This is a genomic window from Flavobacterium sp. LC2016-12 (assembly GCF_015351595.1).
Classification (GTDB): Bacteria; Bacteroidota; Bacteroidia; order Flavobacteriales; family Flavobacteriaceae; genus Flavobacterium.
Genome location: NZ_JADKPT010000002.1, coordinates 288,358 through 346,028, shown reverse-complemented (window position 1 = coordinate 346,028; position 57,671 = coordinate 288,358). Strand labels below are relative to the sequence as shown.

Genomic DNA, 57,671 nt, shown 5'->3' with positions numbered 1-57,671 from the left:
TTGTCGTTACGATTCCTTTAAGCTCGCCATTGTCAACAACGGGCAAAGCATGGAAATCTTCTTTTACAAAAATTTCGGCAAGATCTCTGATTATAGTATCCGATGAAACAGTTTTTGGTTTTGAAGTCATGACTTGCGAAACGGTGAGCATATCCAGAATGGCTTCATCAGCTCCGTCCTGGCCTTCAAACAAAGCACCAAAAGTCAATCGGTTAATATCGGTTCTGCTAATGATACCAACAACTTCTTTTCCTTTTACGATGGGAATGTGGCGAATCGTATTTTTCTTTAGCTTCTCAACAACTTTTTTAAGATCATCATTTTCGTTTGCAGTCACTACGGTTTTGGTCATAATGTGACTGATTGGTTCTCTTTTTTTCATAATTGATTTGTTAATATGTTATTATCAAATATGTCGAATAATCCTGATAAAAAATATGACTTTTATCAGCATGGAGATCTCAGTAGAATAATCTCATTTATTGGGTTTTCATCAAAAAAAGAGTCAAAATCAAAGTAAAAAGAGGTAAGAATGTAAAAATCATTCTATTGTTCAACGGAAATTGTATAGAGTGAAATTTAAAAATAGTATTTTTGCACTATGGAAACAAATAGACAGAAAAAAATAGGCGGTGTCATCCAAAAAGATTTGGTTGATATTTTGCAAGGTGAAGTGCGAAAAAACGGAATTAATAATTTGGTAATTTCCGTATCCAAAGTTAGCGTTACATCAGATTTATCTGTGGCAACAGTATATTTAAGCATTTTTCCACAAGAAAAAGCAAAGGAAACTTTAGAAGGTATAAAATCGAATACAACCTTAATTAAACACGATTTGTCACAACGTGTACGTTTGCAATTGCGTCGTGTACCAAACCTGGTATTTTTTATCGATGACTCATTAGATTATATCGAAAAAATTGACAATGCTTTATCAAACAGAGAAAACCCAATTGAAAACCGTGATCTTTTAGAAAAAAGAAGAAAATCATAAGTTGAATTTCCCCCTTTACATAGCCAAACGTTACATTTTTAGCAGAAGTAAAAACAATGCTATCAATATCATTAATCGCATTGCCAGCATGGGAATTATTGTTGGCACAATGGCTTTGTTTGTGGTTTTGTCTGTTTTTAGCGGACTAAAAGTATTCAGTCTTTCTTTCACCAATGAAATTGATCCGGATTTAAAAATTACTAGCACGCTGGGAAAATCATTTTTGCTTACTCCAGATCAGGAAAGTAAAATTAAAAAGTTAGATGGCGTTGCTTCGTATACCAAAATTATTGAAGAACGTGTTTTGTTTTTATTTAAAGACAAACAACAAGTTACTTACTTAAAAGGAGTTGACAGTCTTTATCCTGTTGTAAATGATATCAGGAAAAAACTTTTTAATGGTCAATGGGTGAAGCCGGATACGTATCAGGTTGTAGTGGGTTACGGAATCGCCAGGGATTTTTCTATGGGCGTTTTAGATTTTGAAAATCCATTGCAGATATTCGCGCCAAAACCCGGAAAAGGAGCTTTTGAAAATCCGGAAGAAGCTTTTAATAAAACCGATGTTTTGCCTGTCGGAATTTATTCGATTAGTGAAGATTTAGATTCAAAATACGTGTTTGCTGATTTAAGTTTAGCGCAGGAATTACTTATGTACAAACCGAATCAGATTTCGGGAGTAGAATTCAAACTAAAAGAAAATGCCAATGAAGATGCAATCCGATCTCAACTGGAAAGTGTTTTCAAAAACAAAATCACAATCAAAAACAGAGCGCAGCTGAACGAGTCTTTATATAAGATGCTTAACACCGAAAACATTGCGGTTTATTTGATTTTTACATTGGTAATTATCGTGGCCCTTTTTAATTTGGTTGGCGCTTTAATCATGATGATTTTAGATAAAAAAGGAAATTTAAAAACCCTTTTCAATCTCGGAACAGAAATCAAAAGCCTTCGAAAAATATTCATGCTTCAGGGAACTTTATTAAGTGTTTTTGGAGGGATTATTGGCCTTGCTCTTGGAATTATTATGGTTGTTTTACAGCAAAAATACAACCTTATTATGTTGACACCAACTTTGGCTTATCCTGTCGTTTTCACTTTAGAAAACGTACTTATCGTGATGACAACCATTGTTTCACTTGGTTTTGTGGCATCCTTAATTGCCAGCAGCAGAGTAAGCAAAAAGCTCTTAGATTAATATTTCTTCTTAAAAAATATTATCTATATTTACCGTCTTAAAAAGCTACAGCATATGATTGTTTCTGCCTAATCCTATTTTATTTTTTAATAATTAGGATACTTACGTTTATTTTTTCGAGTTCAGATAACTTATTCTGGACCAATTTTATCATTTATCCTATTTATATATCATGACAGAAACAACTATACAAAAAAGTTTATTTTCTAAAATTTTTACCACTTTAAAACAAGCTATCAAAGGCGACGAATCATTTGATTACACTGCCGGAAGCATAAAAAAAGCCGTTATTCTATTGGCCATTCCGATGGTTTTAGAAATGATGATGGAATCGGTTTTTGCTTTAGTCGACTTATATTTCGTTGGCCATTTGGAGCATAGCAGTTTTGCAATTCAAACCGTTGGTTTAACCGAATCGGTACTTACAATTATATATTCACTAGCAATCGGAATGAGTATGGCAGCGACAGCTGTTGTAGCGCGACGCATTGGCGAAAAAGATCCAATCGCTGCTGCGAAAGCTGGAATGCAGGCTATTATTATTTCTTGTGCAGTTAATAGCGTAATGAGTGTTCTGGGCGTTATCTATGCTAAAGATATACTGATTTTGATGGGAGCATCTGTTCAAGCTGCCGAACACGGTTTCAGATTTACACAAATCATGATCGGAAGCAGTTTATGTATCATGCTTTTGTTCCTGATTAACGGAATATTCAGAGGTGCGGGAAATGCAGCAATTGCAATGAAAAGTTTGTGGCTGGCGAATATTTGCAACATTATTTTATGCCCAATTTTGATTAATGGTCTAGGACCAATTCCGGCTTTTGGATTAGTAGGTGCAGCTTTGGCAACAACCCTGGGAAGAAGTATCGGAGTATTATACCAAGTATATCATTTGTTCTTTGGGAATGGAGCTTTAAGAATTTACGTTTCTTACTTTATTCCGGATTTTAAGCAGATAAAAGCTTTGGTGAAAATTGCAGCTCCTGGAATTTTACAATTCGTAATTGCATCTTGCAGCTGGATTTTTCTGGCGCAATTGGTTGCTACTACAGGTGGTGATCATGGTTCTGCAGGTTACCAGACAGCATTGAGAATTATGATGTTTTTTATTCTTCCGGCCTGGGGATTGAGTAACGCAGCTGCAACTTTGGTTGGTCAGAATTTAGGAGCGAAACAAATTGAACGCGCCGAAAAATCAGTATATACAACAGCAAGATACAATGTCATTTTCATGGCAACAATTATGGTCATTACATTGGTTTTTGGCAAGTACATTATTTCGTTTTTTACTAACGATGAAATGGTTAGAGTAGTGGCCGTTGAAGCATTGCAGATTATGAGTATTGGATTTGTTTTCTACGGAATCGGAATGGTTTTGATTAATACATTCAACGGAGCAGGAGATACCTGGACACCAACGGGAATCAATTTCTTCGGATTTTGGTTGTTTCAAATTCCATTGGCTTATGTATTGGCAAAGCATTTTCATATGGGACCAACAGGCGTTTTTATTGCAATTCCGGTTGCGGAAACTGCTATAACTTTAGCAGGAATTGTTCTTTATAAAAGAGGAAAATGGAAACGCATTCAGGTTTAATTAAAATAAAAAGACCTTCATTCGAAGGTCTTTTTTTATGTTTTAAGCAAATTCATATCCTGCATAAACCTGTTCGATTTCTTTCATGACTGCAAACAAATCTTCAGGTGCATCGGTTGTAACTAACTTTTGTTTGTATTCTTTAAACGAATGAATTCCTTTGAAATAATTAGTATAATGACGACGCATTTCAACGATTCCCAAGCGCTCGCCTTTCCATTCCATTGACCAGATTAAATGATTTCTGGCAGCTTCTACGCGATCTATAACCGTTGGAGCAGGTAAGTGTTCTCCAGTTTTAAAGAAATGTTTGATTTCATTAAAAATCCATGGATAACCAATCGCAGCACGACCAATCATAATTCCGTCGATCCCGTATTCGTTTTTATATTTTAATGCTTTTTCCGGGCTGTCGATATCGCCATTTCCAAAAATAGGCATTGTAATTCTTGGGTTATTTTTTACACGTGCAATGTGCGACCAATCGGCGTGGCCTTTATACATTTGGGCACGGGTTCTGGCATGAATAGTTAATGCCTGAACACCAATATCCTGAAGTCTTTCAGCAACTTCATCAATGTTGATAGAGCTGTCGTCCCAGCCTAAACGCGTTTTTACAGTTACTGGTAAATCGGTACTTCTGATAACAGCTTTTGTTAAACGCACCATCAAATCGACATCTTTCAAAACGCCGGCTCCGGCACCTTTACAAACTACTTTTTTTACAGGACAACCAAAATTGATATCCACTAAATCTGGTTTTACGGTAGAAACAATTTTAGACGAAAGTGCCATTGCTTCTTCATCTCCACCAAAAATCTGAATTCCAACCGGACGTTCGTAATCAAAAATATCCAGCTTCATTCGACTTTTGATAGCATCACGAATCAATCCTTCCGACGAAATAAATTCAGAATACATTAAGTCAGCGCCATGTGTTTTGCATAATCTGCGAAACGGTGGATCGCTCACGTCTTCCATCGGTGCTAGTAATAAAGGAAATTCGGGTAATTCTATGTTGCCAATCTTGACCATCTTCTATATTTTGTGCAAAATTACAACATTTTAGTTCAATTTGTACCAAATTGAGGTTCAAAGGTTCAGAGTGACAGAGGTTCAAAGGTTTTATATCAGGCTTTTAAGAACCTTTGTTCCTTTGAACCTTTGCAACTTTGTACCTTAAATCAAGTTCTATAGTCGAAAAACCGAATTGGTTTTCTGCTCATCGGATTAAAAACTAAAGGATTTAAAGTTTCTTTTGAAGCGAATTCAATTTTTGGAGTTACTCTTAATTTGGCTCTGAAATGATCTTTGATTTCCTGCAGAAATTCAGGCGTTTGATTTTTTACGGCAATTTTTATCAGGATTTCATCTGTACCTAAATCATTGGTAGAAATCTCAATAATATGATTTTCGATATTGTCAAAACCACTCAAAACATCATTCATCGCAGGCGGATAAAGTGTTGTGCCTTTGTATTTTATCATTTGTTTTTTACGGCCAATTACTGGGCCAACACGCAAAGTATTTCTACCGCAAGCACATGGTTCGTTATGCAATTGTACAATATCGCCAGTTTTAAAGCGCAATAAAGGCATGGCTTCAATTCCTAAAGTAGTAAAAGTCAATTCGCCAACTTCGCCATTTTTTACTGGCATATTATTTTCGTCAAGGACTTCGACAATAATTAATTCCGGATGATGATGACCTCCAATTCCATGCTCGCATTCGGTAAAAGCAGTGCTCATTTCAGTAGAAGCATAAGTCGAAAACAACTTAATATTCCATTTCTCTGTAATTTTTTTGGACAAAATATTCATTGAAAAATCCTGGTCTCTCAACGATTCTCCAATACAAATGGCACCTTTTATACTTGAATTATTATAATCAATTCCGTGAATTTCGGCATATTCAATTAGCTTTAAAAGAAAAGACGGAACCGTAATTAAATAAGAAGGTTTGTATTTTAAAATAGAGTCCCATTGCAATTCCGGAATTCCGGCACCAACTCTAATAACGCCAACTTTTAGTTTTCGTAATCCAAGAAAATAAGCCAGACCCGCCATAAATTTCCGGTCGATAGTAGTCATTAATTGAACGACATCGCCTTCTGCAATTCCGGCACAGGCAAATGAAATGGCTTCATTATAAGCCAGTCGATCTAAGTCAGAATCCGTTAAACCAAAAGTTACCGGATCGCCTAAAGTTCCTGAAGTCGAGGCATAATCAATAATTTTATGTTGTGGCACACACAAAAAATCATCGTTATATTGTTGTAAATCTTCTTTCGTGGTAACAGTCAAATATTGTAAATCTTCGAGTGTTTTTATAGTTGAAATATCAATATTTCTTCCGGCAAAAAGGCGTTTATAAAAAGGAGAATTCTCGCTGATATACGTTAAAAGTTCCGCTAATTTTTGTTCCTGAAAAATTTTAATTTCGTCTAAAGAATTTTTTTCTATCGCTGGAATCATTGTAATTTTCTTTTGAGTTTTTTTAAATATTTTTCAATTTTTGCTTTTTCAGGAGCGGTAGTAATTTCTTTGGTCAGGGCTTTTTCAAAATTAACCTGAGCAGCGCGGAATTCTTTTTTTTGATAAAAGTACAACCCTGCTTTGTAATATACAACCCAATAATCAGGGTTTAAAGATTGGTAATGCTGAATAAAGTCAGAAGAAATCCTTTTCTTGTTTTTTAGATACAAATCGAATTGGTGATTTTCAACTTTGAAATTTTTATAATTTTTAAAAGCTTCAGTTCTAACAAATGGATCTTCGGCAATATTTAAATTTTCCTCTTCGAATGAAATTACTGAATTTGATTTTCTGTCAAATATAGAATCCAGATTGTAACATACAAATTCGCCGAGTTGAAAAGGATTTGCTGAAACCCAAACCAGTTTTTCTTTTGGTTTAAAAATAATTCCGTGATGTGCGAGCAATTGATTCAAAGCTTTTTCATTTCCAAAACCCAATGATATATCTTTTAGACCTTCTTTATTTCGAAGAATTTCAGAAGCAATTTTTTGATTTATTTTTGGATTTTCATCTAAAAGTTCCTGCATTCTGTCAAGGCGATATTTTGAATGACTGTCTTTAATTTGTATCTGATTTCGTTCATCATTTTTGAAAGCCTCGCTCTGAAAATGATTGGAACAAATTAATTGATTGCTGTTCGGAACATCGTATACATCCATTTTTTTGGGTGAAACTTCAATTAAAACAGCTTTATTGTCCTGAGCACTTCCAACCATTATGGATTCAGACACAAAAACTTTTCTTTTTTTAGCTATTGCGATTGCTTCTTCAATATTGTGGGCGTGCTGTAAAATTTCCCGGGTCAAAATGGAAATAGGTGTTTTGGCACTCAATGGAATTTCAGATTTTCCTGCATTGATCGTAACGGTCAAACCCTGCTGATTCATTCCGGAAACAGCTCCAATCATTCCGGGCCAGGTGACCATCATAAAATTATAACCTTGTTCCGGTTTTATGAAGGCAATGATTTTATTTTCCGCGAAAGCGTCATTTACATAAAAATCAAAATTACGTCCAAGAATTAAATTTCCATCTTCAGATTTTTCACCCCAGGCGGCAAATGAGGAACAACCTACTAAAGCTAAATCTTGTAAGGCGTGTCCAATATCATGTGCGGCATGCAAATACAAATTACGCTGGTATTGCGGTGCGATATTATCAAAATTATTTGAAGTGTATTGCGAAACACCATAAATTTCGGTTTGATATTCCTCAGGAACATTGGTGTATAATTTCCGATTGTACCATTTTAGAAACTGACGAAGTAATTTTTGCTGAAATTTTGATGGAACGATATCTTCTATTTTAGAGAAAAAGATATTCTCCTGTTTTTTTAAAAGTGAATCAGACAAAGCGCCGGTAGTAACACCAATTTCTAAAGGATCGCCTTCGACATATAATTCCCAAAGACCTTGTTCGTTTTTTAAAAGTGAATTTTTTCCTGATACAAAAACAGTAGGAGATTGTTTTGTTACAACAGGTTTTGCAGTATTATATTTTGAAATATCAGGGGCATGATGCATAGATTTTGATGTTCCGCAAGATGCCAACATCAATAAAAAACTAACGAATAAAAATAAATTAATCCGGCTTTTCATATACACATTTTTTATTCAGCAGCCTGATTGATTTTGGTTACTAAATATTCTTTTCCAAGAATTTCAGAACAGGTTACAACAGCTCCAATAGTTACTCCCAAAACGCCGTGCATGTTAATGCTTTGTCCGGTAAGATAAAGATTGTCCAATTTAGTTTTTGATGGTATCAGGGTTTTCATTGGATTGCCGGAATCTTTTACATAACCATACATATTACCATTGTGACCGCCAATATAATCCCGATAAGAAAGCGGTGTAGAAGTATGAATAGACTGAATACAATCTTTTATTCCTGGAAACTTCAATTCAATTTCATCAAGAAATTTAGATGTTTTTCTGGTTTTAAATTCCTGATAACTTTCGCCACGATCATTTTCCTCAACAGTTGTGTTAAAAGTATTTACCCAGGGAGCCACATCGTCATACTTCATATAGGTGATGAAAGTCATCCCTTCTGCCCATTCTTCTTGTTTTTTTGAAGCATTCATAGAAGCCATAAAAGCTTTTGGCCATGAATTTTCGTCGTAATCATGAGCATTCCAGACTTCACTGCTTTTTTTGAAATGATAATGATTATGATTGATGTACTTGAAAGTTTCGGGCTTAAAAACAAGGTATAGACTAAAAGCTGAAATAACGCCTTCAAGACTTTGGATTCGGCTAAAAAATGCTTTTCTGAAATGTTCTTCGCCAACTAATTTCAGTGTAATTTTGGGATCAATATTAGAGATAAAACGAGTGCCGGAAACCTGAGTTCCGTCTTTCATTTCTACAGCCGTTACTTTGTTGTTTTCAACATTAAAACCAGTAACTTCTTTGTATTTATAAAATTCGCCACCATGTTTTTTGAGCTGTTTTAAGAGTTGTTTTGTAATCTGACTTCCGCCATTAATACAACGCCAGGAACTTTGTATATAGGAGTTTACCGAAAGGGCATGAACATAAAACGGCGATTTATCCGGAATACCGGCATACAGAAAATTGCTTCCCGCCAAAACAGCTTTTAGCTTTTCATTTTGCGTACTATTATCTATTATTTCTTTTGCGTTTAATTCTAAAATAGCATTGTCATATTTGCCTTCCCATTTTAAATTGTAAAGAGGAAATGAGTCGCAAATCGTTCGCAGTTTAGTGCAGTACTCCTCAAGGTTTTCTTTTTCTTGAGGGAAAAAATGTTCTAATTGTTTTACAAAATTTTCATAACCCTGCGCATGTGGATATTCATTTTTGTCATCTTCAAAAGAGATAATATCAAAACCATTTTCGTCTAATTGCTTCAGATTTAGTTTGTCAATTATTCCTAAATATTTAAAATATTTATAAAGATTTTGGTCTTTTCCTAAACCACCGATATAATGAATTCCTGTATCAAAAATGGTTTTATCGCGAACGAAAGTCTGCAGATTTCCACCGTATTGGTTGTTTTTTTCGAGCACACAAACGCTATAGCCTTCCTTTGCCATAATAATGGCTGAAACTAAACCGCCCAGTCCGCTGCCCACAATTACAACATCGTATTGCTCCTTCATTCTAATTTTTCTTTAATACGATTATGGAATCTTCTTCTAAAACATTTTCAAAACCAAAGTTAATCAAAGTGGATTTTAAAGTAGAGTTATCAATTAAAATAATGCATGAAGTTACTGTAACAATTTTTTCGATAGTATTATTGTAGTTTTCATCAGAAATTAAGACAGCATCAAATTGATTTTCTGAAACGTTTTCAAGATTTTCCAAATAAGAGATTTTTCTTTTTTTGAGGAAATAATTGTTTTTTGCTACTAATGATTTTTCTTCGTCTGCAATGTATGAATGTATTTTTCGCTGTGGTTCCTGAAGCGTTAATAAAACATCCAGCTGTCCATAATCATTCGCCAAATGTAATATTTTGGCTTTCGCCGAAAGATGTCTGTTTAGGCGGTAATAGATTTCTAAATGTGTTTTTAAATTGTTTTTAACGCTGTTGATAATTTCAATTTCTTTATAATCATAACTATGAAGAATCATTTTTTTGAAATATTCCGGCCCTTCTAATTCCTGACGAATTTTAGCAAATTCTGTCTTAAAATATGAACTTAATTGTTTGGTTCTTTCGACGTAATTTTTTCCAAAAGAAAGATCGTCTGGCGAAATTCTTTCTAAAATAGAAATAGTAAGAGAACTGTCATGAATTACAAAATCGCCTTTAGGAATTGCTTCTGAAGCACCGTGAATCAAAACAGGAAGAATATCTAAATTGAATTCTTCGGCAAGATAAAAAGCACCTTTATGAAAACGCTTAATCTGATTACTTTCAGAACGCGTTCCTTCAGGAAAGATCATTAACGAATAACCTTCCTTTACTTTTTGACGCAAATGTTCAACGCCGCCTTCAATTCCTTCTGAAACCGGATAAAAACCAGCTTTTCTAACTGTTCCGCCAAAAATAGGTGAGTTGTAAACCCAGTCGTTTACTAAAAATATAATTTTCGGACTCAGCATTCCCATGGCCAGAATATCGATAAATGAAGAATGATTCGCGATAATAATGGCTGGTTTTTCGAAATTTTCACCGAATTTATTAACGACTTTTTTACGAAGAAAAGGGCTCGAATATAAAACTGATTTCATGAATTTTGAAATCACATATCGAAAGCCTTTCATTTTCTTTTTTTCTTTTATTGGAAGAATTGGCATGATGGTAATGCTGAAAAGCGACATCAAAATACCGCCAAGTCCATAATAGGTAAACGAAATGATACCGTGAATAAAGGTGCGCAATACAAAAGGTGGATTTCCTTTTTTCGAGCGATTTGATATAAAAAGTTTAAAGAGAATCGGATAGAAGATAAACGTAATAATCAATGCAGCGAAAACTCCAATTAGGGAAACAGATGAAATAGATCGCAACGCTGGATGTTTGGCAAAAATCATCGCGCCAATTCCTAAAATAGTGGTGATAACGGCCAGAATAATCGATGTCCTGTAAATGGCAATCTCATTTTTTCCGGTTGAATATTCTTTTTGAAGCGCACTTGTCATGAAAATACTAAAATCAACGCCATGTCCAAAAATCAAAGTGCAGACAATCATGCTGAAAATATTCATTTGAATACCAAAAATGCCCATAATTCCCGCCGTGACAATTCCCGTTAAAGCAATTGGAATACAGCTTACAATAACCAATTCAATTCTTCTAAAAAAGAAAAACAGAATCAGGATTACAGCAACAAACGAATAATTAACCAACGAATTGAAATCGGTTTTCAAAGTGCTGAAAAAAGTTTCGTTCATTTGCTGGCGGTCAATTGCAATTAAATTATTCTTGGCTGAAGCCGATTTTACAAAACCATCTCGTTGCTCTGGCGTTACTTTTACTAAAGTTGAAATCGTATAAAAACCATTTTTTTCGGTTACAAATTCTTTCAGTTGAAGTGCCTGAATTTTTAAATATTCCTGAGCTGAAATCGGTTTAAAATTAAAATCTAGGTGATCGTAAAAATTAGAATAAGTGGTTGGTTTAAAGCCAAGTTTTGAACCTTCGGTAATTAATTGTGATTTTAAAAGCTGTTTTTTATTGGCATCCCAAAACGAATTCCATTGATTTATTTTTTGCTGCTGTTCCTTCTGCGAAAGCATAATTCCTCCAACTGAGCTGAAATTTAAAATTTTGTTTTGTTGTTTTTCTTTTGATAAATCAGAAAAAAGCTGGCTGTTGTTTTGCAAAACTTCTTCCATGCTTTTTCCGTATGAAGCTACATAAATAGTCTTTGAAGTTAAACTAGTGCTTTCTTCCAATTCTTTTTCGGCTGCTTTAATTTCCTTCGGAACAAAATTCAATTGTGACAAATCGTTATTAAAACCGACATTATTATAAGTGAAAAAGCAAACAATAGTAATTAGGACACAAAATCCAATTAAGATTTTATTGTTGTGAAAAGAAAAATGCGCCAATTTATCAATCACATTTTTCTTGTGTTCAAAATTGTTTTCTTTAGGTTTATATAAATGAGGAACAATCAAAAGCGAGAAAAATGCCGAAGCCATAACGATAACAGCAGCGAAAATTCCGAGATCATTCAATGCATCAGATTTCACAAAAAGCAAACATAAAAACGCAACAGCTGTTGTTGAACTGCTCATAATAACCGGCATCGTAATGTCTTTGTACAACGTTTTGATGTCACTGTTATGTTTATAATGCGTTAGAATATGAAGGGAATAATCGATCGTAATCCCTAATAAAACAGAACCAATTCCGAGTGAAATGGCTGAGATTTGTTCTTTTACAAAATACAAAAACGCCACGGCAAACAAAGCGCCAAATACTGTTGGAAGAAAAATAATCAGCGGAATTAATATTTTTCTATAAAACAAAATCAAAATCAGCATTAGCGTAATCATTGCGATTGTTGTTGTTAAAACAATATCACTTTTAATTTGATTGGCATTGGCAACGGCAATCAAAGCCGAACCAAAATAACTGATCGAAGTTTTGCTTTTAAATTTCTGATTTAAATTTTCCTGAATCGACTTTAGTTTGGCTGCGAAAATCGTGTTTTTCTCTGTTTCGCTCGAAGGCAGATTGGAAGTTATAAAAAGCAATAATTTCTTTTTGTCTTTCGTCATGACAAAACCATTGTCAAGCGTAAAATCGTCGCCGATATTTAATTGCTGCAATTTTTTTAAAGCGATAAACGAAATTCCAAGCGGATCCTGCAAAATAAAATTCTTCGTAATAAATCCGGAAGGTGAAATAATTGATTTATAATTTCCCTGAACCGTTGCCGCAATACTGTCTTTTTGTAGTTTATTCTGAATCGCTTCATAATCTTTATTTTCCAGGAAAAGAGGCAAATTCCCGTAAACGAAATCAATAGTTTCCTGAATGTTTTCTTCGTCAATTTTCCCTTGGATTCCCGTAACATAAGGTTTGCAAGATTTAGAAACGCTGTCTGAAAAAGCAGTTGCCATTTCCTTTAAATCTTCATCTGAACCGTTTTTTTCGAGTTTGAAAATCACGGTTATTTTATCGGCAAAATTTAATTGTTTTAAAACTTTTGCTGTAACGTCAGCCTTGTCGTTTGTTGGAATTAATTTCGTGATATCTTCTTCAAATTTAATTTGAGAAGCAAAAAATCCAAATACAAAAAGCATCAAAACAGCCAACGCAACCGACAGAGATTTTCTCCGGTTGACAAACATATGAATGGCGTAGAAATAGTGATGCATTTATTAAATATTATTTTGTTATTGTCAGTTCGCCACGAACTCACGAATTAACTTAAAATAATTCGTGAATTGCTTCAACAGTGGCTATCGATCGGGTCGTGGCAAAAAAAAATCATTGTAATCTTTTATCCCGATAGCTATCGGGAGTGGCAAAACTACAAAGATTTTTCAGAATGTTTTTTGGTAAAAGCCGTTAAGAGTATATAACTCAACAAACCAAAAAACAGCGCCGAAACGGATGCTAAAATAAGACTTCCGACGATATATTGTGTAGCATTTTTTTGAATATCATCAAGTGTAACTGAACTGTCTAAAATTAAGGGAGTATCAGTAGAGACAAAATAACTTCCCATTTTTAGAGAACCGTAGATGACAAAAGGGATGAAGGGAGGGAAACTCACATTAGAAGATAAGTAAGCTATGACTTTATTAAGCTTAAATAAGGCAGCAAATGTAAAAAGCAAAATGGTCTGAAAACCCCAAAAAGGAGAAATCCCGATGAAAACACCCAAAGCAATGGCGGCAGATTTTTTAAAATTGGAATCCTTGCTCTCTAAAATATCTTCAAGAAAGAATTTTTTAAAACCTTTTTTTTTTGCTCTTCGAAGGAAATCCCTTGGCTTGATATATAAAAGGGCATTCGTTACCAAAACCGTATTCAAGATACTGATTCGGGTAAAATCCTGGAAGGGACGAAAATGCGAAACACGTTCTGCCGGATCATATAAAACCTGAATCGGAATATTTTTGACTACAATTCCTTTCCACGCAGATCGAACTATGACTTCAATTTCAAACTCAAATTTATTGGTGTAAAATTGCTGCGGAATTAAATTCAAAGGATACAATCGGAAACCGGATTGTGTGTCGTCCAATTTTATTCCGGTTTCGAATTTGAACCAAAAGTTTGAAAATTTATTTCCAAAGCTGCTTTTCTTTGGCACATTTTCCTGTGTCATATTGCGACTTCCAATCAACAAAGAATTTGGTTCGTTTTGAATTTCTTCAATAAAACCCGGAATATCAGAGGCAAAATGCTGTCCGTCAGAATCGATCGTAATGGCATATTCGAATTTCATTTCGAGTGCTTTTCGGAATCCATTTCTAAGGGCACGTCCTTTTCCTAAATTTATAGGATGATGAATTTGTGTAAGCTGAGAATAGGATTTTAAAATATCTGGTGTAGAATCTGTAGATCCGTCATTAATAATGATGACGTTTGAAGTGAAATTCAGAACAGAATCCAGCACTTTTTGTAGCGTTTTGTGATTATTGTACGTTGGTACAATAACACAAAAAGAAGTGGAATTTAAAAGATCTTGTTGTGACAAAATAGGTTTCATTTTGGAGTTTTGCTATCGCTTACTTAACGAATTGTTTTTCTTTTTCAGAGAAACTTTTCGATTGTAAAATAAAGTCTTTTAAGTACTCTTTCAAAGCGCTATTTTGCTCAGCATAATGATCTGTAATATATTTTTTGTCTTCTTTAATATTCTTTTTGTAACCCGTAATTCCAGGAACATTTTCCTGAATGCTTAAACGGATCAATCTGATTTCAATATTATTTGGTTCGCTTTTTATGGTTGATTCAAGCAATTTTGCACCTTCCTTAAAACGAGCGATTTTATCATTTAATTTCTTTTCAAACTTAGAATCCAATAAAATGGAAGCCGCTTTATAAGCCACTAAAGTTTTATCATCAGCATTCGAAATATCAGACAATTTTTCTGAGAATTCTTTAGCGTTGCTTTCTGATTTTGTAACGCCAGTATACATTTTTCTGATAGCAGCCAAGTCTGGCGTGCCAGCAAAATGAACCCATAAAAGTAATGTTAATAGCAGTTTCATATCTCTAATTTTTTATAGACATTGCTCAGTTTCAAAGCAACAGTCTCGTTAAAATAAGTGGTGTTTTTTACTTTCACCAAATTATCTTCAGTCAGTGTAATATCAAGTTCTAAACGCAATTCAGGATTGTTTTCCGGATTAATAAGCGCCATGAATTTTACGTTGGTAAGTGTTTGAATCATTAAGGTTTCCTGAGTGATTTTCTCTGTAAGTTCCTTAATAATCTGAATCATGCAAACGCCTGGCATAATCGGGTTTCCCGGAAAATGGCCTTTGAAAACTTCGTGTTTCTCATTGACCAAAATCGTAATACTATATTTAGAATCGCTTGTTTTTTCTTCTGAAAGAACTTTGTAAAAATCTTTTAAAACCATTTTTTTATTTTTTTCCTCCAAAGGCATAAGAAAGGCCTAATTGGAAATTGACATTGGTATTATAACTTCCTAGTAAATAATAATCATTTCGGTCATTATAATAAGAACTATCAAATACATCCAGTATCCCTTTTTTTAGTCTGGCTTCAAATGTAAGACCTGAAGGCAAACGATAAGCAATACCACTAATAAGGGCCAAATCATTATACATTTCAACTTTGTCTAAATTATCATTTACAAGAACATCTACTCCAGGACCAAATTGTATTTGAATTCCGGGTCCAAAAGTTAATTTGTTTAGGAGCGTAAAAGATAAATAGCCCAATTGTAAATCACGAGATTTTACAATTTCGTTTTGATTATTATCATAAAAATAATAGCCAACATTATCAGATCCCTGCCTGCTGTACGTTATTTCAGGCTGAAGCCCATATATTTTCGTAATATTTATTTCTCCAAAGGCACCAACATAAAAATCAGTTTTATAACTGGAACGCGTTTCTGAAATAGTTGAAAACGAAAAACCTCCTCTTAAACCTGGTTTAAAAGAAGCTTGCGCCTGCCCTTTCTGGAATCCAAAAAAAACTGCTGCAACGATTAATAAATGGCTATATTTCAAAATGTTATTTTACTTTAAAAGTATAGCTAATACCAAATTGCAAGACCTGATTTAAAATAATCTGATCATAATAATAGTCATCATAATCAATACCATCGTAACCGTAAATATCAATTAACCCTTGTTTGAATCGGGCTTCAAAAGTTAATCCGTTTGGAAAACTGTAACCAAGACCGCCAACAAAAGAGAAATCCGTACCAATCGGATCATATCCAAATCGGCCAAAATTGTCACTTGTTTTAATATCAAGAGATGGTCCGGCTAATACGTGAAAACCTTGACCTCCAAAGTTAAACTTTGCAACGGCACCAAGTGTTACATAATCTAACTCATATTTTGTGTTTTCAAACGAGTCAGTGTCGAAGTAATATTCACGACCTTCAGACCCTTGTCTGGAATACGTTATTTCGGGCTGAAGTGTAAAATATTTATTGAATTTGATTTCGACCAAACCTCCAATGTAGTAATCAGATTTCATACTATTGTCATCAATATTCGTTAAAGTCGAAAGATTCAAACCGCCACGAATTCCTGGACTAACTTTCATTTGGGCTTGCGAAGTTGTTAGGCCGATAAATAAAACAAATGCGAATAAGGTTATTTTTTTCATTTTGGGTCTGGTTTAGGTTAAGGTGAATTTTACTCTGATTTAAAATAATTTAGCTCAATTCTCAATTTGATATTCTGATGTAAAATGACAACTTTTTTGGCAAAAATATCGTTTTCTAAAGTAAAAGTAATTGTTATTTTTTCTTTTGTTTTAGAAGCGCGAACGAGCTTTTCTAATTTATGCTCTTTTTTGGAGACGAAAAAATAGTTATCACGATTCCCGTCTGCCGATTTATATATGTTATCCGATTCGTTTTCAAATTGTTCCTGAATCAAATACTCTTTTTTAAGAAGCAGTCTAAAATCTTCTTTCAGCGTATTGATCAGGATTTTTTTATCTAATTCTGATACAATAGAATTGACTTTAAAAGTCGTGTCGGAAATCTCAAAATCGAACAATTTGTTACCGAATTCGGTTGTAAAAACGACGCGATGTGTGGTGTCATTTATTTTCTTGGCAATGAAAATTCCAGACATTTCATGACCGTAAACTGTGATGTTAGTTTTGTAAACATAATCGGTTTTGGGTTCAGAAAAATAAGGAACTTCATAAGTCGTTTTGTCTAATTTTTTAGGCGTGTAATTTTTGGTGACTGAGCCACAAGAAACCAAAACAATTGCAAGAAAGCAATTAATTAGAAAAAAGGGAATCGTCGATTTTTGCATTGATCACTTTATTTTTAAGTACAATTCGGGTATAATCTTCAGATGATTCTAATAATTTTACCTGAACAACTGTTGCTTCTTCTTTATCGAAAGTCAGTTCGATTTGTTTGATGTATTTTTTTAGCGTTGCATCTTTCGGAACAAATTTCGCAATATTTTGTCCTTTTGATTTGAAGTATGAAATCGCAAATTCTTTATCGTCAAACATATTACCGCTTACACTCCCCACAATTAATTTATTGATGCGGCCAAAGATTTTACTGTTGCCTATATCAACCGCACTTTTCTTTCCCTCATCGTTGATCAGGATTTTTCCATTTTTAAAAACAATGCTGTAATTGTATGGTTTTTTATATTGCCATTGCAAAAGATTTGGTTCTTTAAAAATCATTTTTCCTGATGTTTCAATATCCTTGGATAAAAAGTCCATATGTTTATATTGAACGAAATCAGTACTCAACGTTTTGATTTTTTTAGAAACCACATTGACGTCTTGCTTAAATGAAGCAATTTCGGCATCCGTCATTTTTTGTTCCTGAGCAAACAAATTGCCTGAAATAAATAGAATTAGTAGTGCTATTTTAGTTTTCATATTTTGTTAAAATTGTGCTTTGAAATATTTTTGCCACAGATTAAAATGATTAGAAAAATCCGTTTTTATCCGCGTTTTCGCTTTAGCGAATCCGTCTCATCCGCGTTCCATCCCATAAGCTTTAAGATTCAAAAGTTCTTCCACAGAAATCACTTTGTAATTGTTTTGCTGTAAAAATTGCAAAAACTGTTCCAATACTAAAACCGAGTGTAATCCCGTGTCGTGCAAAAGTACAATTCCGCCGGGAGAAACTCGTTTTATTATGCGATTGAAAATTAAATTTAGGTCTTTTGTTCCGCCATCAAGAGAACGAATATTCCAGCCAATTACTTTATGGCCGGTTGTTTTTAAAGCTCTGCGAATGGATGGCGTGGTAACTCCGTAAGGCGGACGAAAAAAGTTAATTTTTTTAGAAGTAAATTTTTCAAGAAGTTCATCTGTTTTCTGAATTTCTTTCCTAATTGTTGCAGCATTATAAAAATCAAAAAACTTCGAATGGTTATAAGAATGGTTTCCAACCAAATGACCTTCAGCAATAATTTGTTTTACAATTTCCGGATGTGTTTCGATATTTTTTCCGATGCAGAAGAAAGTCGCTTTGGCATTGTATTTTTTCAGAAGTTCTAAAACTTCCAAAGTAAAAACACTCGGACCGTCATCAAAAGTTAAGGCAATTTTTTTTTCAGTTTCTAGCGGATTATTACAGAAAGATTTTACATGATAATTGGAAGAAATTCGGGCGGAACCAAAAGCATTTATTCCCATCCAAATCAAAACAATCAAAACAAACCACCAAAAATTTATTGCCATATAAAGATTCAGAAGAAACAATAAAAGCAATAAAAAAATAAAAAACAGAGATATGTTTTTATGCGTTATCATTTTGAAAGTAACGTAAAACTATGATTTTTTCCATTTACCTGATTGTACAATAAAATGGTGTTGTAAGCTGGTTTAGTAACCGAATTTACTTTTACAATTTCCGGAATTTCCTGAGTTTTTATAATTTTTGATGCCATCCACAAAGCAAAAGCCGAAGCCGTATCGTATTCTCCACTCAAATGTTTGTAATACAATTGAGGTGTTTTTGCGAAAGCATTTTCTGCAATATTTTTATAAAAAATATCAGATTCAATATTTCCATCGAATCCAAAAACAACAGCATCAACGTCTGAAATTTCTAAATTATTGGCCTTTAAAAAAGCAATTAGTTCCGATTCAATTTCGTTTTCTTCCAGTGTATTTCTGATTTCAACATCAAGAATTTCTGCGTAAGTCGAATCTTTTCGTTCGTTTTCTAAAACAAAAAAACTCGCGCCTTCGCCATAAACAACTCCAGTTGAGGTTGTATTTAAAATATTGGATGGAAGATCATTTTCTTTTTTGATTCTTCCGGCCAATTTAAAAAGAGATAAAGTATATTCGCCGTTTTCATCAACACCGCCAACCAAAATCGAATTGGCTTCGTTTTCTTCAATCTGCATTTTAGCATCCAAAAGTGCCGACTCAAAAGAAACCGCTCCGTTTACATACGTAAAATTGTAACCTTTGCATTGCAACGACAAAGCAATTTGCGCCCCAACTGTATTATGTGTCGATTGAATAAAAGAAGTTGGAGTTAAAAATTCTTCATTATTGTCCAGAATGTTTTTCAGGAATTTTTCAGAATCTTCGATGCATCCTAAACCCGTTCCCGTAATAATCGCGTCTACATTTTCGACGTTAGCATCTTTCATAGCTAATGCCGAAGCTACGATTCCGTTTTTTACTCCTTTTGCCATTCGGCGAATTGCAGCAGGAGAAATGTAATCTTTGTAAACCGAAGGAACAATCGAAAGTACTGTTTCGTTTGTATTAACAACCGCTTCTTCTAAAAAAACAGTATCAAATGTTTTTTGAGTCGAAATACAGCCTACTCCATTTATATATGTTTTTTTTGTCATTAGCTTTTAGAAAATATAAGGGTTGAACAATTTCCTCCAAAACCAAAAGAGTTAGATAAAACGTGTTCGATATTTTTCATTTTTAAAGAGGTCTGTGGTTGCAACTCAAATTCTTCCATCGGAACTTCGAAATTCAAATTGGGATAAACCACACTATTCTGAATCGCCAAAACACTGTAAACGGCTTCAATTGCTGCTGCAGCTGCTAATGTGTGTCCTGTGAACGGTTTGGTCGAACTGAAATCAGGAACTTTTCCATCTTCATAAATTCGGAGTAAAGCTCTACCTTCCGATAAATCATTATTGGGAGTTGCGGTTCCGTGAACGTTGATATAGTCAATTTCAGAAGGTTGTAAACCCGAAACTTCAAAAGCTTTTTTCATAGCTAAATAAGCGCCGTCGCCATTTTCTGAAGAAGCAGTCTGGTGAAAAGCATCGTTTGCATTTCCGTAACCTGAAACTCTGGCCAACACTTTTTTGTCATATTTCTGAACCATTTCATCTGATTCTAAAACTAAAAAAGCAGCCGCTTCACCCAGGTTTAATCCTTTTCTGGTATTGTCAAAAGGTTTGTTGTAATCGTCAGATAAAATCATCAAAGTTTTAAATCCGTTGATGGTGAATTTTGCCAAAGCATCGGTGCCGCCAACAATAACGCGATCTAATTTTCCGGTTTTGATCAATCGTGCGCCCAGCATTATAGAGTTCGCTGCCGATGAACAGGCGGTACTAATTGTCGTAACCATTCCTTTTAAACCCAATTCTGAAGCAATTTTTTCAGCTACATCGCCACCGTCATGACAGGAAATGTATTTTACAAGATCAGGATTTTCGAAATAATCGTAATAATGTTTTTCGGTCATGTCCATACCGCCAACACTAGTAGCTGAAATAAGTCCAGTTCTAAATTCGTTTATCGAGGTGATTCCTGCATTTTTAACCGCTTGTTTCGCTGCCAAAGTTCCGATCATGGCCGTTCTCGAAAAATTATTATTTTCAGAAAGCTGTAATTCGGCAACCAATTCTTCGTTGGTTTTTTTGATCTCGCCAACTTTAATTACATCGGCATGAACAGTCGGAATATTTTGGATTTTGGAAATACCAATTTTATTTTCGATCAGCGAAATATAATTTTCTTCGACTGAATTTCCAATCGAAGAGATAATTCCCATTCCGGTTATTGCAACGCCCTTTGTCATTTTAGATTATTAGATTTTTGGATCTTTGGATTGTTAGACTTTTAAATTATATAAATAAGAATATCCAATAATCTAAAAATCGTACAATCTAAAATCTATTTTGTTCTGTTCGCGCTAATGTACGCCGCCATAGTTTCGATCGACTGGAAAATTGATTTTCCTTCTTTCGGATCCACCAATTTAATTCCGTAATCTTTATCTAAAATCACGATTAATTCAAGTGCATCAATCGAGTCTAAACCTAAACCGTCTCCAAACAAAGGATCGTTATCAGCAATGTCTTCGATTGCGATATCTTCTAAGTTTAAAGTCGTTATGATTTTATTTTTTAATTCTTCTTTTAATGCTTCCATGATGAGTTATTATATAATGTATTGATAGTCTCGTTCGTATATTTTATGTTTTCTTCCTTGCTTATCGTGCAAAGAAAAGCCTTGTAATCGTCATTAAAAAATTCCACCCAACCGCAAAGTACGATATCTGCTTTATCCGAATTTAGTAAAATATTCGAATAATTCGACATAAATTCGGTGTTGAAAACATCAAATATAAAGAAAGAATTCTCGCTTTTCAACTGATGGCGAATACTTATTTCGCCCAGACAAATATTTGGCAGCGTATAAACAAAAACCGCCGGACTCGGATAATAGTTTTCTTTGTCTGAAATAGATTCCTGGTATTTTACATCGGTATCTAAACTCGAAGATTTATTAGCTAAAACCAAAGCGATATTATTTTCTTCTTCCGAAGAAGTTATCGGACTCAAAAGTAATTCAGCACCTAAAAAAGCCAATTTGCTCAAAGCATCCATTTTGAAAAACTTCGGATATTGAATGTCAAAATTACGATAGGCTTGTTTGGAGAAATCAGCAAAATTGGTGGGTTCTGTTTTGAATACAGAAGTTCCGTTCAAAACAATTTCGTTGTTTTGGATGGTGATGTAGGATTGTATGTAGGTTTTGTTTTTAGTCATTTTGTTGTTTGACAGAGGTTTTTAATATCTCTCTTTAAACTAATTTGTGAAAAAAGAACAGGAATATTCAATTTTTGATTTTCTTTAATCATTGTCAAATAAATGTCGTTTTTGTCTAAAATAAATATTCTACTTGTTTGAAATCTTGGATTAATAGCTAGATAATTAAGACTCTTATAAATTATTAAATTTCCAGAATTCTTATGTTTTTCAAACCCTTTTTTTTCACAATATTGATTAATAAGTAATTTGTTTTCTTCTACATTGTATTTGCTGACAATTTTAGTTAGGCATTTTTCAGTTGCTTTTCTATAAATTGTAAAGGCACAATATAAACTAAAAATAAAAAGCAGATAAAACTCAATTCCAGTTTTTGAATAATCACGATAAGGGTTAAAATAAACTAAAAAAGGCATTAGAAATCCCCAGCTAAAAAATAGATATAAAGTTATTGTCCCAAATTTCTCAAGCCAATCTTCGGAATAGACTAATTTATTTTTTTCAATACTTTTTCTAATATTTAAATTTTTTAAACTTCTCATTTATATCTTTTCAAAAATCACTGCCGTATTACAACCCCCAAATCCAGAAGCCGTTTTCAGAAAAATTTCAATACTTGCCTCTTCATTTTTCTCAATCACATTAATCGTTTCACTTACCCCAATTTCATCAAAACCTTTCGATTCAAAAAGTATATTTTGATTGGCTGATTCAATTGCAATTACTGTTTCTAATAATCCAGAAGCGCCTAAGGTATGACCATAAAATCCTTTCAAACTATTGACTGGAACGTTTTGTAAATCCAAACGATTTAAGGCAATCGCTTCCATTTCGTCGTTGAATGGAGTTGCGGTTCCGTGTGCTGAAATATAATCGATTTGATTGGAATTGATCTTCGCTTCTTTCATCGCATTCTTAATACTTCTGAACAAACCTTCGCCCGTTCTTGAAGGTCCGGAAATATGATTGGCATCGTTTATCGAACTGTCTCCAATAACTTTTATTTTAGCATTTCTGGCTTCCGCCGAAACTAAAACTGCCGCTGTTGCTTCGCCCAAACTTACGCCGGTTCTGTTTTTAGAATACGGTTTACAAGGCAAATCGCTCATCGCCTGAAAAGCATTAAAACCAGATAAAACAAATTCAGAAACTTCGTCGCCGGCAACGACGAAAATGTTGTCATAAAGCTCCGATTGAATCATTCTTTTGGCAACTGAAATCGCTAAAATTCCGGAAACACAGGCATTCGAAACTACAATTGGCGTTGTTTGAAACCCGAAGAAATCAGCAACATTTTTTGCCAAAACATCTAAATGTGCGTTTTGAAAACTCGCTTCAGAATTCTCTATTAAAGCCGTAACATTTCCTTTTGTAGTCGAAAGTATAAAAGCCGTTTTCGAATTTAATTCAATTCCTGAATTTTTGATCATCGGCTCTAAAGCCAAAATCATCATTTTCTCTAAACGAGAATATTTGGTGTCAGTGCTAATTTTTTCAAAAGCACTTTTTATTTTTTCATCAGCAATTATAGAAGCATAAAACGGATTCGGCATCAAGGAAATATCCTGATACAACTGAATTCCGGAATCGCCACGCAAAATTGCTTCGATGTTGGAGGCAACATCAAAACCTAAAGGCGTGATACAATTGGTTTCATTTATATATACTTCTCTTGTCATTTTGTGATTTTTATTGAATGCTGAAATGGAACGCGGATGACACAGATTAAACGGATTTACACGGATTTTTTATTTGTGTAAATTGGTGTAATTCGTGTTTACAACAACAATCCCACCTTACGTTTCCATTCCTCATAAAAAGGAGGATTCGTCAACATTAAATTTCCTTCTTTGTCTAAAAATACCTGAACAGTTTCGCCAGTGCAGGCTACTTCGCCTTGAGCGTCAATAATTCTAAAGCGGTAAATTATTTTGGCGGCTGGTGTATCTACAACGGTGGTTTCAATCGTTACAACATCGCCGTAACGCAAAGACAATTTGTGTTCGCATTTTGATTTTACAATTGGCGTTGTGTAACCGGTATTGCCAATATCTAAATAGGTCAGTCCGTGTTTTCTTCCAAAGGCTTCTCTTCCATCTTCAAAATAGGTAATATAATGGCCGTGCCAAACGATTCCAAGCGGATCAGTTTCGTTAAAACGAATTCTGATTTCGTGCGAAACGGTTAGGGAAGTGGCTTCGTTATACTGTTCTTTTCTTTTTGTCATAAAATAAGGCAATGGAAGTTGTGATTATAAAGAACAAAAATAGCAAACTTATTTTTGGGATGATTTCGACGAATGATCCGTTGCGCAATAACACATCGTAAAAAGCTTCTAATCCCCAATTCATAGGAGATGATTTAGCAATGATTTGCATGATTTTTGGCATCGCAAAAACAGGAACCCAAACACCACCAACGGCGGCTAAAATGATTACACTTGTTGCGCCAAACGGAGCTGACTGTTCTTGTGTACTCGCGATAGTTCCCAATAAAATTCCGAAACCAATTGCGCCAAAACCTGAAAATAAAGCGACAACACTCATTAAAAACAAATGCCCTTCAACATTTAAGGAAGGCAAACCAATATGCGGAAAAAGGAAAATTGCCACCGCAACCATCATATAAAACTGAATCATACAGATTAGCAAATACGTAATGGTTTTTCCGATGATCACGATTAAATTTGAAACCGGATTGGTTAATAAACGCACAAATGTTCCTTGTGATTTTTCTTTTACAATATTGATGGACAACGGAATCACAATAAAAAATATTGCAAAAAGTGTCCAGGCCGGAACGTTATGCTGAACCGAATTCGGCAGTACTTCTTTGTTGTTTATTCTCGGAATTATTTCTTTAAAAGTAATGAAACTCTTTTGGTCGAATTGCGTATTTTCTTCTCCTAACTGATTTTGGAAAGTCGTATAAATGGACTTGGTTTCAATTTGAGAAATCATTTTATCAATGGCGTTCATAACTGAGGTTTTGAAACTCATTTGAACAGCCGGATCAAAATACAATTTCACTTCTTTTTGCTGTAAAACTTTCGAAGTTTTCGGTTCGGTAATAGAATCGGTAAAACCCATTTTGCTCACAATGTTCTGTACATTCTGATCTACTTTGGCTTGTAAATCGACACTTAAATCTTTCGGAATTACAATCGCCAATTTGAATTTTCCTTTGTACACATTTTCTTTGGCAATTTCTTCTGTAATAGGCTGATCGTCGATTTGCGTTATAATATCGAATGCATTGTTCTTTTGCAGATTATCAAAAACGGTTTTTGAAACAGAACCTTTGTCGTTGTCAACCAATAGGATCTGAATTTTGTTTTCGCTTACGGTTTTAAAGGTACTATCCTGAATGATAGTAACCGTGATTACCAATATCAAAGGCATGATGAACAGAATGATCAAACCGCCCAAATCGCGTTTGAGCAGTAAAAATTCTTTTACGATCGACATCCAAATTTTATATAGCATCTCTAAAGTCTTTACCGGTTAATGAAATAAAAACTTCTTCGAGATTTCTGGCTTCTTCAACAGACGCAATCAAAGTGGATGGCGTGCCTTGGGCGTAAATTCTACCTTGGTCTAAAATGGCAATTGTGTCGCAGAAATCTTCGGCTTCCGCCAAATGGTGCGACGTATAAATAATCGTTGTTCCGTTTTGGTTTAATACTTTTAAATAATCCAAAATAGCATTTTTAGATTGTACATCAACACCAACGGTTGGTTCATCCAAAAACAAAACTTTGGGATTGTGCAGAATTCCGGCAATCAAATTGACTCTTCGTTTCATTCCGCCAGAAAAGGTTTCAATGCGTTTGTCGGCGAATTTTAAAAGTCCCAAAAGATCTAAAGTTTCGATTACTTTGTCTTTTAAATCAGAACCTTTCAAGCCGTACATGCTTCCAAAATAATGCAGATTTTCGCGCGCCGTCAAAGTTGGATAAAGGGCATATTCCTGAGGAACAACACCAATGATTTTTTTGATTTTGGAGGAATGATGCGAATAATCCAAATCATTAATCGTGAAATGTCCTGAAGTGGGTTTTATCAATCCGCAGAGCATGGAGATTAAAGTGGTTTTTCCGGCGCCGTTCGGTCCAAGTAAACCAAAAATCTGACCTTCATTTATGTCCAGCGAAACGTCGTTCAAAGAAAACATTTCTGCGTCTTTGTACTTTTTCGAAAGGGATTCTATTTTTATAATGGAATTCAAAATATAATTAGCTGATTGCTTTTTTTAGTTTTTTGAAAAAGATTTCTTCGCGATTGGCGATGTCCAAAAGTTCGTCGGCAATGGCATTGTAAGCGTCTTCTTTGGCGCTTCTGTTTTTGTAAATTCGGGAAGCTTCAACTGCAAAATCTCTCCAGGAATCTCCAATCTGAGTCATTTCTTTCGAAAGGATTTTCAATTCCTCATTACCCAAAATAACCGAAGCTTCCTGCAAAAATGCCGCATAAATAAATCGGAAACCACCGCCTCCAGTTCCAATTTCTTCCTGCATGCGCACCATTTGTGCCAGGTAATGATTGGCTTTTCTGACACCGTGTTTTGCAGGCCATTTTCTGATTCGGCGGGAAACAAATTTAATTCCGCGTACGCCGACAATTGGCATTGGTGCCAGCATAGTGCGGCACGTATCTTTGATTCCTTTGATGATCGCACTTTTAAAATCAACTTCACCCGGAACCTGAATTGGATAATACATCTGTCCTCTTGGTGCAAAAGCCCCTTTGGCAAAACGTACTTTCTCTAGTTCATTATGCGTTAAAGTTGTAACAGTTTCCATCACAGGATCGCTAATCAAATAATCGGTTTCGGTTTTTCCGTAAACGACTAAATTATGCGCGTTGAAATGAAAACGGTATTCATCCGGAAAATAAGTAAGGTTGTAAACGCCAACTTGTAATCCGGTTGGAATATTATTTTTTAAATTTTCGTCTAAAGCCTGAGTGGCATTTGACACAGATGAAAATTTTTGTCTTTTTATTTTAAGATTTAAACGGCTTGCGACTTTATTAAAAATCTGTCCGGGCAAAGTTCTATAACTGATGGCCGGCGCGTGATTCACTTTTATGAAAGGCAAATAAACGAACAAAAGTCCGGAACCAATTCCGAAAACCATCGGTTCGCTGATGTTCAGTCCACTGTTTTTTAGCAAATTTGACGCTACTCCATTTTCACAATGAGCAGATTGATGATGTGTAAAAGTAACTTGCATTAATCTGTTTTAAAGTTTTTTAATTCGGCTATTGAAATGTCAAAAGCGTCGGCATATTTTTGTAAAGTCTTGTCGTTTAGTTCTGCGAAAACGGTTGGTTTGAAATGTCTTTTTACGCGCCATTTCCACATGTCGACATAACCGGCAAGAATCGTAAGATCCATTTTATTGAGTTCCATATAATAACAAATCGGACTCAGTTCTCCAATCTGAACTTTTAGTTTTGCTTCTTCGGCACGTTCTTTTATATCATCTATCGCGTTTGAAAGTGCAATGGCTTTGGGTTCCCAGCCTGTACTTAAAGCGGTTGTATAATTGCCGTTTTCATCGGTAGCATAAACCAATTCTTTGAGGTTCTTTTTGCTTAAATTTCCATCGTGCTGAGGTACATTTTCTTTTTCCATGACGGGATTTTATTTTCGATTTAGCATTAAGTTGCTGCAGAAATCGTCTTTTGAATAAACAAATTAATTTCGCATTCTAAAAGTAGTTGTTCTTCAAGAAAGCTTTGACAGCTCATCGTACATAAAGTGTAATTGTCGCCAACAAATTTTGAAACCAAAGTTGCTTTGGTGGTAATGCTATTGCCAACTTGTGGGAGCGCATGAATTTTTACATTTTTTAAAGCACTGATAAAACCTATAACGTTAACATTCTCATTTTCTGTACCATCTTCATCAAAAAAATATTTTTTTCCGACAATTGAAGAACAAGTTTGGGCTGTATTTTCTATTAAACCAGCTTCTGTAAAAATGTTTTTATCGACAAAAATATTGTCTTCTTTGATCAAAAATGTGGTTTCTACGAAGTTCGCATCGATATCTAAAATCAAATCGACCATCAGCATTGGAGCGCGATGAGGCAAGTAATTTTGGATGTCAACTCCCACTTTCATAATCTTGTTTATTTGGCTAAAACGGTTTTCATTTGTCCGCTTGCAATTTCTTCATTATTCAAAAAAGTCACAATCTCAACCAAAGTGATTCCGCCAAATTCCTGCAAAATTGTAATGTTCGATTGAATCGTATCGTCGATTTTTGGCAGTTTTTTAATTTCGATATCTTTAATCGAACCGATGTAGCCCGTTGGTGCCATTTCGTTTTTCAAAAAAAACTGATAACCTGTGTGCAAAGCCACAGACTGCGCCATATGTTCAATTAAACCAGCTTCCAGGAAAGTATTTTCTTCCAAAAAAATATTATCATTCTCAATTTTCAATCCAGCTACCAATGAAGTTTCAGAATAAGAAAATAGGCAATCTACCATTACAAAAGGAAACTTCTGCGGTAATAAATTCCCAACAGCTTCTTTTTCTAAAAGTATAGTAGTTTCCATTAGCAAACGGTTAAATACGCATACGCAAAAGAGAATCTTCCGCTTTCAGGAACTGACAATAAAATGCGGTCTCCTTTTTTTAATTTGCCAGAATTCATTAATTCTTCAACAGCAATATAAATTGATGCCGATCCCACGTTTCCAACTCTCAAAAGGTTCATAAACCATTTTTCGTCAGTAATTACAATTCCTTTTTGGTTTAATCCATTTTTCAATCCTTCAACAAAAAAGTGAGACGAAACGTGTGGTAAAAAATAATCAATTTCTTCTGCTGTAACGTTGTGCTTTGCCATGGCATCGCTCATACTTTCAACACCTTTTGGCAAGATGAATTCATCTAATAATTTAACATCCTGCTTAACAGCAAAAACAGATTCGTTCAACCATTCATCTGGTTTGAAATCACTCCATGGTTTGATTTCACCATTTTCTAATTTATCTCCACCGGCATACATACAAGCTTCTAATTCGAAGGCGTAAGAATACGATTCCATCCATTCGATTTTTAACGAGATGTCTCCGCTTGGTTTATTCTCTAATAAAAAAGCACCAGCTCCGTCAGATAACATCCAGCGTAAAAAATCTTTTTTGAAAGCGATAATAGGCTGCGCTTCCAGATTTTTTAAGTTGATGATTTCGTGATTGTATTTTGGTGACGAAAGCCAGGTCGAAACTTTTTCAGATCCTGTGCAAATTGCATTTTTAGAATTTCCAGATCTAATTGACAAAAAACCATATTTCAAGGAATTCATTCCGGAACAGCAAATTCCCATAGAAGAATTCAATTCTACTGATCTGTTTTTTAATAAACCGTGAACCATTGCAGCATGCGACGGTGCCAAAACATCTGGTGATGAGGTTCCGCAGGAAAGCACTTCGACATCCTGATCTGTGAATTTTTCATCAAATAATTGTACGATGGCATTGCGCGTCAATTCAGCATTGCTATGTGTGCTTTTACCTTCTTTGTCGACAGCGTAATAGCGGCTTGTAATTTTATTATTACGCAAAATAATACGTCTTGCCTTCGAGGCAGTATCATTTATAAGTCCCAAATAATTTTCCATTTCATCATTTGAAACAGCTTCGTTGGGTAAATATTTTGCGGCTTTGGTAATATATACGTCAAACATAATTTAATTTCCTCTTCTAAACTCCCTGATAATATTGAGTTTCCTTTTTTATTTTTTTGAACTTAAATGGATAGGTAATAAGATGCAATATATATACTATTGGCGAGATTAGCCATATAGCTAAGAATAAATAAACATAAAATATTTTAAGAAGCGTTTTTCTGTTTTTTTGATTTTTATGAATGATATTAGACCATTTATTAAAGATTTTATTCGCTGTTTTATCTACCGTAACTAAATACGGACTGATTTTTACAGCGCCTATTTCGGCTAATTTTGGCTGTAAATCGTCTAATTTGTTTTGATTTAATTTGGAAAGCATCACTTCTCCAAATTTATCCGATTCCTGAATGTCTTTGTCAGAAACACCAGGTAGCGGAAAAAAGCCTAAATATTTTTTCTTAACTCCGGAAAACATCCAATTCACAATAGTAATCACGCTGATTAAATTGCCAACGCGATCGACCAAAGCTACATTTCCAACCAATTTTGCATTCACATCACGCAATAAAACTTTGACTTTTTCCTGCGCCATAATCCACATATTTCGGGATCCGTTTATGGTAATGACAGGCGTGTTGTTCAGAATAGTTTTGGCTTCAGTACTTTTCAAAAAAGAGTTCATCGGAATCGAAGGCGACAAATACCAAACCTGATAATGCAGTAGCACAAGATCGTATTTTGTATTAAGAATTTCCTCAGAAACCGGTTTTAAAGCCGTCGGAATCTGAAGAAAAGACTCCGGAAAAGCGTCAAAAAAAGTGGTTTTATTCCACGGAAAAGGAAAAGGTTTTTCTAACTGAATTTCGTGAAAAGTTACTTTTATATCCTCTGAATTTAAAAAGGGTTTCGCAATATTTCGCGCAATCGATTCTAGTTGCCCGGACTGAGAATAAAAAACAACAAGGACATTTTTCATTTGATTAGGAAGCTTTGGTTGCAAACAAAAATAAGTAAATTTATTTAAACGAATTTTCTTGTTTAATGGAATGTTTTTTCGCCACGAATTCACGAATTTATTTTTAATCAAATTGTTATAATTCGTGAATTCGTGGCGAAAAATTAGCTTTTTATATCATTCCAAAAATCGAAATAATTGAACCATTGCAAAGGATATTTTTGCAGAATACTTTCTACACTTTTTACATATTCCTTTAATAATCCTTTTTCGTCACGATGTTTTACGGTTGCTTCTCGGGCGTATAAATGATAATGAAGATTTGGTTCTTTCATTACATAAACAAAAACAACAGGAACTTTTAATCTTGAAGCAATTAAAAATGGACCAGCCGGGAAGTTGGCTTCTTTGCCGAGAATTTCTGCAGAAAGTGATTTGGTTCCTTCAAAATAACGATCTCCGGTAAAACAAACCAATTCGTTGTTAGCTAGTGCGGCGTTAATCTCAAAAATATGAGACAAATCGTCTTTGATAATGATGAATTTTACGGTAGGCTTTTGGGTAACACTCTCCAGATAATTTTTAATAGCCGAATGTTCTAAGTCAGTTGTAACCAAATTGATTTGAAAATCAAGATCAATATCGCCCAAAAAGTGTTCGGCAATTTCAAAATTTCCAACATGTGCGCTGATTAAAACACCGCCTTTTTTCTCGGACAAAAGGTTTTTCAGAATTTCTATTCCGTCAAATTCGTAAGTGAATTTGTTTCGCATTCCTGCCGAAATCGAAATTTTGTCAATGATAGTCTGCCCAAAAGTGTAGTAACTTTTGAAAACCATTTTTTTTGCCTGGAAATTGGAATAGCGGAGTCTTTCTTTAAAATAATAAAAAATAGCGCGATTGCTCTTTTTTAGAAATAAAAAATAATAAGAAGCAACAAAATAAAGTAGGACATAAGCAGACTTGACACCCGCTTTTTGTATCAAAAAAACGAATATTCTATAGCCTAAAACTGTTCCTTTTGATTTGCCATCCCATTGACTCATTAAACAGCTTTAGCTTTTAGTTTGGTTTCAATAAGGTCGTAAAAATTTTGAAAAGTCGCAATCCCAACAAAATCAGCTTCAACTAGTTTTACACCAAAGTTAGATTCAATTGAAACTACTAAATCAACATAATCCAAACTATCCAACCCAAGTGTATCTTTTAAATTAGCATCTGGTTCAATTTCATCATTATCTACTTCAAACTCATCAACCAAAAAACCATTAATTCTCGTTATAATCTCTTCTTTATTCATTGTTCAATTTAAACTTTTTAACCACCAACGCAGAGTTGGTTCCTCCGAAACCGAAAGAATTGGACAAAAATATGTCAAATTTTTTGTTTAAAGTAGTTTTGACCAAATTTAATTTAGAAGCATCTTCATCCGGATTGTCCAAATTGATGTTTGGCGCGATGAAATCATGCTGCATCATCAAAATAGAATAAATTACTTCACTGGCTCCTGCCATCCAGCATTCGTGGCCAGTCATTGATTTTGTGGAACTTACATATGGGTTATTTTCTCCAAAAACTTCGAAGATCGCTTTGGCTTCATTTCCGTCTCCAACCGGAGTTGAAGTGGCATGAGCATTAATATATTCGATGTCTGTCGCTTTTAATTTTGCGTCGTCAAGCGCTCGTTTCATGGCTATAGACGGGCCTTCGACATTTGGAGTTGAGATGTGACCACCGTTTGATGAGAATCCGTAACCTACCACTTCGGCAATAATATTCGCACCTCTGGCAATGGCTGATTCGTAACTTTCCAAAATTAAAGTGGCACCTCCGCCTGACGGAATTAATCCATCACGGTCTGAATCAAAAGGTCTTGACGCTTGTTCAGGTTCGTTTTCTCTTTTTGAAAAAACGCCCAAACCATCAAAACTGCTCATTGCATATTTGTTGATTTCCTGTGCACCGCCTGTAATAATAATATCCTGGAAACCACTTTTTATTAAGAAATAAGCTAGTCCGATAGAATGTGAGCCACTCGCGCAAGCTGCACTTACCGTTAAATTGATACCTCGAAGTTTAAAAATGGTTGAAAGATTCATCGTTACCGTTGAATTCATCGACTTAAAAATTGCTCCGGAACCTATTAAAGCCGTATCTTTTTTCTCACGAACGATATCTGTAGCATCAATAATCGCTTTAGAAACACTATCGTTTCCGTACATAATTCCAACTTCACGCGCATCAAAAAAAGCATCGTCGATATTGGCATTTTTCAATGCTTCGATAGTAGCCATATAAGCATATTCGGTTTCTTCACCAATGCTCATACGTTGTCTTCGGGTCAATAAATTTTTCAAATCTGCTTTTGGAACAACGCCAGTTAAAGCCGATTGAAAACCATATTCTTTTCGATCGGCATCAAACTGAATACCAGATTTTCCGTTGTATAAAGATTCCTTTACTTCCTCTAAAGAAGTTCCGATACAAGAATAAATTCCCATTCCAGTAATTACAACTCTCTTATTCATCGTCTTTCAAAGTAATTTTTTAATCCTTAAAGTGTAATTTTTGGATGTTTAGCAAAACTTAAAACAATCCGCAAACATAATATTCTTAAGAATATATTCCTCCATTTATATTGATAATCTCTCCTGTAATATAACTTGATTTTTTAGAAATCAAAAAGCTTACCAAATCTGCTACTTCCTCGGCTTCGCCAAAACGATTTACCGGAATTAGCTTTAATAATTCCTTTTCATCCAGTTGACTTGTCATGTCCGTTCTTATAAACCCGGGGGCGACAGCATTTACTGTAATATTACGTTTTGCCACTTCCTGAGCCAATGCTTTGGTTGCCGCAACAATAGCGCCTTTTGCAGCAGAATAATTGGTTTGTCCAGCCGTTCCTTTTACGCCTGAAACCGAAACCATATTTACTATTCTTCCATATTTATTGCGAAGCATTTTTTGAATAAAAAACTGCGTCACATTAAAAAATCCGTTTAAACTTGTGTTTACCACTCCATTCCAATCTTCGGGAGTCATCCACATAAAAAGACCGTCTTTTGTAATTCCGGCGTTATTTACAATAGCTTCAACCAATGCTTCCGGATTGGCTTCCTGCCATTTTGTTAAAACGTTTTGAACTTCTTCAAAATTAGAAACATCAAAACCTAAAATCTCTCCGGTTGCGCCTAATTTTTGTATTTCCTGAAGTGTTGCTTCGGCAGCTGTTTTATTCGAATGATAATTAATCAGAATATGATAATTGGCTTCGACGGCTAATTTTTTACAAATAGCACTTCCAATTCCTCTCGAACCGCCTGTTACTAATACACATTTCATATATGTAGGATTTATTATTTATTGGGGGATAAATATTATTTCTTCTTTTTAGCTGCAGGTTTAGCTGCGGTTTTGGTTGCAGGTTTAGCCTGTTTTATTTCTTGCTTTGGCTTTTCAGCTGCAACTTCAATTGTTTCTTTTTTTTCTGTTTGAGAAAATAGTTCAGCGTTTTCAAACCATTGATTGCTTACTACAGTTCCGTCGGGGTTAAGAAAGCCCCATTTCCCTTCATTTTTTACACGGGCAACACCGCCAATAAATCCTTTATCCTGTTGTACAAACATGGCGATAATTCCGTTTGCCGTGATTCCGTATTGTGTCGGGATGATTATTTTTCCAGTTTCGTTGATGAATCCCCAGTTTTTTTCTTTCACAGGAGCCAGTCCGTTTGAACTGAAAACTTCAGCATCGCTATAAGTTGGTTCAATTACAAATTCTGCTTTTGGGTTTATATATCCCCATTTTGAACCCACACAAACCGGAGCTAAATTTTTAGAGAAAGCTTTTGCTTTATCATATATAGGCGTAATTACCCAGTTTCCTTTTAAGTCAATGAATCCAATTTTTCCGTTCTTTTTGGCAAAAGTTAAATCCTGTGTTTCAAAATCCCAGATTTTTTCTGCTCCATCAACCGGAATAAATTTTCCTTCGCTTACAATTCCGAAAGTTTTATCTTTTCTTGCCCAGCTTGTATTTTTAAAATAGTTTCCTATTTCATCATAAGCAGGTTCTACTAATTCTTTACCTGAAGTATTAATAATTCCCCATTTTTTATTGTTTTCAACTCTGGCGAAACCATTTTCAAAAGGTTTAATCTGATCGTATTTCGGTTCCAGAACAACTGTCATTTTTGGATTGATCAATCCAACCTTATCATTCTGTCTGAAAAACGCAACACCATCTTTAAAATCAAATAATTTTTCAGAAGCAGGGGCTTTTTGAATTTCTCCTTTTGTATCAATATAAACCCATTCCTTACCTTTTTTAACAATGGCAATTCCGCTATTGAAATCTTTTGCATCATCAAAAGTTGCCGGAATTGTAAAAGTTCCTTTTGTATCTATAAATCCCCATTTTCCATTTTCTTCTGCTGCCGCTAAACCTTCAGAAAAGCTTCTTGCCGATTTGTATTTTGGCTCAATTTTAAAATCTCCGTTTTTAGAAATATACCCAATTTTAGAATTTTTTTTAACTAAAGCCAGTTCCTGACTATTAACAAATTGAATACAGCATGCAAATAAAAAAAGAAGTGTTTTTTTCATGATTAAAGGTTCAATATTAATAATGTGAAAATTAAAATTTAACTGTTGATCAGATAATCTTTTACTTGTTGTACAAACGGATACATTACCTGATCTTCCTTAAATACCGGAATTATATTGCGAACATCGTCATACCATTTTTTGGTAACCGATGAAATTTTGTCTTTTTGATTTAAATAATCAATAGCCTGAACAATGGTGATCATTTCGATGCTTAAAACTTCAAATGCATTTTCGATTACTTTTGAGGTAATCACCGCTGCGTTTGTTCCCATACTTACAATATCCTGATTGTCATTGTTGTTCGGGATACTGTGAACGTACATTGGGTTGGACAACATTTGGCTTTCGGCAGTTGTTGAGGTTGCCGTAAACTGAACGCCCTGCATTCCGAAATTAAATCCTAATGTTCCTAAATTGACAAACGGAGGAAGAATTTCGTTGATTTTTGAATTCAGTAAATAATTCAATTGACGTTCTGCCAGCATCGTTAATTTGGTAATAACGATTTTTAATTTGTCCATTTCAAGCGAAATATAATCGCCATGAAAATTACCGCCGTGATAAACGTGTTTGTTTTTTACGTCGATAATCGGGTTGTCGTTTGCCGAGTTAAATTCGTCTTCCAGAATAGAAGCAACATTATTGATCGTTTCTAAAACCGGTCCCAAGATTTGAGGTACACATCTTAAAGAATAATATTCCTGAACTTTTTCTTTGAAGATTTCTTCGGTGTTTTCTCCAGAATATAAATGGTCTTCTCTTTTACGAATTAAAGTACTGTCAGAAAGATTTTTTCTCATTCTTTCTGCGACTTCCTGTTGTCCTTTGTGACGTTTGGTTTGGTTTAATTCTGCCGAAAAATGATCGTCATATGCCTGAACCAATTCGTTGATGGCGCAAGAACATTTTAAAGACCAATCTAATAATTTGTTGGCGTGATGCACATTGACAACGCCAATTCCGGTCATAACCGAAGTTCCGTTAATCAAGGCCAAACCTTCTCTGATTTCTACCTGAATCGGTTTTAAACCTTCGATTTCGAAAACCTCCGGAGTTGGTCTTCTTTCTCCTTTATAAAAAACTTCGCCTTCGCCAATTAGGACCAAAGCCAAGTGTGATAATTGTACTAAATCACCGCTGGCACCAACACCACCGTGTTCAAAAATTAATGGTGTAATGTCTCTGTTAATCAATTCTGCCATCAAGTGGATTACTGAAGGATGAACTCCGGAATTTCCTAATGAAAGTGTATTCAAACGAGCTAAAATGGCAGCTTTTGCACAAACCGGGCTCAAGGGTTTTCCGGTTCCTGAAGAGTGGCTTCTAATTAAATTGTATTGCAGCTGAATTTGGTCTGACTCTTTAATTCTATATTGAGCCATTGGTCCAAAACCAGTATTTACACCATATATTACTTTGTTTCCTGAGAATTCTTTCAGAAAGTTAAAGCTTTCGTTTACTCGATTTAAAACTACATCGCTGATCGCGACTTTATTATTCCCAAAAATGATAGCCTCAAATTCTGCTAAACTTAAATATTCATTAATTGTATTCATCAAATCGGTTTTGATTGTGCTAATTTAATTTTATTTATCAAAATAAATGTAGTTATTTTGATGAAGGCAAATGTAAGTTAATAATCGATAACATTTTTATTATGACAAAGGAGTTTGTTGATGTTTTAGTGATTGGTGCAGGACCTTCTGGATGCGTTTCGGCATCGTATCTTCATAAAAATAATATTAAGATAAAAGTGGTGGAGAAAGCAAAATTCCCAAGACTTGTGGTCGGTGAAAGCCTTATTCCACGAGTGATGGATCATTTTGCAGAAGCCGAACTTTTTGAATGTCTGGATGCGATGAATTTTGAGAAAAAACTCGGCGCTCGTTTTATTAGGGGAGAAGAAATTTGTGTTTTCGATTTTGGCCAGAAATTTGGAGAAGGCTGGGACTGGACCTGGCAAGTGCCTCGCGCTGATTTTGACAATACAATGGCGCAGGAAATTGTTCGAAAAGGAATTGACTTAGAATTTGAATCCGAGGTTTTGGAAGTTTCTTTTGAGGGGAAAAATTCGAAAACAATTGTAAAAGACAAAGACGGAAATTTAAAAGAAATTCACGCCAAATTTATTATTGATTCCAGCGGATACGGAAGAGTATTACCAAGACTTTTAGATTTGGATACACCTTCAAAATTAGATCCGCATTCTTCGATATTTACACACGTAAAAGATATAAACAGACCGGAAGGAGAGGAAGGAACGCAAATTTCATTTGATATTCTGGAAACCGAAGTTTGGTTGTGGGTAATTCCGTTTTCGAATGGAAATACAAGTTTAGGCGTTGTGGGTCCTACGGATTTTATTAATTCGCTTTCTGAAAATAAAGATAATGCCGAGGCTTTGCGAAATGCAATTCAAAAATCGGATTATTATATTCAAAGATTTAAAGGAACCGAGTTTTTGTTTGAACCGGTAAAACTGGAAAATTATTCAAGAGCGGTAAAAAGAATGTACGGTGATGGTTTTGCGTTAACCGGAAACAGCTCAGAATTCTTAGATCCGGTATTTTCATCAGGTGTTGCTTTTGCAACCGAATCGGGAATGCTGGCGGCGAAATTATACATCAAAGAATCACAGGGAATTGAAGTAGATTGGGAAACTGAATTTACGGACTACATGAAAAAAGGGATTGCCGTTTTTACCACTTACGTGAAAGAATGGTACACCGGAAATCTTCAGACTTTGTTTTTTCATCAGCCTGAAAATCTGGATGTAAAAGAAAAAATTTGTGCGGTATTAGCCGGATACGTTTGGAATGAAGAAAATCCTTTTGTGAAAAAACACGATCATGTGATCAAAAATATGGCGTATTTACTGAATATGCAAAAAGAACAAAGCCCCGAATAATCAGGGCTTTTTTTTTTGGTTTTATTTGAATGCTTTTTTTACAATCATTTTTGACAATGTTTTGGCAGTTTTAGCGTATCCTTCTCCAATTCTAGATTCGTCACTAAAATTATTTTCCCATTGATTTTCCGCTCGATTTCCAGGTGCTTCTTCGCTGGTGATCTCTAAAAGGACATTTGATTTGTTAGCAGTTTCTACAAATTTTAGATTTGTAGAAACTCTTGCCGTTGGTTTCGCAATTGATGTATTAAAACCTGGATAAATCCATATAGTTTGCACAATTAAGGTATAAGGAGTATTTAGTCCTTCCTTAAAGTTTATTTTTTTTCCTGCCTTTGATAATTCAATATTTCCAATTTCTAAAAATTTTGGTGTCCAGATTTTTTTTCTAGCAGCAACCCATTTTTTTTCCCAAAAGAATCCGCTTCCTTTTGTGTCTTTATCTAATTCTGCTTTATGTTCTTCAACATATTGTGCTTCTGTTTTTTTTTCTTCCATCATAGTGAAATTACTATAATCAAATTCAGTGTTTATCTCTGTTTGATCTTTTAAGAAGTCAAAATTTCCTTTTATAATATTCATTTTCTGACTGAATACTGCTCCAGAAATCAGGAAAAAAGCCAATGCTAATTTTTTCATTTTTTTAATGATTATTATGTTTTTTTGAGGCTAAAAGTAATTCAAAGTTTGATTATCTAAAATGAGTTAAGGATTTTCTTGTTATAAAAAAAAGAGGATATCAATTTGATATCCTCTTTTTGTCTTCAAAAAATAATATAGTAAAAAAATAATACTACCAGAATTTAACGTACAACGCTACAATAATCAATAATGTAATTACGATTAAAACTGTAGTTTGTGGTTTTACTTTAAACATTTCAGCATCTATTTCAAACGCTTTTGGATTTACTTTAGGACCAGCGAAACTGATTCCGATCATCGCTAACATGGTAAAGAAGAATGATAATCCCATACAAATGTGGAAAGGAATTTCATAAGCTCCTTTTCCATTAGGATAAGCTGTGTATAATAAAGTTTCGTTTCCGAATAACATTGGCGCATATTCGTTGAATAATACTGACAATACAAATCCTAAAATTACACCTACAATTGCAGCAGTTCCAGTCGTTCTTTTCCAGAACATACCAAGGAAGAACATAGCAAATACACCAGGGCTAATGAAACCTGTATATTTTTGGATGTAAGTGAATCCACCAACACCACCAATTCCTAAAATATCATTCCATGTAAATAATACCGCTAAAAGCATTGCAGCAAAAACGGCAATTCTACCAATGTTTACCTGTTGTTTTTCACCTGCTTCTTTTTGGATGTATTTTTTATGAATATCTAACGTATAAATAGTTGAGATACTGTTTACTTTTCCAGCTAATGAAGCTACAATTGCAGCAGTCAATGCCGCTACAGAAAGTCCTTTTAAACCAGTTGGCAAGAATGTCAATACAGCAGAATAAGCTCCGTCTTTTCCTCCAACTAATTGTGGTAAATGTCCGTTTTCATATAAAACGTAAGCAGCAATACCAGGCAACATTACGATTAATGGCATTAATAATTTTAACATACCAGCAAATAAAATACCTGTACGAGCAGTTTGCAAGTCGGCACCTAAAGCTCTTTGTGTAATGTATTGGTTACATCCCCAGTAGTTTAAGTTGATAATCCAGATACCGGCAAGGTATGACATCAAACCTGGGAAAGTCAAATATTTATCGATTTCAAGTTGAGATGAAGTAGCAGTTGGTTTTGGAATAATCATTTTGAAATGCTCTGGAGCTTCTCTCATTAAAACTTTAAAACCTGCAATTGCATTTTCACCAACTCCAAAGTATTGACCAACCGTTGTCAAAGCAATATAAGAAGTTACTAAACCACCGATGATTAAAACGGCAACCTGAATAACGTCAGTATAAGCTACAACTTTCATTCCTCCTAAAGAGATAAATAAAGCGAATACAGCCAATCCAACCATGATAACGTGAAGATATTCTCCACCGGCAAGACCATTAATAGCAACGGCTCCTAAATACAGGATAGAAGTTAAGTTTACAAATACATATAAAAACAACCAGAAAACTGCCATAATTAAAGCAGTAGATTCGTTATAACGTGTTTTTAAGAACTGAGGCATGGTGTAAATCTTATTTTTAAGATATACAGGAATAAACCAAACTGCTACAATAATAAGCGCAATAGCAGCAAGCCATTCGTATGCTGCAACGGCAATTCCTAAGAAGAAACCTTCACCGCTCATTCCGATAAATTGCTCAGCTGAAATATTTGAGGCAATTAACGAAGCTCCAATAGCCCACCACGTTAAATTTCCTTCAGCCAAAAAGTACGCTTTAGCATCTTGTTCGTCTTGTTTACGCTTGCGGTAAACTGTGTAACCGTAGACCGAGACTACGATGAAATAAATAATAAAAACCGCATAATCTGCGAAAGCAAGGTTCTGGTTCATTGTTAGTAGTATTTTAAAAATTAGTATAGGTGATTGATTGTTTAATAAATTATAAAATCAGCTTTTTAGTGGTTTTATCTGACTAAAAATAGGATATGTGTTTTATTTATGTTATTTTTTTGTCAAAATAAGAACGAAAGCCAAAAGTATAATAAAAATCTATATTTACATCACGAACAAATGTGTTTTTTACATTTATAAGTGGATTATTATGTTAAATTTTAATAGGGTCTTATTTTGCTTCGACTTTTTCGCCAACTGCTTCTTTGTAATGTACGTCTGATTGTTGTCTTAAAATTTCTGCACTTTTCTCAGGTGTGATATCACGTTGCGACTCGCCTAACATTTCGTAACCCACCATAAATTTTTTAACTGTTGCAGATCGAAGCAAAGGCGGATAAAAATGCATATGAAAATGCCATTCAGGATGTTCTAAACCATCTGTTGGCGCCTGATGGATCCCTGATGAATAAGGGAAAGAAGTACTAAATAAATTATCGTACTTAATGGTTAATTGCTTTAAGATTTTAGCATAAGTACTTACTTCTCCTTCTGTAAAATCAGTAATTTTTGAGAGGGCTCTTTTGCTTAAAATCATTGTTTCATAAGGCCAGATCGCCCAGAAAGGAACCAATGCCACAAAATCATCATTTTCAATTACAATACGGCTTCCTGATTTTAATTCGGCCTGAAGATAATCTTGAAGAAGCGTTCTTTTGTTTTTATCAAAATAAGCTTTTAGGTTATGATGCGTTTTCTCAACCTGCGTTGGCAATGATGATTGTGCCCAGATTTGTCCATGCGGATGCGGGTTGCTGCATCCCATAACACTTCCTTTATTTTCAAAAATCTGAACGTGATTGATGTATTTTATGTTTCCTAAATCGGTATATTCTTTTTGCCAGGTTCTGATGATATTTTCAATTCCGTCAACATCCATTTCCGGTAACGTAAGATCGTGTCTTGGCGAAAAACAAACTACTCTTGAAATACCCTGTTCTGGTTTTGCCTTAAAAAAGGTATGTTTAATGTCTTCTTCAAAAATAATTTCTTCCTGTTTCATAGCAGCAAAATCATTTTCGAAAACGAAACTGTTTTCGTATTTTGGGTTGTTTACGCCATTGGCCCTAACATTCCCCGGACATAAATAACAGGTTGGATCGTATTTTGGTAATGCCTCAGTGGCAATGGTTTCATTTTGTCCCTGCCAAGGGCGTTTTGCACGATGCGGTGAAACTAATACCCATTCGTTAAGTAAAGGATTGAAGCGTCTGTGAGGATCTTCGTTAATGTCAAAATTTTTCATTGTATTCTGTTGTGGTATTAAAGTAATGTTGTTCCGTTTGAGATTTTTACATCATAGAATTTTAATTCAATTCCAAATGTATCTAAATAAAGTTTTGAAAATTTACGTTTTACCTCATTTTCATTTCCTTTTTTAACTAAATTAATGGTACAACCACCAAATCCGCCACCCATTACACGTGCTCCAATAACTGCATCATCAGCTTTTGCGGTATCTACAAGCATATCCAGCTCTTCACAACTTACTTCGTATTCCTGCGATAAACCGTAATGTGTTTCAAAAAGCAATTGTCCTAAAAGTTCTATATTTCCATTATCTAAAGCCTCACATGCTTTTATAACACGATTAATTTCTTTAACTACAAAATGAACTCTCTTAAAAACAACCGGAGAAAATTGATCCTGAATACTCAAAAGTTGGGCTTCAGAACAATCTCTGAAACTTTTTACTTCAGGAAAATGATTCTTTATAATTGATAAACCTTCCTCACATTCTAATCTTCTTGTATTGTACTCAGAGGTAAAAAGAGAATGTTTCACATTACTATCAAATAAAATAACAGAGTACTCTTTGAAGTCAGCATCGTGATATTCAAATTCCAAAGTATTGCAATCCAGTTTTATCACTTTGTTTTCAAGTCCATGAACGCTTGAAAACTGATCCATAATACCGCAATTGATTCCTACCCAATGTTCTGCTTTTTGACCCATTAAGGCAATGTCCACTTTTTCAATTTTTAAATCGAAAAGCTCTTTTATGCCGAAAAGCGTTCCGCACTCCAAAGCCGCCGAAGAAGACAAACCAGAACCAACCGGAATATTACTACTGAAAACACAATTGAAACCTTCAAATGAAAATCCGTTGTCCTGAAGTTGTTTTACAACGCCACGAATATAATTGGTCCAAACGACATCGCTTAATTGAATTGGCTCATTTAAATCAAGTTCAAATTCTTCCTTTAAATCGATGGCGATTATTTTAGATTTTTGAGTGTTGTTTTTTTCAAAAGCAAAGCAAATTACTTTATCAATAGCAGCCGGTAAAACGTAACCGTCGTTGTAATCAATATGTTCTCCAATAATATTGATTCTTCCTGGAGAAAGCACAATTTTTTGAGGAACAGATCCGAACGATTTCTCAAAAAAGGCTGAGGTGTTTTGTATTAAAATGTCATTCATTATTTTGTAATTGTAATAGTGTTGTCTTTTAATTCAAATGAAAAATCATTAGAATCAGATAAAATATTGTTTAAGCTAATTAATTGATGTGATCAAATTTATAAACCGTTGTTTGACGGTATTCTGAACCTTTTTTCAAAACTGAATTCGGGAAATGTGCCTTATTTGGCGCATCCGGAAAATTTTGGGTTTCAAAACAAATTCCGCTGGTTGCATGATATTTTGTGTTTTCTTTTCCCTGAAGGATATCAAAACAATTTCCGCCTACATATATATGTACACTTGGCTGATCTGTATAGACTTCCATTTTCAGGTTGTTTTTCTCACTGAACAATTGAGCAGCAACTTTGTCTTTAGATTCAATTACAAAAGAATTGTCAATAGAAGAAGGACAGTTTTTAGCTGTTCTGAAATCGAAATCATGATTAGAAAGCTCCGTGAATTTTCCTGTTGGAATACCTTCAGCATCTGTTTCTAACATCTTATCAGCATTGATATACATTTGCTGATCTAAGACTGCAGTATCATGCCCGTCAAGATTAAAATAACTGTGATGGGTTAAGTTTATAACAGTATCTTTTGTGGTAGTTGCTTTGTATTCAAGTTTTAATTCGTTTTGTTCTGTTAAAGTATAAGTAAGATAAACGTGTAATTCTCCGGGGAAATTTTCGTCTGAATCTTCGCTTAAAAGTCCAAAAGTTATAGATGGATTTTCTCCACCGGTAATATCATTTACATTCCACACTCTTCTTCCAAAACCTATATTTCCACCGTGTAAAGTATTTTCATTATTATTACCAACAAGCTGAAATGTTTCATCATTTAAAGTGAAAGTTCCTTTGCTGATTCTTCCCGCGTACCGGCCCACTGTGGTTCCGAAATAAGGCGCACTTGGTAAATTATAAGAAGATAAATAAGATTCTAAAGAATCAAAACCCAAAACAACATCTACCAGTTTTCCGTTTGAAGCAGGAACTTTTAAGGACGTAACTGTTGCACCATAATTAATAAGCTGCACTTTCATTCCGTTTCTATTAGTCAATTCAAAAGAATGAATTTCTTCGTTATCAGGCATTAAACCAAATAATTTGCACTCAGACTGATCTTCAAAATGCGATATGTGTTTTATTTCCATATTATTTTTACCAAAAATGAAATTCAAAAATAGAAACATTCTTTACCTTTACATACCAGTACCTACCAGTTTTTTGTATATTGCGTCAAAATTCTACTTTTCATGAACATAATTTCTATCCAAAACAATCTCGGTTTACCAAAATATAAACAGATTATTCTTTCAATTGAAAAAGCGATCGAAGAAGGTAAATTGGTAAAAGGTGACCGACTTCCGTCTGTCAATAAAGTTTGTCTGGCTTTTTCTTTGTCGCGCGATACTGTTTTGCTGGGATACGACGAATTGAAAAAAAGAGGAATTATTTACGCGATTCCAGGTAAAGGATATTACGTCAAAAGCACTGAAATTGCTATAAAACAGAAGATATTTTTGCTTTTTGATGAATTGAATATTTTCAAGGAAGACATATATAATTCTTTTTTAAAAAATATTGGAAAAAATGTTCAGGTGGATATTTTCTTTCATCATTTCAATTTGCAGGTATTTCAAAAACTAATAAATGACAGTAATGGAAATTATACGAAATACATTATCATGCCGACCAATTTAAACGATATAGTCAATTTGATAAAAACCCTACCAGTGAATGATGTTATTATTTTGGACCAGACCAATCCTGATTTAAAATCATATCCGGCGATTTATCAAAATCATGAAAAGGACATTTTTGAAGGATTAGTAAAAGGAAAAGCAAGGGTAGGCAAATACAAAAAATTGATTTTAATTTTCCCTGGATTTAGAGAGCCACTTGGAATGAAATTAGGGTTTGAAGCTTTTTGTTCTGAATATCATTTTGAGTCTGAAATTATAACCGAATTTACGGATCGCGAAATTACTTCAGGAGATTTATATATTATTCCGAATGATCGTGATCTGGTTCGGGTGATTGAAAATGCCCGAAATCAGAATTTGAAATTAGGATCTGATTTCGGAATTATATCTTATAACGAAACACCTCTAAAAAAAGTGGTAGCTAATGGTATTAGTACCATTTCGACCCATTTTGAAATGATGGGTAAAATCCTGGCCGAGATGGTTATTAAGGGTAATAATGTGCAGATCGAAAATAAGTCGGCTCTTATTATGCGAAATTCTTTGTAGTACTTTGTTTTTGTGTTTTTAGCAAAACGATCATCAAATCACAATTAAACTTATTTTTGTTTATTAAATGTATAATTTATTAGTAAAAAAAATAAGGATCCAATTTTTTGTTTTCGTAAAACTTTTTTATTTACATTTGCAAATGTAAATTTTACACTTATTATTTGTTTTGATTTTAAGGAAAGCTTTTTTTCTTTTCGTAATGCTGCGAGACAAATTTTAAGCCGCTATTAACCACAAACCATTTAGATACTTAAAATGAACAACAAAATTGACCAATCAGCCGCAAATAATATTCGCGCTTTAGCCATTTCGATGGTCGAAAAAGCGAATTCAGGCCATCCTGGGGGCGCCATGGGAGGTGCTGATTTCATGCATATTTTATATACTGAATATTTAAAATACGATCCGAGCGATATGCACTGGATTTTCAGGGATCGTTTTTTTATGGATGCAGGCCATCTTTCGGCACTAATGTATGCCCAATATTATCTGTTAGGAAATTTCGAAAAAACAGATCTTCAAAATTTCAGACAATGGGGTTCTGTAACACCCGGACACCCTGAGGTTGATGTAAAAAGAGGAATTGAAAATACTTCCGGACCACTAGGACAGGGACACGCCATGGGAGTTGGAGCAGCAATTGCGGCCAAATTCCTGTCAGCAAGATTTGAGAATTTATTCGATCACAAAATATACGCTTACATTACGGATGGAGGTGTTCAGGAGGAAATTTCTCAAGGTGCCGGACGTATTGCGGGACATTTGGGACTGAATAATTTTATCATGTTTTACGACTCAAATGATGTGCAGCTTTCCTCTATGACCGATGAGGTAACGACAGAAAACACCGCTATGAAATATGAATCATGGGGCTGGAAAGTGGTTACAATTGATGGACATGATCATGTTCAGATTCGTAAAGCTTTGACTGATGCGCATAACGAAACGGAGAAACCAACCCTGATTATTGGAAGAACCATTATGGGGAAAGGTTGTGTAATGGCGGACGGAACAATGTATGAAGGTCAGTGCGAACTTCACGGAAAACCAATTGGGGGAACTAAAGCTGATTTTGAAAAAACATTATTGAACCTAGGTGCAAATCCTGAAGATTCATTCGCGATTTATAAAGAAGTTGAAGAATATTATAGAAACATTTTAAATCAAAAAATTGTTGAATCGGCTGAAAGAAAAGCAAAATTTGCGACTTGGGAAACTCAGAATCCTGAAGGAGCTCAAAAGATAAAACAGTTTTTTAATGGCGATTTACCAGCTTTAGATTTCGGTTCAATTGCTCAAAAAGCAAATGCCGCAACAAGAGATGCTTCGGCAGCTGTTTTAGGATATCTGGCTGAAAATGTAGAAAACATGATTGTTTCTTCTGCCGATTTGTCTAACAGTGATAAAACAGATGGTTTCCTTAAAAAATCATCCGTTTTAAAGAAAAATGATTTCAGCGGAGCCTTTTTACAAGCGGGAGTAGCTGAATTGACAATGGCTTCGATTGGGAATGGAATAGCACTTCACGGTGGCGTAATTCCGGTAGTGGCGACATTTTTTGTTTTTTCTGATTATATGAAGCCGGCTATTCGTTTGGCAGCCATTCAGGAATTACCGGTAAAATATGTATGGACACACGACTCTTTCCGTGTAGGTGAAGATGGTCCTACACACCAGCCAATTGAGCAGGAAGCACAAATTCGATTGTTAGAAAAAATTAAAAACCATTCTGGCGATCAAAGTTTATTAGCGCTTCGTCCTGCTGATGCTATTGAAACATCTGTTGCCTGGCAAATGGCGCTGGAAAACAAGAAAACACCAACAGGTTTAATTCTTTCCAGACAAGAAATTACTTCTATTCCAGCAATTGGGAACTCAAGATTTGAAGATGCTTTAAATGCCAAAAAAGGAGGGTATTTAGTAAAATCAAGTGAAGATCCTGCTATTACTTTAGTTGCTAATGGATCTGAGGTAGCGACACTTATTGAAGCTGCGGAAGAGTTGGAACACATCATCAAAATAAAAATAAATGTTGCTTCTATAATTTCAGAAGGACTTTTCAGATCGCAGCCAAAAGCTTATCAGGAAAGTGTTATTCCGCAGAATCAATTGGTTTTCGGACTTACGGCGGGTCTTCAGGTTAACCTGGAAGGTTTAGTTGGTAGCAAAGGGAAAGTTTTCGGATTGGATCATTTTGGATACTCAGCTCCGGCCTCAGTTTTGGATCAGAAATTCGGATTTACAAGTAAAAATGCCTGCGAAGAGATTATCAAATATTTAGAGCAGAATAATTATAACATTTCAAAATAAAAGAAATATGAAATTTTTTATAGATACAGCAAATTTAAAAGATATTAAAGAAGCCAATGATTTGGGAGTTTTAGATGGTGTAACCACAAACCCGTCATTGATGGCGAAAGAAGGAATTACAGGAGCACAGAATATTCTGGATCATTACATAAAAATTTGTGAATTGGTTGATGGCGATGTTAGTGCCGAAGTAATTTCGACTGATTTTGAAGGAATGATTGCTGAAGGAGAAAAACTGGCAGCCTTGCATCCACAGATTGTAGTGAAAATCCCGATGATAAAAGACGGTGTAAAAGCAATCAGATATTTTGCTAATAAAGGAATAAAAACCAATTGTACTTTGGTGTTTTCTTCAGGTCAGGCGTTGTTGGCTGCAAAAGCGGGAGCCACTTATGTTTCACCTTTTATTGGACGTCTGGATGATATTTCGACTGACGGAATGAATTTGATTGAAGAAATCAGATTGATTTATAATAATTACGGTTATGAAACCCAAATATTAGCGGCATCAGTTCGACACGTAATGCATATTATTAATTGTGCCAAAACCGGAGCAGATGTTATTACGGGACCATTAAGTGCGATTGAAGGTTTGTTGAAACATCCTTTAACGGATATTGGATTAGCAACCTTTTTAGCAGATTATCAAAAAGGAAATAGCTAAGATTTTTTTCACGCAGTCCCGATAGCTATCGAGAGCAGATTTAACAGATGATCAAGATTGAAATAAAATCTGCTGAATCTGCAGGATCTGCGAGAGATTATTTTTTCAAAATAAATTTGTTTAGTTTTTAATAGTAGTTTTATTGAAGTAAAAACCCTGAAAGCTTTTAGTTTTCAGGGTTTTTTATTTTGTAAAAGAAAAATAGTCACGCCCACATCTATCGGTACAAAAGATTAAAATGATGAAATAATCTGTATAGATCTGCTTAAATCTTTTAAAATCTGCGTGAAACTTTTATCCTAAAGATTAAGTACAAAATCATTTAGTAATTTTTCTTCATATTTTTCTTTGTTGAAAGTATACAAATACGAACCTTTTCGAGAAGATTGCATATCTTTTTCTTCTAATTTATTCAGAATTTCTAATGAATTAATTTTACTGATAAAGTTACGTTTGTCTAATTCTTTGCTTAAAATTGCCTCATACAATTCTAATAATTGACGCATGGTAAATTTTTCAGGCAACAATTCAAACCCAATTGGTTTAATTGAAGTTCTGTAACGTAACCTTCTAATGGCAAAATCTACCATTTCGTTGTGGTCAAAAATCAAGTTTGGAGCATCGGTTATACTAAACCATTGCGCATGATAATTTTGAATAAGTTCCGTATTGTGATTTTCAATATTGATTAAGGCATAATAAGATACAGAAATAGTTCTCTCGACCGGGTCACGATCAATTTCACTATAAGCATGTAATTGCTCCATATAAATATCGTGCAAACCTGTATAAGTATGCAATATTCTTATAGCCGCGTTGTCGAGTACTTCATCACGTTTTAGAAACCCTCCAATCAAAGACCATTTTCCTCTTTCAGGCTCAAAATCTCTTTTAATCAAAAGAATTTTTAAACCTTCATGGTCGAATCCAAAAATGATACAATCTACTGCTAATAGGACTTTATCGGCAGAGCTATAACTGTTTAGCATAATAAATTTTTTATGGTAAATATATAAACTTCTGAATATGTTTCATAATTTATTAATGTGTTTTACACACTTATATGTATAACTACTCAAAAGTAACGTTAAAAAAAAGACTTTTTAGAAAAAAATAACACTCTTTTTTCTCTTTAAAGATAGTTTTAAGACGAAAACAGAATATTACACGATGGTTTTTTGAAAGAAAGACATTTAAACACTCAAAAACGCGAAGTCAAAAACAGGATTTTATTTACAAAAACAGCATTTTGTATTGTTTAAATTCTTCAAAATTACAACGTTTTCGTTTTTTTTAGCAGATGTTAATTTTTGCTTAAAAAGTTGCTTTTTAATGAAAAGTGTAAATTTTACACAATTAACTTTCAAAAAATGCGCTTTTTTTGAAAAAAACACCAACTTTTAAATGTTTATTTGACACTTAAATTACGATATGTACTTTTTTAGTCGCTTTTTTTTATGATTTTAATTTGTTTTTAAGGTTTTTTTTTATTTAAATTTACAAATGTAGAATTAACACTTATAATTACACAACTAACCAACCTTAAAAAAACCAATATGATAACAAACCAACGATTATTTTTTTATTGCAATTTTTTATTGCCAAAAAAAGAATGGCTATTAGCATTAATGATGCTATTATTTTCTGTTAATCAAATGTCGGCCCAAGGCAAAGAGATTAGCGGAGTTGTTACTTCGGCCCAAGACAAATTACCATTGCCCGGAGTGAACATTATGATTAAAGGAACAAAAACAGTTGCCGTAACTGGATTTGATGGAGAGTATACTATTAAAGCATCACCAAACGATGTATTAGTTTTTTCATTTTTAGGTTTTCAAAATCAGGAAGTAACGATTGGAAGTCAATTAAAAATAAATGCTGTATTAAGTGAAGATACTAACAAATTAAATGAAGTAGTAGTAATTGGATACGGAACACAAAAGAAATCTGACTTAACAGGATCTGTAAGTGTCGTAAATTTAGAATCAGCTAAAAAGACAGTAACCTATGATGCTGCAAAAATGCTTCAGGGGCAAGTACCTGGTGTAACAGTACAATCATCTGGAGAGCCTGGAGGTTTTGTAAATGTTAAAATTAGAGGTATAACTTCATTCACAAATAACAATCCTCTTTTTGTAATTGATGGAATTATGGTTGATGCACCTTATGATTTTGCACCGGGAGAAATTGAATCGATGCAAGTTTTGAAAGATGCTTCTTCGGCTGCAATTTATGGTGTTCGTGGAGCAAACGGAGTTGTTATTATTACAACTAAAAAAGGAAAAGCAGGCAGAATGGATGTTAAGTTTAAATCTATTGTTGGACTTCAGGATGTAGCAAAAAAATGGGATGTAACGGATCGCTTAGGATATCAGAAAATTACCAGCGAAGCAGAAAGAAACAGAGATCTTAGAGCCGGAGTTCCGGTAAGTATCGCTCCTGGAAATGATCCTAACAGTCCATCCTATATTAATAATTTAGATACAGACTGGCAAAAAGAATCAATGCAAACGGGTGTAGTACAAAATCAGGCTTTAACTTTTAATGGTGGAGCAGAAAGTATTGCTTATAGCATGAACATTGATTATTTTAAAAACACTAGTTATTTAAAAACACCACAAGAGTATGAGAGATTGTCGACCAATTTGAATTTGAATGGTAAAAAAGGAAAATTCAAATATGGAGCTAAAATTGCTTATACACAGTCTGATAAAGAGCTTTTTAATGAGTATAATGCAGGACAAACCTTTATTAGTGATATGCTTACTGCTGTACCAACAATGCCAGTTTATGATGCTAATAGATTGGGGGGCTACGGAGGTACAGATAATCTGACGCAACGCGCAATTTCAATGAATCCAATTGGATATAACAACCTGATTGATAATAACGGAAAGAGAAACCGTTTCATGGGGGACATTTGGGGCGAATTTGAAATTGTTAAAGGTCTTAAATACAAATTAGATGTCAGTTATGACAGAACAGACTGGGAAAACAGAAAATTTATACCGCCGAGTGATTTAGGATGGTATTATATTACTACAAATGACGAAGCTTCATTAGATGTAGAAACCGGAAATGAGTTAAGAACTTTCGTGAATAATTTATTGACTTATGATCTTACAGTTGGAAAACATAAAATTGATGCTCTTGCAGGCTGGATTCAGGAAAAGAGAGACTATCACAGATACAACTCAAGAGGTGTAGGCTATACACCGGGAGAAATTCCAATGCTTCAGTATGCTGATGCAAGAAATGCAAGTGAATATAAATTTACGATTACTGGAATATCATACATCAGCAGATTAAATTACGCTTATGATGACAGATACTTATTGCAGGCTAACTTTAGACAGGACAGAACGTCTCTTTTCAGTGAGATCAATAATTCTGCAAATTTCTACTCCTTTTCAGGAGGTTGGAAAATTAGTAACGAAAAGTTCCTGCATTTGCCAGAATGGGTAAACAATATTAAACTTAGAGGTGGTTATGGTACAATAGGTAACAATACAATTCCACAGTACTTTTTTGCTTCAACGGTAAACAGTTTTGCCGGGTATGATTTTAACAATGAGCTAGCTCCAGGAACAACTGTAGTTGCTGCACTTGACCCTAATGTACACTGGGAAAAAACAACCAGTAAAAACATCGCATTGGAGTTAGGATTTTTAAATAATGACTTACAGTTTACAGCAGAATATTTTACAAAAAAAGTTACTGATATGTTGGTAGGAGTTCCATTACCATTTTCTACAGGAGCTTTTCCGGCAAATATTACAACAAATGCAGGAGATATGGAAAATAATGGTTTTGAGTTTACAGCATCATATAGTAATCACCACCATAAATTTAAATATGATATCTCAGGTAACTTTGGAACTTTAAAAAATGAAGTAACCAGAATTGGCGCTACAGGAAATCCTATTTATGGAGCAGTTTCAAAAACAGAGGTAGGAAGATCAGTTGGAGAGCTGTTTGCATGGGAAGCTATTGGTATTTTTCAAAATGCAGCTGAAGTTGCGGCTTCTCCAACACAAACAGGTGCAGCTCCCGGAGATGTAAAATTTAAAGATGTAAACGGCGACGGAATAATCACAGATTCTGATAGAACCTTTCAGGGAGTATCTATTCCTAAATATGGTTTTGGAATGAATTTTAGTGCCTCTTATGAAAACTTTGACTTCTCAATGTTTTGGCAAGGTGCGGGAGGAAACAAAGTTTTCAATGCCATGTACCGCAATTTAATGATAGGACAATATACCAATCACAGTACAGATGAATTGAACTACTGGACACCAACCAATACAAACACAAATGTTCCTGCACCGGTAATTGGTGACCCAAATGGAAATGGTAGAGATTCTAACAGATTTATACAAAGTGGAGATTATGTGAGATTGCAAACTATGGAAATGGGTTTCAATATTCCTTTGAAAGATAAATTTATCCAAAAAGCCAGAGTGTATGTAAACGGTCAAAACTTATGGACTATTACAAAGTATACTGGATATGATCCGGATTTTACAAGTGATGGATTACTTTCAAGAGGATATGATGCAGGATCTTTCCCTAATCCAAGAACAATTTCTTTAGGAGTAGAGGTGAATTTCTAAACCGGTTTAACCAATTAAAAACGTATTAAAATGAAATATAAAATATTTAATTATATAGCTGTTTTCTTTTCACTGGCTGTTGTAACAACAAGCTGTGTTGATAATGAAGATTTGACTCAAATTGACCCCAATAATGATGCAGTTGATTCATTCTGGAAAACAGACCAGGATGCAATTGAAGGTGTGAATGCCGCTTACGGAAGTTTATTAACAGATGGAACTTATATGCGTAGTACCCCACTTTTATTAGATGTAAAAGCGGATGATTCGCGTACTAACAGTCCTTGGGGTTCAATGTACAATGTAGGTCACTTTAACTCAAATGTAGCGGATGCTGCTATTTATGGATGGGCTTATGAAACGTATTATCAGGGAATATATCGCGCAAATCAGGTCTTAGCAAATGTACCGGCTATTCAATTTGAAGATGCAGCACTTAAAAACAGAATACTGGGACAAGCTTATTTTTTAAGAGGACTGTTTCTTTTTCATGCGGTAAACATGTTTAAAAATGTACCATTACCAACAGAACTAGCGGTATATTATCCGCAGAAAACACAGGCTGAAGGATGGGCTCAGGTTATTGCCGATTTTAAAGCTGCAGCAGAGTTACTTCCAACTTCATACAACGGTGTTTCAGGTCTGGATGCAGGTCAAAAAGGACGTGCTACAAAAGGAGCTGCTTTAGGATATTTAGGAAAAACGTATTTGTTTACTAAAGATTTTACCAATGCAAAAACAACATTCAAACAAGTAATAGATTTAGGAGTTTATTCTTTGGTTTCAAATTATCGCGACAACTTTACAACAGCTAATGAAAATAATTCGGAATCTCTTTTCGAAGTACAATTTAGTAGAGACGCAGGTGGTGTAGATTTAGGTTGGGGTGGTGCTCCGGCTTCAGGTTGGGGGAAAACTTCTGCACGTGCGATTACTTATGCTCCAAGAGCTTTCGGATGGACTGACGTTCAGCCAACATGGGCACTTTTTAATGAGTATCAAGAGGAAAAAACTGCTGCAAATACAGTAGATCCTCGTTTAGATGCCACTATATTTTATAATAAACCTGGAGTAAAGTTATACGGTAAAGATTTTGCGACATTTTATGCTGCCAGTCCAGCCGATTTAAATGACTTATTCTGTAGAAAATACCAAAATTCAGACGGAGAATTTGCAGATGAATACGATTGGCGTTCCGGAATTAATGAGCGTTTGCTACGATATGCAGATATTCTTTTAATGTATGCAGAATGTTTAAATGAAACAGGTGATACTCCTGGAGCTTACTCATATATTCAAATGGTAAGAAACAGGGTTGGTCTTCCAAATTTAGCAACTACAAAACCTGGAATGTCACAAGAACAGATGAGAGAACAAATTGGACATGAGAGATTTTTAGAGTTCCCACTTGAAGGTCACCGTTTTGATGATATTCGTCGTTGGGGATGGCTTCAAAATCCAACAAAATTAGCGTGGTTAAAAGCAAGAGATGCTGAGTTTAATTCTTATACACCAGGAAGAGAATATTTCCCAATTCCACAATTAGAAATGGATAACAATCCGGGAACTGTTCAAAATGACAGTTATTAAAAACAGTTTTCAGTCTCAGTTCACAGTGTGACTGAAAGCTGAGACTGAGACTAATATTTATTTGAATTAGTTAGAATACCTAATATCATATGGCAGGAAAAAAATCTGTCATATGATATTATCTTAAAAAAAGAATACGATTATAGAGTAATGAATTTTTTACAGTAACTAAATTTTATCATAAATGAAAACAATTACAAGTTTGGTTTTGTTAGCAGTATTATTAGTAGGTTGCCAGAATGAAGATACTATAATCCCTTCGAACGATGAGGTTGCCACAGTAGCGGAAACTCAAAATTCTCAGGTAAAAAATATAACAGCAAAAACGGTTAGCGGCAATGTTCCGTCGCATGACCCAAGTACAATTATTAAAAGCGGTGTTAATTATTATGTGTTCACAACAGGTGATAATATACCCATGACCTATTCAACAAATTTAACAAGCTGGACTTGGGGAACATCAGTGTTCACTTCAACTCCAAGCTGGATTTCAAGTTATGTTCCTGGTTTTACTAAAAATTTCTGGGCACCGGATTTGGCATGGTTTAACAATCGCTGGAATATGTATTATTCTTGTTCGACTTTTGGATCTGCAACTTCTGCAATAGGGTTGGTAACGGCTCCTTCTATTTCGCAAAGTGCCGGAACAAAATGGACAGACAGAGGACTTGTTGTGGCCTCATCATCTGCTTCAGATGTAAATGCAATTGACCCTTCTATTTTAGTAGATGGAAGCAATGTTTATATGGCTTATGGTTCCTGGCATGCTGGTATTGGTGTTGTTCAGATTAATGTTTCAACTGGAAAACCAACCGGAACAAGAACTATTGTTGCCGGAGGAAGCAGTGCTTCATGGGAAGCTCCTTGTTTAATTAAAGAAGGAAGTTATTACTATATGTTCGTAAACAGAGGTTCTTGCTGTAATGGTGTAAACAGTACGTATTATATTGTAGTGGGGCGTTCAACAAGTCCGTTTGGCCCTTTTACAGATAAAAACGGAGTCAATTTAAAAAGTGGAGGCGGAACAACAGTTTTGGCAACACAAGGAAATTATATCGGCCCAGGGCATTTGTCAAGAATTACAGGAACACAAAAAGGAGCGGTTCATTATTATGATGGAGCTGACAATGGAAATCCAAAACTAGAAATTGTATATTTCACATGGTCATCAGGGTGGCCTACACTTTCTTATTAATTTTAATATTCAGAGGAAGGTTTCATAAAGCCTTCCTCTTTGTAATCTTTAAAAACACGTTATGAAAAAAGCACTTTTAATTACATTTCTTATTACTCTTTGTAATCAGGCAAGTTTTGCCCAGAATGAAACCACAGTAGTAACTATTAAAAATAATGCAGATGCGCCAACGATCAATAAAAACATTTACGGGCATTTTGCGGAACATTTAGGACGCTGTATTTATGGTGGATTTTTTGTGGGAGATACTTCAAAAATTCCAAATACAAAAGGAGTGAGAAATGATATTGTGGCTGCTTTAAAAGATTTAAAAATTCCAAATTTAAGATGGCCTGGCGGATGTTTTGCCGATACCTATCACTGGAAAGACGGAATTGGCCCTCAGGAACAAAGACCAACTATTGTAAACAAATGGTGGGGTGGTGTAACTGAAGATAACAGTTTTGGAACCCATGATTTCCTGAATATGTGCGAATTGCTTGGAGCAGAACCGTATTTATCAGGAAATGTTGGAAGCGGAACGGTTCAGGAATTGTCTGACTGGGTTCAATATACCAATTTCAGCGGTAAAAGTCCGATGAGTGATTTGCGTAAAAAAAACGGAAGAACAGAACCTTGGAAAGTTAAATTCTGGGGAATTGGAAATGAAGCCTGGGGATGCGGAGGAAATATGACAGCAGAATACTATGCCGGAGAATACCGCAAATTTGCCACTTTCATGTCGGATTGGGAAAATACTGGAGGAATTACCAGAATTGCTTCAGGATCAAACAGTGCCGATTATAATTGGACAGAAGTTTTAATGAAAAACATTCCGCTAAACATGTTAGGCGGAGTTGGAGTACACCACTATGCCGTAATCGACTGGGGCAAAAAAGGAGATGACAGAAATTTTACAGAAGAAGGTTACTTCAAAACCATGCAGTCTGCTTTAAAAATGGAAGAGCTAGTTACAAAACATAGCGCTATTATGGACAAATACGATCCTGAGAAAAAAGTTGCCATGATTGTTGACGAATGGGGAGGCTGGTACGAAGTAGAACAAGGAACAAATCCTGGATTTTTATACCAACAAAACACGATGAGAGATGCTGTTTTGGCCGGAGCAACTCTAAATATTTTCAACAATCACGCAGACAGAGTTCGTATGGCAAACTTAGCACAATGTGTTAACGTGTTGCAAGCCGTAATCCTTACGGATAAAGCAAAAATGATTACTACGCCAACGTATAGCGTAATGAAAATGTACAGCGTTCATCAGGATGCTAAATTATTACCGTTAAGTTTCCAATCGCCATTGTATACTTTTAAAGGAGAAACACTTCCTGCGGTATCAGCTTCAGCTTCAAAAGACAAAAGCGGAGCAGTTCATATTTCGTTGGTAAATGTTGACGCTAAAAACAAAAACAAAATAGAGATTGATGTTAAGGATCTTGGAGTAAAAAACTTTACAGGAACGATTGTAACATCAGCAAAATTACAAGATTACAATTCATTCGATACACCAAACAAAATTGTTCCAACAGTTTTTAAAGGTTTCGAAAACAAAAAAGGAAAACTTGAAATTACTATTCCTCCTTTCTCAGTTGTTGTTTTAGAAGGAAAATAAAATATAGAAAAAATGAAAAAATCCAATTCCATTTTAAAAATTGTCTACATCGGTCTGTTGTCAATTGCATTTGTCAGCTGTTCCAGTGATCCAGACACACCTGTAACCCCAGATCCGGGTCCGGTGGTTGATCCCCCGGTGGTTACACCTGCTTTTCCAGGGCCAACTTATGCCGATAATTATACTTCAATTTCAAGTTGGGGCAGCAGAAAGCAATGGAATTTGGCTAACGTGCACGATCCATCTGTAGAAAAATCGGGTGAATATTATTATATGTACCAAACCGATGCTTCTTATGGAAATGCACATGAAGGCAACGGACATTTTTTCTACAGAAGATCTAAAGATTTAATCAATTGGGAATTCATGGGATCTTCAATGACGCAGGCTCCGGCTTGGGTAAAAGA

53 protein-coding genes (2 of these 53 only partly in view) are annotated in these 57,671 nt (G+C 34.7%); 12 read left to right on the top strand and 41 right to left on the bottom strand.

Features of this window, described 5'->3' with window-relative positions:
- On the bottom strand, positions 1–382 hold the 5' portion of the coding sequence (locus IRZ99_RS05900) for a CBS domain-containing protein (protein ID WP_194656374.1). 38 nt of this gene lie to the left of the window's left edge; only the first 382 of its 420 coding nucleotides appear in the window; its start codon is at positions 380–382; the stop codon falls past the left edge of the window.
- A 219-nt stretch (positions 383–601) separates the two neighbouring features.
- Between IRZ99_RS05900 and rbfA the strand changes: the two genes are divergently transcribed.
- The 3 genes from rbfA to IRZ99_RS05885 all read left to right on the top strand — a co-directional run bounded on the left by rbfA (position 602) and on the right by IRZ99_RS05885 (position 3,795).
- Positions 602–994 (top strand): 30S ribosome-binding factor RbfA, encoded by a 393-nt coding sequence (rbfA, locus tag IRZ99_RS05895; protein WP_007808467.1) that lies wholly within the window; start codon positions 602–604, stop codon positions 992–994.
- A gap of 1 nt (position 995) precedes the next feature.
- The gene (locus IRZ99_RS05890) at positions 996–2,195 is read left to right on the top strand and encodes an FtsX-like permease family protein (protein WP_194656373.1); all 1,200 of its coding nucleotides are present in this window, start codon (positions 996–998) and stop codon (positions 2,193–2,195) included.
- 172 nt (positions 2,196–2,367) lie between these two features.
- A complete protein-coding gene (locus IRZ99_RS05885) occupies positions 2,368–3,795 on the top strand; it encodes an MATE family efflux transporter (RefSeq protein ID WP_194656372.1) in 1,428 nt (475 codons plus the stop codon).
- A 42-nt stretch (positions 3,796–3,837) separates the two neighbouring features.
- Here the strand turns inward: IRZ99_RS05885 and dusB are convergent, their stop codons facing one another.
- The 34 genes from dusB to hutH form a co-directional block, all read right to left on the bottom strand.
- Positions 3,838–4,830, bottom strand: coding sequence for a tRNA dihydrouridine synthase DusB (gene dusB / locus IRZ99_RS05880; RefSeq protein WP_194656371.1), 993 nt, complete (start codon positions 4,828–4,830; stop codon positions 3,838–3,840).
- A 149-nt stretch (positions 4,831–4,979) separates the two neighbouring features.
- Entirely contained in the window at positions 4,980–6,269 is a 1,290-nt protein-coding gene (locus tag IRZ99_RS05875) for a phenylacetate--CoA ligase family protein (protein ID WP_194656370.1), read from the bottom strand.
- Positions 6,266–7,930 (bottom strand): C45 family peptidase, encoded by a 1,665-nt coding sequence (locus IRZ99_RS05870; protein WP_194656369.1) that lies wholly within the window; start codon positions 7,928–7,930, stop codon positions 6,266–6,268. The genes IRZ99_RS05875 and IRZ99_RS05870 overlap by 4 nt, the downstream gene beginning before the upstream one ends.
- A gap of 11 nt (positions 7,931–7,941) precedes the next feature.
- On the bottom strand, positions 7,942–9,459 hold the full coding sequence (locus tag IRZ99_RS05865; protein ID WP_194656368.1) for an NAD(P)/FAD-dependent oxidoreductase: 1,518 nt from the start codon (positions 9,457–9,459) through the stop codon (positions 7,942–7,944).
- Between the two features lies 1 nt (position 9,460).
- Complete coding sequence (locus tag IRZ99_RS05860) at positions 9,461–13,141, bottom strand: 1-acyl-sn-glycerol-3-phosphate acyltransferase (protein ID WP_194656367.1); 3,681 nt, start codon at positions 13,139–13,141, stop codon at positions 9,461–9,463.
- 155 nt (positions 13,142–13,296) lie between these two features.
- On the bottom strand, positions 13,297–14,484 hold the full coding sequence (locus IRZ99_RS05855; RefSeq protein ID WP_194656366.1) for a DUF2062 domain-containing protein: 1,188 nt from the start codon (positions 14,482–14,484) through the stop codon (positions 13,297–13,299).
- A 19-nt stretch (positions 14,485–14,503) separates the two neighbouring features.
- Positions 14,504–14,989 (bottom strand): hypothetical protein, encoded by a 486-nt coding sequence (locus IRZ99_RS05850; protein ID WP_194656365.1) that lies wholly within the window; start codon positions 14,987–14,989, stop codon positions 14,504–14,506.
- Positions 14,986–15,363 (bottom strand): 3-hydroxyacyl-ACP dehydratase, encoded by a 378-nt coding sequence (locus tag IRZ99_RS05845; RefSeq protein WP_194656364.1) that lies wholly within the window; start codon positions 15,361–15,363, stop codon positions 14,986–14,988. Before IRZ99_RS05845 ends, IRZ99_RS05850 begins: the two co-directional genes overlap by 4 nt.
- A gap of 4 nt (positions 15,364–15,367) precedes the next feature.
- Positions 15,368–15,982: an outer membrane beta-barrel protein gene (locus tag IRZ99_RS05840; RefSeq protein ID WP_228519028.1), complete on the bottom strand. Its 615-nt coding sequence runs from the start codon at positions 15,980–15,982 to the stop codon at positions 15,368–15,370.
- A 4-nt stretch (positions 15,983–15,986) separates the two neighbouring features.
- Entirely contained in the window at positions 15,987–16,592 is a 606-nt protein-coding gene (locus tag IRZ99_RS05835) for a porin family protein (protein WP_194656363.1), read from the bottom strand.
- 29 nt (positions 16,593–16,621) lie between these two features.
- A complete protein-coding gene (locus IRZ99_RS05830) occupies positions 16,622–17,257 on the bottom strand; it encodes a hypothetical protein (protein WP_194656362.1) in 636 nt (211 codons plus the stop codon).
- Positions 17,223–17,849, bottom strand: coding sequence for an outer membrane lipoprotein carrier protein LolA (locus tag IRZ99_RS05825; RefSeq protein WP_194656361.1), 627 nt, complete (start codon positions 17,847–17,849; stop codon positions 17,223–17,225). Before IRZ99_RS05825 ends, IRZ99_RS05830 begins: the two co-directional genes overlap by 35 nt.
- A 96-nt stretch (positions 17,850–17,945) precedes the next feature.
- Entirely contained in the window at positions 17,946–18,659 is a 714-nt protein-coding gene (locus tag IRZ99_RS05820; RefSeq protein WP_228519027.1) for a polysaccharide deacetylase family protein, read from the bottom strand.
- Between the two features lie 68 nt (positions 18,660–18,727).
- Positions 18,728–19,792 carry a beta-ketoacyl synthase N-terminal-like domain-containing protein gene (locus IRZ99_RS05815; protein ID WP_194656359.1) on the bottom strand — a complete coding sequence of 355 codons (1,065 nt, stop codon included), beginning with the start codon at positions 19,790–19,792 and terminating at the stop codon, positions 18,728–18,730.
- Positions 19,792–20,991 (bottom strand): beta-ketoacyl-[acyl-carrier-protein] synthase family protein, encoded by a 1,200-nt coding sequence (locus IRZ99_RS05810; RefSeq protein WP_194656358.1) that lies wholly within the window; start codon positions 20,989–20,991, stop codon positions 19,792–19,794. Before IRZ99_RS05810 ends, IRZ99_RS05815 begins: the two co-directional genes overlap by 1 nt.
- Positions 20,992–21,086: 95 nt before the next feature.
- The gene (locus tag IRZ99_RS05805) at positions 21,087–21,344 is read right to left on the bottom strand and encodes a phosphopantetheine-binding protein (RefSeq protein WP_026727250.1); all 258 of its coding nucleotides are present in this window, start codon (positions 21,342–21,344) and stop codon (positions 21,087–21,089) included.
- On the bottom strand, positions 21,332–21,964 hold the full coding sequence (locus IRZ99_RS05800) for a 3-oxoacyl-ACP synthase (protein WP_194656357.1): 633 nt from the start codon (positions 21,962–21,964) through the stop codon (positions 21,332–21,334). The genes IRZ99_RS05805 and IRZ99_RS05800 overlap by 13 nt, the downstream gene beginning before the upstream one ends.
- The gene (locus tag IRZ99_RS05795) at positions 21,961–22,506 is read right to left on the bottom strand and encodes a hypothetical protein (protein ID WP_194656356.1); all 546 of its coding nucleotides are present in this window, start codon (positions 22,504–22,506) and stop codon (positions 21,961–21,963) included. Before IRZ99_RS05795 ends, IRZ99_RS05800 begins: the two co-directional genes overlap by 4 nt.
- Complete coding sequence (locus IRZ99_RS05790) at positions 22,507–23,643, bottom strand: beta-ketoacyl synthase (protein WP_194656355.1); 1,137 nt, start codon at positions 23,641–23,643, stop codon at positions 22,507–22,509. It abuts the gene before it with no gap.
- A gap of 98 nt (positions 23,644–23,741) precedes the next feature.
- Positions 23,742–24,191 (bottom strand): thioesterase family protein, encoded by a 450-nt coding sequence (locus tag IRZ99_RS05785; protein ID WP_194656354.1) that lies wholly within the window; start codon positions 24,189–24,191, stop codon positions 23,742–23,744.
- The gene (locus IRZ99_RS05780; RefSeq protein WP_194656353.1) at positions 24,166–25,449 is read right to left on the bottom strand and encodes an ABC transporter permease; all 1,284 of its coding nucleotides are present in this window, start codon (positions 25,447–25,449) and stop codon (positions 24,166–24,168) included. The genes IRZ99_RS05785 and IRZ99_RS05780 overlap by 26 nt, the downstream gene beginning before the upstream one ends.
- On the bottom strand, positions 25,439–26,137 hold the full coding sequence (locus IRZ99_RS05775; RefSeq protein WP_035747741.1) for an ABC transporter ATP-binding protein: 699 nt from the start codon (positions 26,135–26,137) through the stop codon (positions 25,439–25,441). The genes IRZ99_RS05780 and IRZ99_RS05775 overlap by 11 nt, the downstream gene beginning before the upstream one ends.
- Positions 26,138–26,198: 61 nt before the next feature.
- Positions 26,199–27,197: a BtrH N-terminal domain-containing protein gene (locus IRZ99_RS05770; RefSeq protein WP_194656352.1), complete on the bottom strand. Its 999-nt coding sequence runs from the start codon at positions 27,195–27,197 to the stop codon at positions 26,199–26,201.
- Complete coding sequence (locus tag IRZ99_RS05765; protein WP_026982479.1) at positions 27,197–27,601, bottom strand: hypothetical protein; 405 nt, start codon at positions 27,599–27,601, stop codon at positions 27,197–27,199. Before IRZ99_RS05765 ends, IRZ99_RS05770 begins: the two co-directional genes overlap by 1 nt.
- A gap of 26 nt (positions 27,602–27,627) precedes the next feature.
- The gene (locus IRZ99_RS05760; protein ID WP_194656351.1) at positions 27,628–28,092 is read right to left on the bottom strand and encodes an ABC transporter permease; all 465 of its coding nucleotides are present in this window, start codon (positions 28,090–28,092) and stop codon (positions 27,628–27,630) included.
- 8 nt (positions 28,093–28,100) lie between these two features.
- Positions 28,101–28,532 (bottom strand): hypothetical protein, encoded by a 432-nt coding sequence (locus IRZ99_RS05755; protein WP_194656350.1) that lies wholly within the window; start codon positions 28,530–28,532, stop codon positions 28,101–28,103.
- On the bottom strand, positions 28,532–29,665 hold the full coding sequence (locus IRZ99_RS05750; protein ID WP_194656349.1) for a beta-ketoacyl-ACP synthase III: 1,134 nt from the start codon (positions 29,663–29,665) through the stop codon (positions 28,532–28,534). The genes IRZ99_RS05755 and IRZ99_RS05750 overlap by 1 nt, the downstream gene beginning before the upstream one ends.
- A gap of 16 nt (positions 29,666–29,681) precedes the next feature.
- Positions 29,682–30,584, bottom strand: a complete 903-nt coding sequence (locus IRZ99_RS05745) for a dialkylrecorsinol condensing enzyme DarA (protein WP_194656348.1) — start codon at positions 30,582–30,584, stop codon at positions 29,682–29,684.
- Positions 30,585–30,727: 143 nt separating this feature from the next.
- On the bottom strand, positions 30,728–31,609 hold the full coding sequence (locus tag IRZ99_RS05740; RefSeq protein ID WP_194656347.1) for a lipid A biosynthesis acyltransferase: 882 nt from the start codon (positions 31,607–31,609) through the stop codon (positions 30,728–30,730).
- Positions 31,609–31,863, bottom strand: coding sequence for an acyl carrier protein (locus tag IRZ99_RS05735; RefSeq protein WP_072970098.1), 255 nt, complete (start codon positions 31,861–31,863; stop codon positions 31,609–31,611). Before IRZ99_RS05735 ends, IRZ99_RS05740 begins: the two co-directional genes overlap by 1 nt.
- Complete coding sequence (locus IRZ99_RS05730) at positions 31,856–33,091, bottom strand: beta-ketoacyl synthase (RefSeq protein ID WP_194656346.1); 1,236 nt, start codon at positions 33,089–33,091, stop codon at positions 31,856–31,858. Before IRZ99_RS05730 ends, IRZ99_RS05735 begins: the two co-directional genes overlap by 8 nt.
- 85 nt (positions 33,092–33,176) lie before the next feature.
- Positions 33,177–33,908, bottom strand: a complete 732-nt coding sequence (gene fabG, locus IRZ99_RS05725; RefSeq protein WP_194656345.1) for a 3-oxoacyl-ACP reductase FabG — start codon at positions 33,906–33,908, stop codon at positions 33,177–33,179.
- 35 nt (positions 33,909–33,943) lie between these two features.
- Positions 33,944–35,170, bottom strand: coding sequence for a WG repeat-containing protein (locus IRZ99_RS05720; protein ID WP_194656344.1), 1,227 nt, complete (start codon positions 35,168–35,170; stop codon positions 33,944–33,946).
- 38 nt (positions 35,171–35,208) lie between these two features.
- Entirely contained in the window at positions 35,209–36,729 is a 1,521-nt protein-coding gene (gene hutH, locus IRZ99_RS05715; RefSeq protein WP_194656343.1) for a histidine ammonia-lyase, read from the bottom strand.
- A 101-nt stretch (positions 36,730–36,830) separates the two neighbouring features.
- Between hutH and IRZ99_RS05710 the strand changes: the two genes are divergently transcribed.
- Positions 36,831–38,081, top strand: coding sequence for an NAD(P)/FAD-dependent oxidoreductase (locus tag IRZ99_RS05710; RefSeq protein WP_194656342.1), 1,251 nt, complete (start codon positions 36,831–36,833; stop codon positions 38,079–38,081).
- A gap of 21 nt (positions 38,082–38,102) precedes the next feature.
- On the opposite strand, the gene IRZ99_RS05705 is transcribed toward IRZ99_RS05710, so the two are convergent.
- From IRZ99_RS05705 to IRZ99_RS05685, 5 genes are all read right to left on the bottom strand, one after another.
- On the bottom strand, positions 38,103–38,720 hold the full coding sequence (locus IRZ99_RS05705) for a hypothetical protein (protein ID WP_194656341.1): 618 nt from the start codon (positions 38,718–38,720) through the stop codon (positions 38,103–38,105).
- A 154-nt stretch (positions 38,721–38,874) separates the two neighbouring features.
- Entirely contained in the window at positions 38,875–40,560 is a 1,686-nt protein-coding gene (locus IRZ99_RS05700; protein ID WP_194656340.1) for a sodium/sugar symporter, read from the bottom strand.
- A gap of 232 nt (positions 40,561–40,792) precedes the next feature.
- Positions 40,793–41,866: a UDP-glucose--hexose-1-phosphate uridylyltransferase gene (locus tag IRZ99_RS05695; RefSeq protein ID WP_194656339.1), complete on the bottom strand. Its 1,074-nt coding sequence runs from the start codon at positions 41,864–41,866 to the stop codon at positions 40,793–40,795.
- Between the two features lie 17 nt (positions 41,867–41,883).
- The gene (gene galK / locus IRZ99_RS05690) at positions 41,884–43,044 is read right to left on the bottom strand and encodes a galactokinase (protein ID WP_194656338.1); all 1,161 of its coding nucleotides are present in this window, start codon (positions 43,042–43,044) and stop codon (positions 41,884–41,886) included.
- Between the two features lie 79 nt (positions 43,045–43,123).
- Positions 43,124–44,179, bottom strand: coding sequence for an aldose epimerase family protein (locus tag IRZ99_RS05685; protein WP_194656337.1), 1,056 nt, complete (start codon positions 44,177–44,179; stop codon positions 43,124–43,126).
- A 102-nt stretch (positions 44,180–44,281) separates the two neighbouring features.
- Here IRZ99_RS05685 and IRZ99_RS05680 point away from each other — a divergent pair, with 102 nt between their 5' ends.
- The 3 genes from IRZ99_RS05680 (at position 44,282) to fsa (ending at position 48,257) form a co-directional block, all read left to right on the top strand.
- A complete protein-coding gene (locus IRZ99_RS05680; RefSeq protein WP_194656336.1) occupies positions 44,282–45,280 on the top strand; it encodes a GntR family transcriptional regulator in 999 nt (332 codons plus the stop codon).
- Between the two features lie 258 nt (positions 45,281–45,538).
- A complete protein-coding gene (locus IRZ99_RS05675; RefSeq protein ID WP_194656335.1) occupies positions 45,539–47,593 on the top strand; it encodes a transketolase in 2,055 nt (684 codons plus the stop codon).
- A gap of 7 nt (positions 47,594–47,600) precedes the next feature.
- Positions 47,601–48,257: a fructose-6-phosphate aldolase gene (gene fsa / locus IRZ99_RS05670; protein WP_072970110.1), complete on the top strand. Its 657-nt coding sequence runs from the start codon at positions 47,601–47,603 to the stop codon at positions 48,255–48,257.
- Between the two features lie 299 nt (positions 48,258–48,556).
- On the opposite strand, the gene IRZ99_RS05665 is transcribed toward fsa, so the two are convergent.
- Positions 48,557–49,246 (bottom strand): NUDIX domain-containing protein, encoded by a 690-nt coding sequence (locus IRZ99_RS05665; protein WP_194656334.1) that lies wholly within the window; start codon positions 49,244–49,246, stop codon positions 48,557–48,559.
- Positions 49,247–49,813: 567 nt separating this feature from the next.
- Between IRZ99_RS05665 and IRZ99_RS05660 the strand changes: the two genes are divergently transcribed.
- The 5 genes from IRZ99_RS05660 to IRZ99_RS05640 all read left to right on the top strand — a co-directional run.
- Positions 49,814–52,870, top strand: coding sequence for a TonB-dependent receptor (locus IRZ99_RS05660; protein WP_194656333.1), 3,057 nt, complete (start codon positions 49,814–49,816; stop codon positions 52,868–52,870).
- A 30-nt stretch (positions 52,871–52,900) separates the two neighbouring features.
- Positions 52,901–54,460: a RagB/SusD family nutrient uptake outer membrane protein gene (locus IRZ99_RS05655; RefSeq protein ID WP_194656332.1), complete on the top strand. Its 1,560-nt coding sequence runs from the start codon at positions 52,901–52,903 to the stop codon at positions 54,458–54,460.
- A gap of 184 nt (positions 54,461–54,644) precedes the next feature.
- The gene (locus IRZ99_RS05650; protein WP_194656331.1) at positions 54,645–55,655 is read left to right on the top strand and encodes an arabinan endo-1,5-alpha-L-arabinosidase; all 1,011 of its coding nucleotides are present in this window, start codon (positions 54,645–54,647) and stop codon (positions 55,653–55,655) included.
- Between the two features lie 61 nt (positions 55,656–55,716).
- Positions 55,717–57,264 carry an alpha-N-arabinofuranosidase gene (locus tag IRZ99_RS05645; protein ID WP_194656330.1) on the top strand — a complete coding sequence of 516 codons (1,548 nt, stop codon included), beginning with the start codon at positions 55,717–55,719 and terminating at the stop codon, positions 57,262–57,264.
- Positions 57,265–57,276: 12 nt separating this feature from the next.
- Positions 57,277–57,671: the beginning of an arabinan endo-1,5-alpha-L-arabinosidase gene (locus tag IRZ99_RS05640; RefSeq protein WP_194656329.1), read on the top strand. Its footprint extends 1,219 nt past the window's final position; 395 of the gene's 1,614 nt are visible here — the first part of the coding sequence; the start codon lies at positions 57,277–57,279; its stop codon lies off the right edge, out of view.

Coding starts and splice junctions, on each gene's coding strand:
- rbfA (WP_007808467.1), top strand. CDS start 602: ATGGAAACAAATAGACAGAAAAAAATAGGCGGTGTCATCCAAAAAGAT.
- IRZ99_RS05885 (WP_194656372.1), top strand. CDS start 2,368: ATGACAGAAACAACTATACAAAAAAGTTTATTTTCTAAAATTTTTACC.
- dusB (WP_194656371.1), bottom strand. CDS start 4,830: ATGGTCAAGATTGGCAACATAGAATTACCCGAATTTCCTTTATTACTA.
- IRZ99_RS05875 (WP_194656370.1), bottom strand. CDS start 6,269: ATGATTCCAGCGATAGAAAAAAATTCTTTAGACGAAATTAAAATTTTT.
- IRZ99_RS05870 (WP_194656369.1), bottom strand. CDS start 7,930: ATGAAAAGCCGGATTAATTTATTTTTATTCGTTAGTTTTTTATTGATG.
- IRZ99_RS05865 (WP_194656368.1), bottom strand. CDS start 9,459: ATGAAGGAGCAATACGATGTTGTAATTGTGGGCAGCGGACTGGGCGGT.
- IRZ99_RS05860 (WP_194656367.1), bottom strand. CDS start 13,141: ATGCATCACTATTTCTACGCCATTCATATGTTTGTCAACCGGAGAAAA.
- IRZ99_RS05855 (WP_194656366.1), bottom strand. CDS start 14,484: ATGAAACCTATTTTGTCACAACAAGATCTTTTAAATTCCACTTCTTTT.
- IRZ99_RS05850 (WP_194656365.1), bottom strand. CDS start 14,989: ATGAAACTGCTATTAACATTACTTTTATGGGTTCATTTTGCTGGCACG.
- IRZ99_RS05845 (WP_194656364.1), bottom strand. CDS start 15,363: ATGGTTTTAAAAGATTTTTACAAAGTTCTTTCAGAAGAAAAAACAAGC.
- IRZ99_RS05835 (WP_194656363.1), bottom strand. CDS start 16,592: ATGAAAAAAATAACCTTATTCGCATTTGTTTTATTTATCGGCCTAACA.
- IRZ99_RS05830 (WP_194656362.1), bottom strand. CDS start 17,257: ATGCAAAAATCGACGATTCCCTTTTTTCTAATTAATTGCTTTCTTGCA.
- IRZ99_RS05825 (WP_194656361.1), bottom strand. CDS start 17,849: ATGAAAACTAAAATAGCACTACTAATTCTATTTATTTCAGGCAATTTG.
- IRZ99_RS05820 (WP_228519027.1), bottom strand. CDS start 18,659: ATGGCAATAAATTTTTGGTGGTTTGTTTTGATTGTTTTGATTTGGATG.
- IRZ99_RS05815 (WP_194656359.1), bottom strand. CDS start 19,792: ATGACAAAAAAAACATATATAAATGGAGTAGGCTGTATTTCGACTCAA.
- IRZ99_RS05810 (WP_194656358.1), bottom strand. CDS start 20,991: ATGACAAAGGGCGTTGCAATAACCGGAATGGGAATTATCTCTTCGATT.
- IRZ99_RS05805 (WP_026727250.1), bottom strand. CDS start 21,344: ATGGAAGCATTAAAAGAAGAATTAAAAAATAAAATCATAACGACTTTA.
- IRZ99_RS05800 (WP_194656357.1), bottom strand. CDS start 21,964: ATGACTAAAAACAAAACCTACATACAATCCTACATCACCATCCAAAAC.
- IRZ99_RS05795 (WP_194656356.1), bottom strand. CDS start 22,506: ATGAGAAGTTTAAAAAATTTAAATATTAGAAAAAGTATTGAAAAAAAT.
- IRZ99_RS05790 (WP_194656355.1), bottom strand. CDS start 23,643: ATGACAAGAGAAGTATATATAAATGAAACCAATTGTATCACGCCTTTA.
- IRZ99_RS05785 (WP_194656354.1), bottom strand. CDS start 24,191: ATGACAAAAAGAAAAGAACAGTATAACGAAGCCACTTCCCTAACCGTT.
- IRZ99_RS05780 (WP_194656353.1), bottom strand. CDS start 25,449: ATGCTATATAAAATTTGGATGTCGATCGTAAAAGAATTTTTACTGCTC.
- IRZ99_RS05775 (WP_035747741.1), bottom strand. CDS start 26,137: ATGTTTTCTTTGAACGACGTTTCGCTGGACATAAATGAAGGTCAGATT.
- IRZ99_RS05770 (WP_194656352.1), bottom strand. CDS start 27,197: ATGCAAGTTACTTTTACACATCATCAATCTGCTCATTGTGAAAATGGA.
- IRZ99_RS05765 (WP_026982479.1), bottom strand. CDS start 27,601: ATGGAAAAAGAAAATGTACCTCAGCACGATGGAAATTTAAGCAAAAAG.
- IRZ99_RS05760 (WP_194656351.1), bottom strand. CDS start 28,092: ATGAAAGTGGGAGTTGACATCCAAAATTACTTGCCTCATCGCGCTCCA.
- IRZ99_RS05755 (WP_194656350.1), bottom strand. CDS start 28,532: ATGGAAACTACTATACTTTTAGAAAAAGAAGCTGTTGGGAATTTATTA.
- IRZ99_RS05750 (WP_194656349.1), bottom strand. CDS start 29,665: ATGTTTGACGTATATATTACCAAAGCCGCAAAATATTTACCCAACGAA.
- IRZ99_RS05745 (WP_194656348.1), bottom strand. CDS start 30,584: ATGAAAAATGTCCTTGTTGTTTTTTATTCTCAGTCCGGGCAACTAGAA.
- IRZ99_RS05740 (WP_194656347.1), bottom strand. CDS start 31,609: ATGAGTCAATGGGATGGCAAATCAAAAGGAACAGTTTTAGGCTATAGA.
- IRZ99_RS05735 (WP_072970098.1), bottom strand. CDS start 31,863: ATGAATAAAGAAGAGATTATAACGAGAATTAATGGTTTTTTGGTTGAT.
- IRZ99_RS05730 (WP_194656346.1), bottom strand. CDS start 33,091: ATGAATAAGAGAGTTGTAATTACTGGAATGGGAATTTATTCTTGTATC.
- fabG (WP_194656345.1), bottom strand. CDS start 33,908: ATGAAATGTGTATTAGTAACAGGCGGTTCGAGAGGAATTGGAAGTGCT.
- IRZ99_RS05720 (WP_194656344.1), bottom strand. CDS start 35,170: ATGAAAAAAACACTTCTTTTTTTATTTGCATGCTGTATTCAATTTGTT.
- hutH (WP_194656343.1), bottom strand. CDS start 36,729: ATGAATACAATTAATGAATATTTAAGTTTAGCAGAATTTGAGGCTATC.
- IRZ99_RS05710 (WP_194656342.1), top strand. CDS start 36,831: ATGACAAAGGAGTTTGTTGATGTTTTAGTGATTGGTGCAGGACCTTCT.
- IRZ99_RS05705 (WP_194656341.1), bottom strand. CDS start 38,720: ATGAAAAAATTAGCATTGGCTTTTTTCCTGATTTCTGGAGCAGTATTC.
- IRZ99_RS05700 (WP_194656340.1), bottom strand. CDS start 40,560: ATGAACCAGAACCTTGCTTTCGCAGATTATGCGGTTTTTATTATTTAT.
- IRZ99_RS05695 (WP_194656339.1), bottom strand. CDS start 41,866: ATGAAAAATTTTGACATTAACGAAGATCCTCACAGACGCTTCAATCCT.
- galK (WP_194656338.1), bottom strand. CDS start 43,044: ATGAATGACATTTTAATACAAAACACCTCAGCCTTTTTTGAGAAATCG.
- IRZ99_RS05685 (WP_194656337.1), bottom strand. CDS start 44,179: ATGGAAATAAAACACATATCGCATTTTGAAGATCAGTCTGAGTGCAAA.
- IRZ99_RS05680 (WP_194656336.1), top strand. CDS start 44,282: ATGAACATAATTTCTATCCAAAACAATCTCGGTTTACCAAAATATAAA.
- IRZ99_RS05675 (WP_194656335.1), top strand. CDS start 45,539: ATGAACAACAAAATTGACCAATCAGCCGCAAATAATATTCGCGCTTTA.
- fsa (WP_072970110.1), top strand. CDS start 47,601: ATGAAATTTTTTATAGATACAGCAAATTTAAAAGATATTAAAGAAGCC.
- IRZ99_RS05665 (WP_194656334.1), bottom strand. CDS start 49,246: ATGCTAAACAGTTATAGCTCTGCCGATAAAGTCCTATTAGCAGTAGAT.
- IRZ99_RS05660 (WP_194656333.1), top strand. CDS start 49,814: ATGATAACAAACCAACGATTATTTTTTTATTGCAATTTTTTATTGCCA.
- IRZ99_RS05655 (WP_194656332.1), top strand. CDS start 52,901: ATGAAATATAAAATATTTAATTATATAGCTGTTTTCTTTTCACTGGCT.
- IRZ99_RS05650 (WP_194656331.1), top strand. CDS start 54,645: ATGAAAACAATTACAAGTTTGGTTTTGTTAGCAGTATTATTAGTAGGT.
- IRZ99_RS05645 (WP_194656330.1), top strand. CDS start 55,717: ATGAAAAAAGCACTTTTAATTACATTTCTTATTACTCTTTGTAATCAG.